The sequence below is a fragment of the Pseudonocardia tropica genome (genome assembly GCF_040105315.1).
GTDB classification, from domain to species: Bacteria; Actinomycetota; Actinomycetes; order Mycobacteriales; family Pseudonocardiaceae; genus Pseudonocardia; species Pseudonocardia alni.
This window is the reverse complement of sequence record NZ_JBEDNP010000021.1, coordinates 1-50302: the sequence shown is the minus strand read 5'-3', so window position 1 is coordinate 50302 and position 50302 is coordinate 1. Positions and strand designations below refer to the sequence as shown.

Annotated in this window: 57 protein-coding genes and 1 pseudogene; 33 read left to right on the top strand and 25 right to left on the bottom strand. The window is 74.4% G+C overall.

All coding sequences use genetic code 11. The features are described from left to right. Positions 1–124: 124 nt before the first annotated feature. Together WHI96_RS24620 and WHI96_RS24615 are read right to left on the bottom strand one after the other, a co-directional pair. Positions 125–247, bottom strand: a complete 123-nt coding sequence (locus WHI96_RS24620) for a hypothetical protein (RefSeq protein WP_345643333.1) — start codon at positions 245–247, stop codon at positions 125–127. Between the two features lie 414 nt (positions 248–661). After that, positions 662–1654 carry a Gfo/Idh/MocA family protein gene (locus WHI96_RS24615; protein ID WP_345643230.1) on the bottom strand — a complete coding sequence of 331 codons (993 nt, stop codon included), beginning with the start codon at positions 1652–1654 and terminating at the stop codon, positions 662–664. A 128-nt stretch (positions 1655–1782) separates the two neighbouring features. On the opposite strand from WHI96_RS24615, the gene WHI96_RS24610 reads away from it, so the two are divergent. Next, the gene (locus WHI96_RS24610; protein WP_345643233.1) at positions 1783–2193 is read left to right on the top strand and encodes a VOC family protein; all 411 of its coding nucleotides are present in this window, start codon (positions 1783–1785) and stop codon (positions 2191–2193) included. A 53-nt stretch (positions 2194–2246) separates the two neighbouring features. Here the strand turns inward: WHI96_RS24610 and aroQ are convergent, their stop codons facing one another. From aroQ to WHI96_RS24595, 3 genes are read right to left on the bottom strand one after another with little or no spacing between them, the layout of a single operon-like run. Beyond that, positions 2247–2720, bottom strand: coding sequence for a type II 3-dehydroquinate dehydratase (gene aroQ / locus WHI96_RS24605; protein WP_226356599.1), 474 nt, complete (start codon positions 2718–2720; stop codon positions 2247–2249). 4 nt (positions 2721–2724) lie between these two features. After that, a complete protein-coding gene (locus WHI96_RS24600) occupies positions 2725–3393 on the bottom strand; it encodes a response regulator transcription factor (RefSeq protein ID WP_345643236.1) in 669 nt (222 codons plus the stop codon). Further along, positions 3390–4724 carry a sensor histidine kinase gene (locus tag WHI96_RS24595; RefSeq protein ID WP_345643238.1) on the bottom strand — a complete coding sequence of 445 codons (1335 nt, stop codon included), beginning with the start codon at positions 4722–4724 and terminating at the stop codon, positions 3390–3392. The genes WHI96_RS24600 and WHI96_RS24595 overlap by 4 nt, the downstream gene beginning before the upstream one ends. 168 nt (positions 4725–4892) lie before the next feature. Here WHI96_RS24595 and WHI96_RS24590 point away from each other — a divergent pair, with 168 nt between their 5' ends. After that, complete coding sequence (locus WHI96_RS24590; protein ID WP_345643241.1) at positions 4893–5429, top strand: DUF1707 SHOCT-like domain-containing protein; 537 nt, start codon at positions 4893–4895, stop codon at positions 5427–5429. Then, a complete protein-coding gene (locus WHI96_RS24585) occupies positions 5426–5932 on the top strand; it encodes a hypothetical protein (RefSeq protein WP_345643244.1) in 507 nt (168 codons plus the stop codon). The genes WHI96_RS24590 and WHI96_RS24585 overlap by 4 nt, the downstream gene beginning before the upstream one ends. Positions 5933–5951: 19 nt before the next feature. Here WHI96_RS24585 and WHI96_RS24580 read toward each other — a convergent pair whose 3' ends face one another. Next, positions 5952–6452 carry a DnaJ family domain-containing protein gene (locus tag WHI96_RS24580; RefSeq protein ID WP_345643247.1) on the bottom strand — a complete coding sequence of 167 codons (501 nt, stop codon included), beginning with the start codon at positions 6450–6452 and terminating at the stop codon, positions 5952–5954. A 73-nt stretch (positions 6453–6525) separates the two neighbouring features. Here WHI96_RS24580 and WHI96_RS24575 point away from each other — a divergent pair, with 73 nt between their 5' ends. The 4 genes from WHI96_RS24575 to WHI96_RS24560 all read left to right on the top strand — a co-directional run bounded on the left by WHI96_RS24575 (position 6526) and on the right by WHI96_RS24560 (position 11109). After that, positions 6526–7179, top strand: a complete 654-nt coding sequence (locus WHI96_RS24575; RefSeq protein ID WP_345643250.1) for a nuclease-related domain-containing protein — start codon at positions 6526–6528, stop codon at positions 7177–7179. 58 nt (positions 7180–7237) lie between these two features. Next, entirely contained in the window at positions 7238–9349 is a 2112-nt protein-coding gene (locus tag WHI96_RS24570; protein ID WP_345643252.1) for a chorismate-binding protein, read from the top strand. Between the two features lie 213 nt (positions 9350–9562). Further along, entirely contained in the window at positions 9563–10480 is a 918-nt protein-coding gene (locus WHI96_RS24565) for an alpha/beta hydrolase (protein WP_345643255.1), read from the top strand. A 20-nt stretch (positions 10481–10500) separates the two neighbouring features. Further along, positions 10501–11109, top strand: a complete 609-nt coding sequence (locus WHI96_RS24560; protein WP_345643258.1) for a class I SAM-dependent methyltransferase — start codon at positions 10501–10503, stop codon at positions 11107–11109. Here the strand turns inward: WHI96_RS24560 and WHI96_RS24555 are convergent. After that, a complete protein-coding gene (locus WHI96_RS24555) occupies positions 11099–11950 on the bottom strand; it encodes an alpha/beta fold hydrolase (RefSeq protein ID WP_345643261.1) in 852 nt (283 codons plus the stop codon). The two genes, WHI96_RS24560 and WHI96_RS24555, sit on opposite strands and share 11 nt — an antisense overlap. Positions 11951–12007: 57 nt before the next feature. Between WHI96_RS24555 and WHI96_RS24550 the strand changes: the two genes are divergently transcribed. The 4 genes from WHI96_RS24550 to WHI96_RS24535 all read left to right on the top strand — a co-directional run bounded on the left by WHI96_RS24550 (position 12008) and on the right by WHI96_RS24535 (position 14739). Next, on the top strand, positions 12008–12478 hold the full coding sequence (locus tag WHI96_RS24550) for a MarR family winged helix-turn-helix transcriptional regulator (protein ID WP_345643264.1): 471 nt from the start codon (positions 12008–12010) through the stop codon (positions 12476–12478). Positions 12479–12543: 65 nt separating this feature from the next. Then, on the top strand, positions 12544–13431 hold the full coding sequence (locus WHI96_RS24545) for an alpha/beta fold hydrolase (RefSeq protein WP_345643268.1): 888 nt from the start codon (positions 12544–12546) through the stop codon (positions 13429–13431). A gap of 1 nt (position 13432) precedes the next feature. Next, positions 13433–14443, top strand: a complete 1011-nt coding sequence (locus WHI96_RS24540) for a TIGR03617 family F420-dependent LLM class oxidoreductase (protein WP_345643271.1) — start codon at positions 13433–13435, stop codon at positions 14441–14443. Beyond that, the gene (locus WHI96_RS24535) at positions 14440–14739 is read left to right on the top strand and encodes a hypothetical protein (protein WP_345643274.1); all 300 of its coding nucleotides are present in this window, start codon (positions 14440–14442) and stop codon (positions 14737–14739) included. Before WHI96_RS24540 ends, WHI96_RS24535 begins: the two co-directional genes overlap by 4 nt. 74 nt (positions 14740–14813) lie before the next feature. Here WHI96_RS24535 and WHI96_RS24530 read toward each other — a convergent pair whose 3' ends face one another. The 7 genes from WHI96_RS24530 to WHI96_RS24500 form a co-directional block, all read right to left on the bottom strand. Continuing rightward, positions 14814–15218, bottom strand: a complete 405-nt coding sequence (locus WHI96_RS24530; RefSeq protein ID WP_345643277.1) for a transglycosylase family protein — start codon at positions 15216–15218, stop codon at positions 14814–14816. Positions 15219–15594: 376 nt separating this feature from the next. Continuing rightward, positions 15595–15978, bottom strand: coding sequence for a hypothetical protein (locus WHI96_RS24525; RefSeq protein ID WP_345643279.1), 384 nt, complete (start codon positions 15976–15978; stop codon positions 15595–15597). Positions 15979–15992: 14 nt separating this feature from the next. Then, positions 15993–16625: a class I SAM-dependent DNA methyltransferase gene (locus tag WHI96_RS24520; protein ID WP_345643282.1), complete on the bottom strand. Its 633-nt coding sequence runs from the start codon at positions 16623–16625 to the stop codon at positions 15993–15995. Between the two features lie 31 nt (positions 16626–16656). Then, on the bottom strand, positions 16657–17064 hold the full coding sequence (locus WHI96_RS24515) for a hypothetical protein (protein WP_345643285.1): 408 nt from the start codon (positions 17062–17064) through the stop codon (positions 16657–16659). Continuing rightward, positions 17051–17500 (bottom strand): DUF1707 SHOCT-like domain-containing protein, encoded by a 450-nt coding sequence (locus tag WHI96_RS24510; protein WP_345643287.1) that lies wholly within the window; start codon positions 17498–17500, stop codon positions 17051–17053. Before WHI96_RS24510 ends, WHI96_RS24515 begins: the two co-directional genes overlap by 14 nt. Before the next feature lie 53 nt (positions 17501–17553). Continuing rightward, entirely contained in the window at positions 17554–18084 is a 531-nt protein-coding gene (locus tag WHI96_RS24505; RefSeq protein ID WP_345643290.1) for a PadR family transcriptional regulator, read from the bottom strand. A 17-nt stretch (positions 18085–18101) separates the two neighbouring features. After that, a complete protein-coding gene (locus WHI96_RS24500; protein WP_345643293.1) occupies positions 18102–19214 on the bottom strand; it encodes a hypothetical protein in 1113 nt (370 codons plus the stop codon). Positions 19215–19473: 259 nt separating this feature from the next. Between WHI96_RS24500 and WHI96_RS24495 the strand changes: the two genes are divergently transcribed. The 11 genes from WHI96_RS24495 (at position 19474) to WHI96_RS24445 (ending at position 26398) form a co-directional block, all read left to right on the top strand. Further along, positions 19474–20499 carry an NAD(P)-dependent alcohol dehydrogenase gene (locus tag WHI96_RS24495; RefSeq protein WP_345643327.1) on the top strand — a complete coding sequence of 342 codons (1026 nt, stop codon included), beginning with the start codon at positions 19474–19476 and terminating at the stop codon, positions 20497–20499. A 105-nt stretch (positions 20500–20604) separates the two neighbouring features. Further along, positions 20605–20931 carry a putative quinol monooxygenase gene (locus WHI96_RS24490; RefSeq protein WP_345643296.1) on the top strand — a complete coding sequence of 109 codons (327 nt, stop codon included), beginning with the start codon at positions 20605–20607 and terminating at the stop codon, positions 20929–20931. Positions 20932–21254: 323 nt separating this feature from the next. Next, complete coding sequence (locus tag WHI96_RS24485; protein WP_345643299.1) at positions 21255–21800, top strand: L,D-transpeptidase; 546 nt, start codon at positions 21255–21257, stop codon at positions 21798–21800. 106 nt (positions 21801–21906) lie between these two features. Next, complete coding sequence (locus WHI96_RS24480; RefSeq protein ID WP_345643302.1) at positions 21907–22722, top strand: class I SAM-dependent methyltransferase; 816 nt, start codon at positions 21907–21909, stop codon at positions 22720–22722. A 109-nt stretch (positions 22723–22831) separates the two neighbouring features. Next, positions 22832–23305 (top strand): hypothetical protein, encoded by a 474-nt coding sequence (locus WHI96_RS24475; RefSeq protein ID WP_345643305.1) that lies wholly within the window; start codon positions 22832–22834, stop codon positions 23303–23305. Between the two features lie 279 nt (positions 23306–23584). Further along, entirely contained in the window at positions 23585–24049 is a 465-nt protein-coding gene (locus WHI96_RS24470) for an Asp23/Gls24 family envelope stress response protein (protein WP_345643308.1), read from the top strand. After that, positions 24046–24447 carry a hypothetical protein gene (locus tag WHI96_RS24465; RefSeq protein ID WP_345643312.1) on the top strand — a complete coding sequence of 134 codons (402 nt, stop codon included), beginning with the start codon at positions 24046–24048 and terminating at the stop codon, positions 24445–24447. The genes WHI96_RS24470 and WHI96_RS24465 overlap by 4 nt, the downstream gene beginning before the upstream one ends. A gap of 67 nt (positions 24448–24514) precedes the next feature. Further along, positions 24515–24727: a hypothetical protein gene (locus tag WHI96_RS24460; RefSeq protein ID WP_345643330.1), complete on the top strand. Its 213-nt coding sequence runs from the start codon at positions 24515–24517 to the stop codon at positions 24725–24727. 5 nt (positions 24728–24732) lie between these two features. Next, positions 24733–25257, top strand: coding sequence for an Asp23/Gls24 family envelope stress response protein (locus WHI96_RS24455; RefSeq protein ID WP_345643315.1), 525 nt, complete (start codon positions 24733–24735; stop codon positions 25255–25257). Next, positions 25254–25799 (top strand): DUF6286 domain-containing protein, encoded by a 546-nt coding sequence (locus tag WHI96_RS24450; protein WP_345643318.1) that lies wholly within the window; start codon positions 25254–25256, stop codon positions 25797–25799. Before WHI96_RS24455 ends, WHI96_RS24450 begins: the two co-directional genes overlap by 4 nt. Then, positions 25799–26398, top strand: coding sequence for an Asp23/Gls24 family envelope stress response protein (locus tag WHI96_RS24445; RefSeq protein WP_345643320.1), 600 nt, complete (start codon positions 25799–25801; stop codon positions 26396–26398). The genes WHI96_RS24450 and WHI96_RS24445 overlap by 1 nt, the downstream gene beginning before the upstream one ends. 68 nt (positions 26399–26466) lie before the next feature. Here the strand turns inward: WHI96_RS24445 and WHI96_RS24440 are convergent, their stop codons facing one another. Both WHI96_RS24440 and WHI96_RS24435 read right to left on the bottom strand, forming a co-directional pair. Continuing rightward, positions 26467–27357, bottom strand: a complete 891-nt coding sequence (locus WHI96_RS24440) for a DUF8692 domain-containing protein (RefSeq protein ID WP_349302450.1) — start codon at positions 27355–27357, stop codon at positions 26467–26469. A 108-nt stretch (positions 27358–27465) separates the two neighbouring features. After that, the gene (locus WHI96_RS24435; RefSeq protein ID WP_345643741.1) at positions 27466–28440 is read right to left on the bottom strand and encodes an aldo/keto reductase; all 975 of its coding nucleotides are present in this window, start codon (positions 28438–28440) and stop codon (positions 27466–27468) included. An 86-nt stretch (positions 28441–28526) separates the two neighbouring features. Between WHI96_RS24435 and WHI96_RS24430 the strand changes: the two genes are divergently transcribed. From WHI96_RS24430 to WHI96_RS24420, 3 genes are all read left to right on the top strand, one after another. Then, entirely contained in the window at positions 28527–29093 is a 567-nt protein-coding gene (locus WHI96_RS24430; RefSeq protein WP_345643738.1) for a Chromate resistance protein ChrB, read from the top strand. Between the two features lie 15 nt (positions 29094–29108). Further along, a complete protein-coding gene (locus WHI96_RS24425; RefSeq protein WP_345643735.1) occupies positions 29109–31637 on the top strand; it encodes a cation-translocating P-type ATPase in 2529 nt (842 codons plus the stop codon). An 88-nt stretch (positions 31638–31725) separates the two neighbouring features. Next, positions 31726–32190, top strand: a complete 465-nt coding sequence (locus tag WHI96_RS24420) for an acyl-CoA thioesterase (protein ID WP_425571573.1) — start codon at positions 31726–31728, stop codon at positions 32188–32190. Between the two features lie 61 nt (positions 32191–32251). Here WHI96_RS24420 and WHI96_RS24415 read toward each other — a convergent pair whose 3' ends face one another. From WHI96_RS24415 to WHI96_RS24390, 6 genes are all read right to left on the bottom strand, one after another. Beyond that, positions 32252–32647 (bottom strand): hypothetical protein, encoded by a 396-nt coding sequence (locus tag WHI96_RS24415; protein WP_345643732.1) that lies wholly within the window; start codon positions 32645–32647, stop codon positions 32252–32254. A gap of 326 nt (positions 32648–32973) precedes the next feature. Next, positions 32974–33321, bottom strand: a complete 348-nt coding sequence (locus tag WHI96_RS24410; RefSeq protein ID WP_208822832.1) for a hypothetical protein — start codon at positions 33319–33321, stop codon at positions 32974–32976. 224 nt (positions 33322–33545) lie between these two features. After that, positions 33546–34493, bottom strand: coding sequence for a manganese catalase family protein (locus WHI96_RS24405; protein WP_345643726.1), 948 nt, complete (start codon positions 34491–34493; stop codon positions 33546–33548). Between the two features lie 780 nt (positions 34494–35273). Further along, positions 35274–36281, bottom strand: coding sequence for an extracellular catalytic domain type 1 short-chain-length polyhydroxyalkanoate depolymerase (locus tag WHI96_RS24400; RefSeq protein ID WP_345643723.1), 1008 nt, complete (start codon positions 36279–36281; stop codon positions 35274–35276). Between the two features lie 87 nt (positions 36282–36368). Beyond that, positions 36369–37280, bottom strand: a complete 912-nt coding sequence (locus WHI96_RS24395) for a patatin-like phospholipase family protein (protein ID WP_345643719.1) — start codon at positions 37278–37280, stop codon at positions 36369–36371. 560 nt (positions 37281–37840) lie between these two features. Beyond that, complete coding sequence (locus tag WHI96_RS24390; RefSeq protein ID WP_345643713.1) at positions 37841–38581, bottom strand: alpha/beta fold hydrolase; 741 nt, start codon at positions 38579–38581, stop codon at positions 37841–37843. On the opposite strand from WHI96_RS24390, the gene WHI96_RS27950 reads away from it, so the two are divergent. After that, entirely contained in the window at positions 38576–39025 is a 450-nt protein-coding gene (locus WHI96_RS27950; RefSeq protein WP_425571572.1) for a winged helix-turn-helix transcriptional regulator, read from the top strand. The two genes, WHI96_RS24390 and WHI96_RS27950, sit on opposite strands and share 6 nt — an antisense overlap. Positions 39026–39133: 108 nt before the next feature. Here WHI96_RS27950 and WHI96_RS24380 read toward each other — a convergent pair whose 3' ends face one another. After that, positions 39134–40543, bottom strand: a complete 1410-nt coding sequence (locus WHI96_RS24380; protein WP_345643708.1) for a DUF2252 domain-containing protein — start codon at positions 40541–40543, stop codon at positions 39134–39136. Continuing rightward, positions 40540–42486: a S9 family peptidase gene (locus tag WHI96_RS24375; protein ID WP_345643705.1), complete on the bottom strand. Its 1947-nt coding sequence runs from the start codon at positions 42484–42486 to the stop codon at positions 40540–40542. The genes WHI96_RS24380 and WHI96_RS24375 overlap by 4 nt, the downstream gene beginning before the upstream one ends. A 248-nt stretch (positions 42487–42734) precedes the next feature. Here WHI96_RS24375 and WHI96_RS27945 point away from each other — a divergent pair. Further along, positions 42735–43286: pseudogene (locus tag WHI96_RS27945) on the top strand (ATP-binding protein); the annotation flags it as partial. Positions 43287–43343: 57 nt separating this feature from the next. Here WHI96_RS27945 and WHI96_RS24370 read toward each other — a convergent pair. Next, positions 43344–44090 carry a hypothetical protein gene (locus WHI96_RS24370; protein ID WP_349302449.1) on the bottom strand — a complete coding sequence of 249 codons (747 nt, stop codon included), beginning with the start codon at positions 44088–44090 and terminating at the stop codon, positions 43344–43346. Positions 44091–44307: 217 nt separating this feature from the next. On the opposite strand from WHI96_RS24370, the gene WHI96_RS24365 reads away from it, so the two are divergent. The 6 genes from WHI96_RS24365 to WHI96_RS24340 all read left to right on the top strand — a co-directional run bounded on the left by WHI96_RS24365 (position 44308) and on the right by WHI96_RS24340 (position 49659). After that, positions 44308–45552, top strand: coding sequence for a helix-turn-helix transcriptional regulator (locus tag WHI96_RS24365; protein ID WP_345643699.1), 1245 nt, complete (start codon positions 44308–44310; stop codon positions 45550–45552). A gap of 435 nt (positions 45553–45987) precedes the next feature. Then, positions 45988–46362 carry a nuclear transport factor 2 family protein gene (locus tag WHI96_RS24360; protein WP_345643697.1) on the top strand — a complete coding sequence of 125 codons (375 nt, stop codon included), beginning with the start codon at positions 45988–45990 and terminating at the stop codon, positions 46360–46362. A 68-nt stretch (positions 46363–46430) separates the two neighbouring features. After that, the gene (locus tag WHI96_RS24355; protein WP_345643694.1) at positions 46431–47489 is read left to right on the top strand and encodes an LLM class flavin-dependent oxidoreductase; all 1059 of its coding nucleotides are present in this window, start codon (positions 46431–46433) and stop codon (positions 47487–47489) included. Beyond that, a complete protein-coding gene (locus WHI96_RS24350; protein ID WP_345643690.1) occupies positions 47486–48085 on the top strand; it encodes an NAD(P)H-dependent oxidoreductase in 600 nt (199 codons plus the stop codon). The genes WHI96_RS24355 and WHI96_RS24350 overlap by 4 nt, the downstream gene beginning before the upstream one ends. Beyond that, positions 48085–48228: a hypothetical protein gene (locus WHI96_RS24345; protein ID WP_345643687.1), complete on the top strand. Its 144-nt coding sequence runs from the start codon at positions 48085–48087 to the stop codon at positions 48226–48228. The genes WHI96_RS24350 and WHI96_RS24345 overlap by 1 nt, the downstream gene beginning before the upstream one ends. A 582-nt stretch (positions 48229–48810) precedes the next feature. Then, the gene (locus tag WHI96_RS24340; protein WP_349302448.1) at positions 48811–49659 is read left to right on the top strand and encodes a hypothetical protein; all 849 of its coding nucleotides are present in this window, start codon (positions 48811–48813) and stop codon (positions 49657–49659) included. Positions 49660–50302 lie beyond the last annotated feature (643 nt).

Genomic DNA, 50302 nt, shown 5'->3' with positions numbered 1-50302 from the left:
CAATGCCCAACTCAAGAGCTGGAAGGTCCTCCGCAAGATCCGCGGCTGCCCGCAGCGAGCGACCCCGCTGGTCCAAGCCGTGATGGTCTTGATCCAGACCAGCTGAGATCAAGTTGGAAAGCGTTCACTGCATGCCGTAGAAGGAGAACCGCTCGAACATCTCGACGCCGAACAACGTCGCGAGCTGAACGGGGTGGCCGAGAAAGGTTCTCTCCCGGCGCTGAGGGTCGGTCGTGGTGTCGGACACCCGCCCGGTCTACCCCTGGAGTTTCATGAGGTAAAGATCGGACACCCGACAGATGGCTCACAGCCGCCCGGCAGGAGCCCGCTCCACCCCTGCGGCACGCCACCCGGTGATCTCCTGGGTCACGGGACCGCCTTGCGCACGGCACGCAGACCGTCCGACGAGCCCCGTCCCGGTCACCGCCATGGCTCGAGGTGGCCTGCAGGAAGCCGGCCCGGGACGGACCGACCCCGATCCGACGAGCGATTCGTTCGCTCACCGAGTGCAAGAACCGTTCGTCCGGCTCGACGAAGTCCGAGAAGACGGGTCGGAGCCGTCATCGTCCCGGCGCCGACCTGACACCGAATTCCTGTTTCCGATGACATCGGCGCCATCCGAAGAGGACTCGACGCGATCCCCTGCATGTAGCTCGGCAGATCACGAAAGATCTGCCGGCCCTTCCTCCGGGACCATCCCGACCCGGTCGGCGACGGCGGCCATGACGTCCTGGACGGCGACGGTGTCCGCGAGCGGCATGGCCGGGCTCTCGGTCTCCCCGGCCGCGACCCGGCGGGTCACCTCCTCGATCTCGTGCGCGTAGCCGCGCCCGGTGGCCGGCAGCACGATCTCCTCGGGGTCGGCGCCGTGCCGGTGCACCACGATCCGGTCCGGGTGGTGGAAGCGCGGCGGCACCTCGATCCAGCCCTCGGTGCCGATCACCCGGGCCGAGCCGGGCATCGCGCACTGCAGGCTGATCTGCAGCGCGGCGCTGCGGCCGTCGGGCCAGCCGAGCAGGATCGACTCCTCCAGGTCCACACCGGACGGCGTGAGCGCCCCGCTCGCGGCGACCGTGCCCGGGCTGCCGAGCAGCATCTGGGCGAAGGAGACCACGTAGACCCCCAGGTCGAACAGGGCGCCGCCGCCGAGCTCCGGGGAGAAGAAGCGGTCGTCGTGCGCGGTGCGGTTGCGCACGCCGAGGTCGGCCTGCACGGAGCGGACCTCTCCGATCGCGCCCTCGGCGACGAGCTCGCGCAGCCGGACGACGGCCGGGAAGAACCGCGTCCACATCGCCTCCATCACGAACACGCCCCGGCGGCGGGCGGCCGCGGCGATCTCGCGGGTCGCGACGGAGCTGACGGTGAACGCCTTCTCCACCATCAGCGCCTTCCCGGCCTCGATCGCGGCCAGGGCGATCGCGCGGTGCTGCGGGTGCGGGGTCGCGACGTAGAGCACGTCGACGTCGGGGTCGTCGAGGATCGACCGGTAGCCGGTGTGCACCCGCTCGATCCCGTGCCGGCGGGCGAACTCCGCGCCGCGTTCCGCGGAACGCGACGCGACGGCGACGAGCTCGGCGCCGGGCACGTGCGCGAAGTCCGGCGCGACGGCGTCGGCGATGCGGCCCGGACCGATGATTCCCCACTTCACGCTCATGGCCCCGATCCTGCCCGGCCCCGGCGGGAAGTTCCCGGCGGCCGACCGATGAGTCCGGTCACCGCGCCCGGTCCACCCCTTCGAACGGCACCGGAACCTCCGGCGCCACGTCCACACAGGAGCCCGCGATGCCCAACATGATCTTCGTGAACCTGCCGGTCGCCGACCTCGGCGCGGCGAAGGCCTTCTACTCCGCGCTCGGTTTCGGGCTGAACGAGCAGTTCTCCGACGAGCGCACCGCGTCGTTCGTGGTCAGCGACGCCATCGTCGTCATGGTGATGGCGCAGGACCGGTTCCGGGAGTTCACCGAGCAGCCCGGCGTCGCCGACCCGCGGACCGCCCGGGAGGTCATCAACGCCTTCGGCGTGGAGAGCCGCGACGACGTCGACCGGCTGATCGACGCCGGCCTGGGCGCGGGCGGCACCCTGTCCGGCAAGACCGAGGACCACGGGTTCATGTACGGCCGCGGCATCGACGACCCGGACGGCCACCACCTCGAGTTCGTGTGGATGGACCCGTCGGCCGTCGCCGGGGGGTGATCCCCGACCGGCCACGTCGCCGCCGTCGCGGGGTGCGGCGGCGACGGGCCGGGTCAGACGGCGCGCAGCGGGCGCGCCTTGCGGACGAGCCCGTCGATGGCGAGCGCGTAGCCGTCGACGCCGAACCCGACGACGATCCCGGCCGCCACCGGCGAGACGAACGAGTGGTGCCGGAAGGTCTCGCGGCCGTGCACGTTGGAGATGTGCACCTCGACCGTGGGGAGCTCGGCGCCCTCGATCGCGTCGTGCAGTGCGACCGAGGTGTGGGTGTAGGCGGCGGCGTTGAGGACCAGGCCGACCGCGTCGCCGCGCTTCACCGCGGCACCGGCCTCGTGGATCCAGTCGACGAGGACGCCCTCGTGGTTGGTCTGGCGGAAGTCCAGCTCGAGGTGGTGCGCGGCGGCCGACTCCCGGCACAGCGCCTCGACGTCGGTGAGCACGGTGGTCCCGTACACCTCCGGCTTGCGGGTCCCGAGCAGGTTGAGGTTCGGGCCGTTGAACACGAAGACGGTGGTCACGCCCGCGATCCTCTCAGCCGCGCCAGCCGGGGCGGACCAGGCCCGACTCGTAGGCCAGCACGACCAGCTGCGCGCGGTCCCGGGCGCCGAGCTTGGTCATCGTGCGGCTGACGTGGGTCTTCGCCGTCGTCGGACTCATGTGCAGGCGGGCGGCGATCTCGTCGTTGGACAGCCCGGCCGCGACCTCGGCGAGGACCTCCCGCTCGCGGTCGGTGAGCTCGCCGAGCCGGACCGCGCCGTCCGGGCCGCCCCGGGAGCGCGCCGCGAACTCGGCGATCAGGGTGCGGGTGACCGCCGGGGCGAGCAGGGCCTCCCCGCTGTGGACGACCCGGATGGCGTGGATGAGGTCGGCCGGCTCGGAGTCCTTGACCAGGAAGCCGCTGGCGCCGCCGCGGATCGCGTCGAAGACGTAGGAGTCGTCGGTGAAGGTGGTCAGGACGACCACCCGGGTGCCGGCGAGGTCCGGGTCGTCGGTGATCTCCCGGGTCGCGGTGATGCCGTCGGTACCGGGCATGCGGATGTCCATGAGGACGACGTCCGGGTGGTGCTCGCGGGCCGCGACGACGGCCTGTGCGCCGTCGGCGGCCTCGGCGACCACGTCCAGGTCGGGCTGGGAGCCGAGCAGGGCGCGGAACCCGGAGCGGACGAGCGCCTGGTCGTCGGCGAGCAGGACGCGGATCACCTGTCGGCTCCCGGGGTCGTGGGGCGGTCGGGGATGTGGGCCTGCCCGGTGCGGTCGGTCGCCCCGGTGGCCCCGGCCCGTCCGGCCGCGTCGGCCGGAGCGGGGTCCGGTTCGGCGGGGTTCGGGGCAGCGGCGCCCGAGGCAGCGGCGGCGTCGGCCGGAACGGTGGGGTCGGCCGGTGGCGCGGGCAGGTGGGCGCGCACCCGGAACCCCCGCTCCGGGCCCGGCCCCGCCGCCAGGGCCCCGCCGACCGAGCGCGCACGCTCGCGCATGCCGGTCAGCCCCGTGCCGTCCACCGCGCCGGGCGCCGGGCCGGCACCGTCGTCGTCGACGGTCAGATCCAGCGCGTCGTCGCCGAACCGCAGGGTGACCACCGCGGTGCCCGCCCCCGCGTGCCGACGCGTGTTGGTCAGCGACTCCTGCACGATCCGGTACGCGGCCAGGTCGACCCCGGTCGGCAGCGGCCGCGGGGTCCCCTCGGTGCCGCGGCGCACCGGCAGCCCCGCGGCGCGCACCTCGTCGAGCAGCGCGTCGAGCCGGTCCAGGCCGGGGGTGGGCGCACGGGGGGCCTGCTCGTCGACCCCGCGCAGCACGCCGAGGGTGGAGCGCATCTCGCGCAGCAGGTCACGGCTGGCCCGCTTGATCTCGGTGAGCGCGGTGCGGGCCTGCTCCGGGTCGTCGTCCATCAGGTAGAGCGCGACCCCGGCCTGCACGTTGATCAGGGAGACGTGGTGGCCCAGCACGTCGTGCAGCTCCTGGGCGATGCGCAGTCGCTCGGCGTCGGCGCTGCGCCGACGCTCGGCCTCGGCGGCCCGCCGGGCCTGGGCCGTGCGCTCGCGCCGGACCCGCCACAGGGCGCCGCCCGCGACGAGCGCCGCCAGCCAGGCCAGCACCGGTGCGGTCGCCGGCCACGGGATCGGCCGTCCCGTCACCAGCAGCCACCCCGCGAGCACGGCCAGCGCGACGACGACCACCGCGAGCGCCCGGTGGTGGCGCCCCGCGGCGACCGCGGACACCAGCGCCACGGCGAACGCGAAACCCAGCGGCCCCACCAGCGGGTACCCCAGGCCCAGGTAGACGACGACCGCGGCCGCGCACACCGCGAGCGCCACGACCCGGTTCAGGTGCCGGAACAGCAGCGCGACCGGCCCCACCGCGAGCAGTGCGGCGGCGAGCCCGTCGAGCGGGAGCGCCGTCGTGTCCGGGTCCGGGTACTGCGCGCTGCGGACGGCGTAGAACGTCGCCCCACCCACGGTGAACAGGCCGACGACCAGCGCGGGGACGAGGATCCGTGCGATCCCGCCCCACCTCGGACGTCGGTCGGCGGGCACGCGGGACACCGTAGACCGGGGCACCGACAGCGGTCGTCGTCCGGACGGTGATCGACGCCGTACACCCACGGGCGTACCCGGGCGGCCGCTCCTCCCCCGGCGGTGGCAGCGGGATCGGCGACCGCGGGCGGACGCGCGCGACCCCCCGGCACCGCGACGCTGGTCGTCATGACCGCGACTCCGGACACCCGTCCCGCACCCACCACCGAGCCACCCGCCGTGCCGCTCCCGGCGCCCGCCCCGACCGCGGACCTGCCGGCCGTGCCGGCCGGTGGCCTCCCGCCCCGGTCCGACGCCGTGCTCGCCTCGGACGCCGAGCGCGAGCACGTCACCGCCCGGCTGCGGACGGCCGCCGCCGAGGGGCGCCTGACCCTCGCCGAGTCCGACGAGCGGCAGGCCGCCGCCTACGCCGCCCGCACCCGTGACGAGCTCGTCCCGCTGCTCGCCGGGCTGCCCCGCCCGCCGCGGCCCCGGCGCCCCCGGCGCGGTCCGCTCACCCCCCGCGCGCAGCGCAACCTGCGGATCCACGCCGGGGTGACCGTCGCCGTGCTGCTCCTCCTGGTCCTGGGCGCGGTGCTCGGCCCGGCGCCGCTGTTCGTCCCGATCGGGCCGGCGTTCTGGCTGGGCCTGATCCTGTTCGTGCACTCCCGGCGGGCCGAGCGCGAGGCGTCGCCGGACGAGGATCTGCCCGAGGAACTGCGATGACCGCCGTCGCCGAGCGGGCGGGACGGACCGCACCGCGGCGGCTCGCCCGGCGCCCGCGGGCCGCGCTGCGGACGGTGCACGTGCTGCTCGCGGTGGCCTGGACCGGCGCGTCGCTGGTGATGCTGGTGCTGCCCCTGGCGGTGCTGCTGCAGGGCACCGACGCCGGGTTCGCCGTCGCGGTGATGGACACCGTCGGGAACGGGACGATCCCGTTCCTCGCCGTCGGCACCGTCCTCAGCGGGGCGGCCCTCGGTCTCGGAACGGCGTGGGGGCTGTTCCGGTACCGCTGGGTCGTCGCGAAGACCGTGCTGGCGCTGGCGGTGATCGTCTCGTCGGTCGCGCTCACCACCGGCTGGGTCGACGCCGCCGCGGCCGGGGACCGGTCGGTCCTGTCACTGCTGGTCGCGGCGTCGGTGCTGCACCAGGTGATGCTCCTGGGCGCGACGGTGCTGTCGGTGGAGAAGCCCGGCGGACGGCTGGGTCGACGGCGCACGACCGCCTGACGGTCCGTCGGGTCGGACGTCAGCGACGCAGCAGGCGTGCCCACCAGCCACGGCGGGACCCCGGCCGGGGCTCCGCGGTCGCGGGCGGCGGCGCGGGCGACCGGGCGGCGGCCCGTCGCCGCTCCCGGGCCGCGTACCAGCGCGCGACGACCTCGTCGGCGTCGAGCCTGCGGATCGGGACGCGCGGGCCCATCGGGTGGCGCATGTGGTCGACGACCCGGGAGTTGACCTCCTCGACGTGCTCGCGCACGCGGCGCTCGTCGACGAAGCGGGTGACGGTCTCGTCGATCCGGTCCAGCTCCCTGCGCAGCTGGAGCGACGGCGGCAGCATCGCGTCGCCCGGGACGCCCTCCCGCTCCAGGTAGCCGCGGATCCACCAGTTCTCGTCGACCGGGCCGATCCGTCCCGCGCCCGGCAGCGGCTTTCCCTTGCCGGGCAGGTCGTCGAAGTCGCCCCGCTCGACGGCCTCCCGGATGGTCCGGTCGACCGGTGACTCGAACCGCGGGTCCACACCGTTCATGGCTGCACCACCCCCTCGCGAGGTTACCGGTGAGCGCCGTTTCCTGTCGGTGGTCGGGTGCACACTCCGCGCCATGACGACGACACCCGCGACGACCCCCACGACCGACCGTTCCCGCGCGCTGGACCTGGCGCGCCACTACCCCGGCCGGCGGGTGGGGCACGTCGCCGCGCAACAGCGGAGGGCGGGGTTCCCCGACCGCAACTGGCGCCTCGGCGCCGACGGGGAGCAGCGCACCGCGCACCTGCTGACCGCGCTGACCGGGCGGACCCGCCGGGACCGGCTGCTCGGCAGGCCCGCGGCGTGGCAGGTCCTGCACTCGGTCCCGCTCGACGGCGGCGCCGCCGACCTCGACCACGTCCTGATCGGGCCACCCGGGATCTGCGTCATCGACACCCGCCACCACCGTGGCCGCTCCCTGCTCCTCGACGGCGAGCGGCTGGTCGTCGCGGGGACGGCCACGGACGCCGTACCGCGGGCCCGGGCCGAGGCCCAGCGGGTCCGCGAGCTGCTGCTCCCCCGCCTCGGGTCCGCCGCGTCGACGCCGGTCCGCCCGGTGATCGCGCTGGTCGGGGCCCCGGTCCGGGTGCGCCGATGGCCCGACGACGTCGTGGTCGCCACCGAGGGCGCGCTGGTGTACGCCCTGCGCGGGCTGACCCCGGTGCTCGGCCCGCGGGAGGTGGAGCGGATCCACGCCGTCGCCCGGCGTCCGGAGAGCTGGGGGTGAGGCGTGCGCCGGGTCACGGCACCTTCCCCGCGCGGAGCCGGATCAGCATGCTCTCCCGGTGACCTCGACCGCCCCGGCCCGGACCGGGCTGCACCGTGTCCCGGTCCCGGACGGCGTCGCACCGTCCGGGGTGGCGGCGGCGGTGCGGCGGCTCGCCCACCGGCCGCGGCTGGTCGCCTTCGGCGGGAGCTGGTCGTGGGGGGCGCTCGTCGCCACCGACCCGGTGCTCACCGCGCCGGACGGGGCCGACCCGTTCGCCGTGCTGGACGCGCCGCCACGGTCCGCCCGCCCGGAGGCGGGCCCGGTCGCCGGGACGGGCACGGGGGCCGGCGGGGCCGTCGGGGGCGGCTGGTTCGGGCTCCTGGACCACGCCCCGCCCGGTGTGCGGCCGACGGCGGCGCTGTCCTGGTACCGCGACGTGCTGCGGCACGACGGCGAGCGCTGGTGGTTCGAGGCGCTGGTCGCCGGCGGGACGCTGCCGGGCCTGCCGGACCACCCCGGTGCGGTGCACCCCGACGCCGGCTCGGCCGAGCGCCGGTACACGCAGCTGTGCGCCGACCTCGCCCGCCCGGCGCCGGACCGGACGGCCCGGATCGCGGTCACCCGGTGGCCCGACCGCGACGCGCACCTGGCCGCGGTCGAGCGGTGCGTCACCGAGATCCGCCGCGGCGAGATCTTCCAGGCCAACATCGCGACCCGGCTGGAGGTGCGGCTCGACGGCGACCCGCACGAGGCGTGGGCCCGGCTCGTCGAGCCGGTCGCACCGGCCCGCGCCGCGCTCGTCGTGACGCCGGAGCGGGCGGCGGTGGGCGCGAGCCCGGAGCTGTTCCTGCAGCGCGACGGCGACCGGGTCACCACCGCGCCGATCAAGGGCACCCGGCCGCGCACCGGCGGCGACGCCGACGACGCCGAACGCGCGCGGCTCGGCGCCTCGGTGAAGGACGCGGCCGAGAACGTGATGATCGTCGACCTGATGCGCAACGACCTGGCCCGGGTCGCGCGGCCCGGCGGGGTGCGGCCGGGACGGCTGCTCGTCGTCGAACCGCATCCGGGGGTGTGGCACCTGGTGTCGCGGGTGCACGCGACGCTGCGCGACGACGTCACCGACGCCGACCTGCTCGCCGCCACGTTCCCGCCGGGCTCGGTCACCGGCGCGCCGAAGATCCGGGCCTGCGAGGTGATCGCCGACTGCGAGGACGGCGACCGCGGGCTGTTCACCGGCGCCGTCGGCGGGGTGAGCCCGCTGGCCGGGCTGGAGCTGAACGTCGCGATCCGCACCCTCGACCTCGGCGCCGCAGGGCCCGACGGCAGCCGCACCGGCCGGCTCGGCGTCGGCGGGGGCATCACCGTCGACTCCGACCCGGCGGAGGAGTTCGGCGAGGTCCTGACCAAGGCCGCCCCGGTCCTGGCCGCGCTGGGCGGCCCGCCCCGGCCGGTCCGGCCGCCCGTCACCCGGCCCGCCGACCGGGCCGCGGGCCTGTTCGAGACGCTGGCCTGCGTCGACGGCCGGGCCCGCCGGGTCGGCGAGCACGCCGCCCGGCTGCGCCGCTCCTACCTCGCGGTCACCGGCCGCCCCCTCGACGCGCGGGTCGAGGCCGAGGTCGCCGCGGCCGTCGCGGGGCTGGGTGGGCACCAGCGGGTCCGGGTCGAGGCGACGCCGGACGACCCGTCGCGGGTCGTCGTGCGCGCCGTCCCCTGGCCCGGACCGGTCCCGCTCGACGCGCAGGGCGGTGTGGTCGCCGTCGTCCGGCGCAGCGCCGACGGCGAGGCCCACAAGTTCGTCGACCGCCGCCGGCTCGACGCCCACGAGGCCGGGGTGGCGGACGGGGACGTCTCGCCCCTGCTGTGCGACCCGGCGGGCCTGGTGCTGGAGACGACGCGTTCCGCGGTCGCCGCCGTGCACCGCGGGCGGCTGTGGGCCCCCCCGCTCGACGGCCGCATCCTGCCCGGGACCGGCCGCCGCGCGCTGCTCGACCTGCTGGGCCCCGGCGCCGTGCGGATCGCCCCGCTTCCCCTGGCCGCGCTCGCCGAGGCCGACGGGTTCCTGCTGGTCAACGCGCTGCGCGGGGTGCAGTGGGTGCGCCGGGTCGAGGACGACGGCCACACCGTCGCCGCGTGGGCGGCCCCGGACCCGCTGACCCACCGCCTCGCCGCGGCGCTGTCGCGCTGACCGAGCGCCGCGTCACCGCACCGCCTCCGGGCGACCGTCGGTGCCGCCCCGCGGTCCCCGCCCGGTACCGGTCCGCGGCAGCGCGACCGGCAGCGCCCCGTCGGCCACAGACCGCACGACCTCGCACCGGTTCCCCGCACCTCGCAGCCCCTGCAGACGGTGCGAGGTCCTCAGAAGGTGTGCGAGGTCGGCCCGCACCGGCAGGATCGGGTCGTGAGCACCGACCGGATCGCCGCCGAGCTGCGTCGCCCCCTGCGGTGGGTACCCCCGATCCCGCTGCACCGCCCCCGGCTGCTGCGCCTGCTGCAGCGGCTGTCCCGGCGCGGCAGGCCCGCCGCCGTCGACGGGGTCCGGTCCACCACCCACCCGGGCCCGCCGCTGCTGCGCGTGCACGTCCCCGACCACCGCACGACCCCCGCGGCGCTGCTGTGGTTCCACGGAGGCGGCCTCGTACTGGGCTCCCCCATGATCGACGACGTGCGGTGCGGCGAGCTCGCCGCGGACCTGGGGATCGTCGTCGTCTCGGTGGACTACCGGCTCGCGCCCGGTGACCCGTTCCCGGCCGCGCTCGACGACGGCCACGCCGGCTGGACCTGGCTGCGCGACGCCGCCGACCGGCTGGAGGTCGACCCGGCGCGGATCGCCGTCGGCGGGGCGAGCGCCGGGGGCTGCCTGGCCGCCGCGCTGGTCCAGCGCCTGCACGACGAGGGCGGACCGCAGCCGGTGGCGCAGTGGCTGGTCTACCCGATGCTCGACGACCGCACCGCCGCCCGTCGCGAGCTCGACCGGCCCCCGCACCGGGTGTGGAACAACCGCAACAACGAGGTCGGCTGGCGCGCCTACCTGGGGCGCCCGCCCGGGACCGGCGAGCCCGCCCCGTACGCGGTGCCCGCCCGTCGCGCCGACCTGTCCGGGCTGCCGCGCACGTGGATCGGCGTCGGCGACGTCGACCTGTTCCACGACGAGGACCTCACCTACGCGCGGCGGCTGCGGGAGGCCGGGGTGCCGGTCGAGCTCGACGTCGTCCCCGGTGCCCCGCACGGCTTCGACGGCTGGGGCAAGGGCGTCGCGCTCGCCGACGACTTCACCGGGCGCTCGGTCGCCTGGTTGCGCGGCACGCTCGGCGGCTGATCACCCGGCCAGGTCCGACGATGAGCGATTTCCCCGACGGCTTCGTCGACCGCGCCGACCCGGTCGACGACCGCGGGTTCTACCTGCCCCCGCGCTTCGTCCAGCACATCGACGAGGGCGCGATCGCCGCCGCGTCGGCGTTCGACGGCGAGATCGGCACCTCCGGACGGGTGCTGGACCTGATGTCGTCATGGGTGTCGCACCTGCCGCGGCGCGCGGAGCACCTGACCGTGCTGGGCATGAACCGGGCCGAGCTCGCGGCCGACGAGATGGCCCACGAGGCCGTCCGGCACGACCTCAACGCCGACCCGGTGCTCCCGTTCGCCGACGCGGCGTTCGACGCCTGCGTCTGCACCGTCTCGGTCGACTACCTGGCCGACCCGGTCGCGGTGTTCGCCGAGGTGGGCCGGGTGCTGGTGCCCGGCGGTGTGTTCGCCGCCACGTTCTCGAACCGCTGCTTCCCGACCAAGGCGGTCCGCGGCTGGCTCGCCTCCGACGACGCGACCCGGGTCGGGATCGTCGCCGAGTACTTCCGGCGCAGCGGCGCGTTCGACACCCCCGCGGCCCGCGACTGCGGCGCGCCCGGGGCCCCGCTCCACGCGGTGTGGGCGCGCACCCCTACCGGCTGACGAAGTCCAGCACCGCCTGCTCGAACTCCCGCGGGCGCTCCATGTTCGGGTAGTGCGCGGTCCCCCCGATCTCGCCGCGGGTGCCGTCCGGGACGGCGGCGACCGCGTCGGCGACGATCCGCCGGTGGTCGTCGGAGTCGAGGGCGCCGACGAGCCCGAGCAGCGGCACCGGGAACGCGCCGGCGCGCTCCACGGCGTCGTCGAGGAAACCGATCGGGCCCGGGGGCGCGGCCGGGTCCGCGGGCAGGTGGTGGGACAGCAGGTCGACCGCCATCAGCCGGATCTCGGCCAGGACGGCCGGGTCCACGTCGGCCTCCGTGCGGAACGGGCCGGGCACGAACTCCAGGAACACCCGGACCCAGCGCTCGGCGTCGAGGTCCAGGCGCGCCTGCTCCCAGCGCGCCATGGTGTCGACCGTCCACGGGTCGGTCCACACCGGCTCGCCCGCGCCGGCGCCGCACAGCACGACCCGGTCGACGAGGTCCGGGCGTTCCAGCGCGGTGTCGAACGCGACCCGCGCCCCCATCGACAGCCCGACGAGCACGACCGGCCCGGCGTCGAGGTGCTCCAGCAGGGCGGCGAGGTCGGCGTGCGGCCGGTAGCCCTGCGGCCCGGGCGTGGACGACGCGCCGTGCCCGCGGGCGTCCGGCACCACGACCCGGTGCCGGGCGGACAGCGGCCCGATCTGGCGCGACCACATCCGTCCGTCGACGGCGCCGCCGTGCAGCAGCACCAGCGGCGGGCGACCGTCCGGGTGCGGGCCGGTGTCGCGGTAGGCGATCCGGCCGCCCTCCACGGGCAGAAACGTCGGGACGGTGACCTGGGCGAGGGCGAGCGTCATGACAACCAAGGTGTCATGACGCGGGCGAGATGACAACCCAGGTGTCATACTCGGGGCGTGCCCGACGTCGACGACACCGCCGAGAAGCTGGCCGAGGTCTACGTGCTCGTGGGCCCCCTCTACCGGCGGGTGCTGCGCGAGGTCGAGGAGTCCGCGCCGGACAACCGGGTCTCCGCGGGCGTGCGCGCGGTGCTCGACCAGCTCCGGCGGCACGGCCCGATGACCGTGCCCGGGATCGGGCGGTCGCAGTCGCTCAGCCGCCAGTTCGTGCAGCGGATGGTCGACGACGCGCTGGCCGCCGGGCTCGTCGAGCGGGCGGACAACCCGCGGCACCGGCGGTCCCCCCTGATCGTGCCGACGGCGGCCGGCCGCGCGGTGATCGACGACGTCGTCGGGCGGGAGCACGCGCGGCTGCGCGCGGTCGCCGGGCACCTCGACCCCGCCGACGTCGACGCGACGCTGCGGGTCCTCGCCGCGATGGTCGCCGACCTGACCGAGATCGAACCGGAGATCGAACCCGGGAATTGACCCCCTCGGCCCGGTGGCGCACGATCCGACCCGGATCGACCCCTCACCACTGGCGGTGCGCACGCATGTCCGACACGTTCACCTTCTCCGGCCGTGACGGCGCCGCCGTCACCGCCTACCGCCGGCTCCCCGCGGCCGCGGGCGGCCCGGTGCGCGGGATCGTCCAGATCACCCACGGCATGGGCGAGCACGCCCTGCGCTACGTCGCCCTCGCCGGCGCGCTGACCGCCCGGGGCTTCGCCGTGTACGCCCAGGACCACCGCGGTCACGGCGCCACCGCGGGCGGGGCCGAGAACTTCGGCGTCCTCGGCGACGACGGCTGGGGGCAGCTGGTCAGCGACATCGGGCTGCTGTCCGCGCACGCCCGCGCCGAGCACCCGGGTACCCCGCTGGTGCTGCTCGGTCACAGCATGGGCTCGTTCGCCGTGCAGCAGTTCCTCGTCGCCGACGGCACGCCGCCGGACGCGGTCGTGCTGTCCGGCACCGCGTTGCTCGACCTGATGGAGCAGGGCCTGGACCTGTCCGCGCCGCTGGACCTGTCGTCGTTCAACGCGCCGTTCGAGCAGCGCACCGGTTTCGAGTGGCTCAGCCGCGACCCCGCGCAGGTCGACGCCTACGTCGCCGACGCCCGCTGCGGCTTCGGCCTCGACCTGCCCGGCACGCAGGCGATGTTCGCCGCCGCCCGGCCGCTCGGCGAGGTCGCCACGCTCAAGCGGATCGCGGGCGGGCTGCCGGTGTACGTCGTCGTCGGGGACGAGGACCCGGTCAACGCCGGGCTGGCCCTGGTGCGGCCGCTGGCCGAGCGCTACGCCGAGGCCGGGCTGCACGACGTCACGCTGAAGATCTGGCCGGGTGCCCGGCACGAGGTGTTCAACGAGACCAACCGCGAGGAGATCGTCGCGGACCTGCTGTCCTGGCTCGACCGCGTCGTCCCCGGGCAGCGGGGCGCCTGAGTTGCGCGTCGACACCACCGGCGGCTTCTCCGCCTCCCCGCTCGAGACCGAGGCGGCGGCCGTCGCCGCGGAGGCCGAGGGCTACGACGCCCTGTCGGTCCCCGAGACCTCGCACGACGCGTTCGTGTCGCTGGCACTGGCCGCGCGGGCGACCAGCCGGATCCGGCTGCAGTCGGCGATCGCGGTCGCCTTCGCCCGCAACCCGATGACGCTGGCCTACCAGGCCAACGACGTGCAGCTGCTCTCCGGCGGCCGGTTCGACCTGGGGCTCGGCTCGCAGGTCCGCCCGCACATCGAGCGCCGGTTCGGGATGCCGTGGAGCCGCCCCGCGGCCCGGATGGAGGACTTCGTCTCCGCCCTGCGGGCGATCTTCGACGCCTGGGCCACCGGGGACCGGCTGCACCACCGCGGCGAGTTCTACTCCCACACCCTGATGACCGAGTTCTTCTCGCCGGGGCCGAACCCGCACGGGGTCCCGCCGGTGATGCTGGCCGCGGTCGGCGAGCGGATGACCGAGGTCGCGGGCCGGGTCACCGACGGCCTGCTGGCGCACTCGCTGACCTCGCCGTCGTACCTGGCGGAGGTGACGCTGCCCGCGCTGCGCCGCGGACGCGGCCGCGACGACCTCACCGGCTTCGACGTCTGCCTGCCGGTGTTCGCGGTGCTCGGCGCCGACGCCGACGCCCGGGCCGTCGCCGAGGCCGGGGTGCGCCGCCAGATCGCCTTCTACGCCTCCACCCCGCCGTACGAGCCGGTACTGGAGCACCACGGCCGCGGCGCGCTCGCCGACGAGCTCAACGGGCTGTCGCGCCGGCAGGCCTGGGACGAGATGGCCGGCCTGGTCGACGACGACCTGCTGGCCCTGTTCGCCGTCGCGGGTGACCCGGCCGGGGTGGCGTCCGGGATCGCGGACCGCTACCGCGGCCTCGTCGACCGGGTCTCGCTCAACACCCCCTACGACGCCGACCCGGCCCTGGTGCTCGACGTCGTCACCCGGCTGCGCGCGGCGTGACGCACCCGGAGGTCCGGGAGGGGGTCCGCGCGGTCTGCTCCGGGTTCGGGGCGGGGTACCGGCGCACCTGCGACCGCGAGCACCGCTTGCCGCAGGGGTGCCACGACGCGGGCGAGGCGTACGGCGAGCAGGCCGACACCGCGACGTTCCCGGCCACCGAGGCCGCGTTCTTCGCCGCGGCCGGTGCAGACCCTCGGCCGGTCCGGCTACGCCACCGGGTACGAGGTGGCCGCCACTTCACCGAGGCCCGCCTGACGCGCCGGGCCCCGCTGCCGCCGGGCAAGGCTCTCCGGTGATCACGGATCGGGCACCCGACGAGTCGCAGGACGACGTGGTCGGTGCCCGATCCGTGATCACGACGGGTCGCGTACTACCGCAGGCCCAGCTTCTTGGAGCAGGCCGGCCACGCCTTCCAGCCCTGGGCGTCCAGGACGTTCTCGGCGACGCGGATCTGCTCGGACTTGCTGGCGTTGTGCGCCTTGCCCGACCCGCCGAAGGCCTTCCAGGTGGACTGCGTGAACTGCAGGCCGCCGGAGAAGCCGTTGCCGGTGTTGGTGTTCCAGTTCCCGCTGGACTCGCACTCGGCGAGCTTCTCCCACGTGGAGGTCGCGACGGACTGCGTGGGGGCCACGGCCGCCGCGGGAGCGACCGGGGCCGAGGTCTCGGGGGCGGCCGTCGCGGGCCCTGCCAGGGCGAGCGGAGCGCCGAACGCCAGGACACCGGCGACGAGAGTTCCGACGAAACGCCCACGGATGGACATGCGCGTGCTGCTCATTGTTGATCACCTGAGGTCCGGACCCACGGCTTTCCGGGCGGGCCGGTCGCGCGGGGAGCGCTGTGCCGGTGTCGTCGCGAGGGGACTCGCGGCCCGCGGCCCCGTCTCGGTCCGTGCAGGTCGACTGGCCGGGGACCGCGGGACGGGGCCGTGGTGGCGTGGCGGTTCCGGCACTTCGGTGCATGCCCGGCCCGTGTGGACCGGAGCGACCACGAAGGTCGCCGACCGGCCGAGATCAGGTCAAGCGGACGCCCGGTGACGTATCACACGCAGATAACGGCCGGGAACATCGTCGCAGCTCAGGAACCTGTTTCCGCGATCACGGAACCGGCAGGGAACGCACCGATGCTTTCGATCCGGAGATGTTCCACCGGTCTCAGCGGCGCGACGCGCCCTCGGCCCGGCGCAGGGTGAACACCGCGATCCGCACGACCATCGCGTCGAGCAGCAGCCCGCCGAACGCCCATGCGTCGAGCCAGGCGGTCCAGTTCACCCCCTGCGCGACGGCGAGGAGCCCGGGCACGAGGAAGAGGGCGACGCCGAGCCCGCCGGCGACGGCACAGGCGAGCAGCGCCGGGCCGTCGGCCCGGCGCAGCAGCAGGAGCAGCGACACGACGGCGGCCGCGGCGACGAGCCCGTCCAGCCCGGCCAGGACCGGCCCCGTGGCGCCGAACGCGAGCCGGACGTGCACGGCGGCCGAGAGCACCAGCAGCACGGTCAGGATCCGGCGCCCGGTCACCGGGCCGCGGTCGTCGCTCATGGGTCCATCCTCACCTACCGCACCCGCAGCACCAGGAGGCGGCAGTCGACCTGCTGCCCGGACCGGTAGGGCGCGACCTCGATCGAGACGGCCTCGAACACGTCGGCGGCGGCGAGCCGGTCGACCTCGGCGCGGTAGCCCCCGGACTCCCAGACGTCGTCGAGGACGGTCGCGACGAGGTACCCGCCCGGTCGCACGACCCGGGTGAACTCCGCCAGCGCCGAGGGTCCGACGTGGGCGTGGGTGAGCGTCCCGACGCAGACGACGACGTCGTAGGAGTCGTCGGGCAGCGCCAGCGCGGCGGTGAGGTCGGCCTCGCGCAGGTCCCGGTACGCGCCGGTGGCGCGGGCCCGCTCCAGCATCCCGGTCGACAGGTCGATCCCGTCGACGGTGGTCGCGCCGCGCTCGCGGAGCGCGACGCCGACCAGCCCGGTGCCGCAGCCGGCGTCGAGGATCTCCCCGCCGGGGCCCGCGGCCGCGACGACGGCGTCCGCGGTGACCGCGGGCGCGACGTAGCCCTGGGTCTCGCCGGCGAGGTCGGCGTCGTAGGTGGGGGCCCACTCGTCGTAGAGCGCCCGGGCGTCGGCCGGGCCGCTCAGCGAGTAGGCGCGTTCCAGGTGGGGGTCGCCCCCGGTGCTCGTGGCCATCGCCCGATCATGGTGGACGGCCCGCGGGCTGTCATGCGCGCCCGAGCAGCCCCCGGCGCGGCGGGTCGGCGGCGAGCAGCGAGAGCGCGCACAGCGCACCCCAGCCGGCGGCGACCATGGTCGCCTTCTCCCGGGCGTCGCGGTCGGGGAGCTGCGAGCCCAGCACCACGAGGTCGACGACGTCGGCGCCGACCCGCACCGCGATGGCGGCCTTGAGCGGGGTGCCGGCCGGGGCCAGCGCCATGGCCAGGCCGGACGCGAGGTCGCGCCCGCCGACCGCCCGCGCGAGGAGCGTGGTCCCCGCGGACGGCGTCCGGCCGCCGCCGGACAGCTTCGTCGGCGACAGCAGCACGTCCGGCTTCGCGGCGACGGCCGCGCCGTAGGCGGCGGTGGCGGCGCCCAGCAGGCGGGGGATCCAGGTCAGGTCACGACGGGGCATGTACCCGGTGTACCCGTTCCGCGCCGGTTCTCGCCCGCCCGCACGGACCGGCGACCGAGCGGCCGGTGAGCGTGCCGAGCGCGAGCACCGCACCCCACGGCCCGATCACCCAGATCGGCCAGAAGTAGCCGCCGCCCCCGCCGAGCGCGACGGCGGCCCAGATCGTCACCACGATCACCGCGGTCAGCGCCCACGGCCCCCAGGTCGCGGCCAGGACGGTCCGGCGGACCCGGCGCTCGCGCTCCGGGTCGGCGGGACGCGGCAGCCGGGGCAGGTCCGCCTCGACGGCGGCGAGCTCGGACGCCGTGCGCGCCGCGGTCACCTGCCCGCTGCGGGTGGAGAACTCGGCGAGGTCGAGCCGCCCGTCCCCCACGTGCCTGCCGAGCCGTTCCAGTGCGCGCTCCCGCTCGGCGTCACCGATCCGTACGTCCACCATGACCTCCCTTATCGGATACCGAGACTATCCGCTATCCGTGACGGAGGTGCAAGTCAGAGCTCGTCGAGGAACGCCAGCGCCGCCTCCGCCGAGGTGCGCCGCCAGGCGGCCAGCATCCGGTCGAACTCGTCGGCGCCGCCGCCCCCCGCCCGTCCGGCCCGGTCCTGCTCGGCCCGCAGCGCCGCGACGATCGGGGCCAGCTCGCGACGCTGGGCGTCGACCAGCGCGGTCGCGTCCCGGCCGTGCCGGTGCAGCACCGCCAGCTTCAGCAGGAACTCCGAGCGCAGGTCCCGCACGTGCGGGACCGGGGTGCCCAGCCAGGCGTCGACGTGGCCGCGACCGGTGGGGGTCGCGGCGTAGAGGGTGCGGGGCGGGCCGCCCTTCGTCTCGACGGCCTCGGCGGTGATCAGGCCGGCGTCGACCAGCCTGCCGATCGCGCGGTAGACGACCGGGCGCGGGATCTGCCAGACCCGGCCCAGCTCGCCGTCGGCGGCGGTGAGCGCGGCGACGGCGAAACCGTGCACCGGACGCTCGCCGGCCACGGCCAGCACCACCCATTCGGCGAGTCCCAGCCGCGGAAGCATCGGGCCAGCGTAGGGCCTCAGCGGTTGACGGCCGCCCCGTTGCCCTCGTCCCAGGAGAAGCCGCGGTCGTAGAGGAAGCGCAGCTCCGCGTCGCTCTCCAGCACCAGACGCTGCCCGTCGCCGGTCAGCTCCACCCGACCGTCGGGCCGGGGCGTCCAGGTCAGCTCGGCGCTCCGGACGGCGGGCTCGACCAGGGAGGTGGCCCCGGACTGCGGCGCGTTCCACTCGACGCGGATCGTCCGGTCCCCGACGGGCCGCCACGTCCCCCGGACGACGGTGCTGTCGGCGAGCCGGAGCGAGATCCCGGCCGAGCCGGACTGCGGGTAGCCGGGGATCGGGATCGACGGGCCGACGTAGGTCCACTGCCCGACGGCGACGTGCTGCCAGCGCCGGTCGTCGGCGAGCCGCGCGGCCGGGGCCGTCGGGTCCTCCACCACCCGGTAGACCCCGGCGAGCGCGACGTCGGAACGCTGGAACGGCGGCTGGACCTGCTGGAACAGCACCCCCATCGCCGCGATCAGCACCAGCCCGAGCGCCGGCACGAGCCACCGGGTCACCCGGCGGACCCGCGGCCACGGCAGCAGCCGCGGGGACCCCTCGGTCGCCGCCGTCGGACGACCGGCCAGGAACCGGACCACCCGCGGCAGCTCGGGGGCCGCGACGAGCGCGAACCCGACCGTCAGGGCGAGGGCGAACTGCTTGACCGGCACGTCGTAGGTCATGTTCAGCAGGAAGACGGTGCCGAGCGCGCCGGTCCCGAGCAGGCCGCCGATCCAGGCCGTGCGCCGGAACACCAGCAGCAGCACGACGACGAGCTCGGCGAACCCGGCGAGGAACTGGATCACCGGGGAGTAGGCCATGAGCCCCCACAGCAGGCCCATCGGGCTCTTCTCACCGGTCATGACGAGCGCGTCGGCGTAGTCGGCCCGGCCCATCTGGGACAGATTGAGCTTGGACCAGACGTAGGCCTGCATGAGCAGGATCAGGGCGAACCGCAGCAGCGCGTGCAGCGCCCAGCCCACCCGGTTCCACCACGGTCGCGGCGCGGGCCCCGGCGCTGTCGCCGTCGCGGCGGCACCGCCCACACCGTCCTCCCGCCGCACCGCGGCGTCCCCCCTCGTCCCGGTCATGGGCCGACGGTAGGACGTCACGGCACGGTCGCGGATCCCCCCTCCGGCCGATCCCCGGCGCGGGTACTCGTTCGCGAGTGGGAGACGTGAACCACATCCCGCAACTGCATTGCGCACAACCATCGCCGGGTAGCCATGTGGCGATGCGGCTGCACGACGGCCGCCCGTCCCCGCCGCGGCACCGGAGCCCGGCCACGCGAACCACGGCGTCCACATGCGACGCCGACCAGGAGGAAACGTGCCCACGACCGTGCCCGCCATGACCACCGCCGGCCCGAACAAGCCGTTCGAGCGCGGGACCGTGACCCGTCGCGACCCCAAGCCGCACGACGTCGTCATCGACATCCGGTACGCCGGGATCTGCCACTCCGACATCCACCAGGCCCGCGACGAGTGGGGCGAGGGCATCTACCCGATGGTCCCCGGCCACGAGATCGCCGGCGTCGTCTCCGCGGTCGGCGACGAGGTGACCCGCTACGCCGTGGGCGACACCGTCGGCGTCGGCTGCTTCGTCGACTCCTGCCGCGAGTGCGAGAACTGCCGGGCCGGCGAGGAGCAGTACTGCCTCACGGGCGAGGTGCAGACCTACAACGCGAAGGAGTACGACGGCGAGCCCACCTACGGCGGCTACTCCACGCAGATCGTCGTCGACGAGAACTACGTGCTGCGCATCCCCGAGGGCGTCGCGCTCGACGTCGCCGCGCCGCTGCTCTGCGCCGGCATCACGCTCTACTCCCCGCTCCACCACTGGGGCGCGGGCCCCGGCACCCAGGTCGCCATCGTCGGCATGGGCGGCCTCGGCCACATGGGCGTGAAGATCGCCAAGGCGATGGGCGCGGAGGTGACGGTCCTGTCCCGCACGCTGTCCAAGCAGGAGGACGGCAAGCGACTCGGGGCCGCGCACTACTACGCGACCGAGGACGAGGCCACCTTCACCGAGCTGGCCGGGTCCTTCGACCTGATCGTCAACACCGTCGCCGCGGTGATCCCGGTCGACGACTACCTCGGCCTGCTGAAGCTCGACGGCTCGATGGTCAACGTCGGCGTGCCCGAGGAGAAGCTGTCCTACCACGGGTTCTCGCTGGTCGCGGGCCGCAGGAGCCTGTCCGGCTCGAAGATCGGTGGCATCCGCGAGACCCAGGAGATGCTGGACTTCTGTGCCGAGCACGGCCTCGGCGCCGACGTCGAGACCATCTCCTGCGACCAGGTCGACGAGGCCTGGGAGCGGGTCGTGCAGGGCGACGTGCGCTACCGCTTCGTGATCGACACCGCGACCTTCGCCTGAGGGCCGTCACGCCCCGCGGCGTCGCACTTCGAGACGCCCGCGGGGCGGCGATCCGTGGAACGATCCCCGGCGACGTTCCCGACCAGAAGTGAACCGGAGGCTCACGTGATCCTCATCGTGCTCAAGGCCCAGATCCGCCCGGACAAGCGCGAGGAGTGGCTGTCCGGCATCTCGCAGTACAAGAAGGACGTGAACTCGGAGCCGGGCAACATCTCCTTCGACTACCACGAGAACGTCGAGAAGGAGAACGAGTTCGTGGTCGTGGAGGTCTTCCGGGACAGTGCGGCCGGCGACGCGCACGTCAAGACCGACCACGCGCAGAGGTTCTTCGACTTCATGGGCTCGGTCGTGCCGGAGAAGCCGCTCATCAACTTCCAGAGCGAGGACGGCAAGGACGCCTGGGTCGAGATGGGCGAGGTCACCCCGCACTGACTCCTCCCTCCCGATCCCTCCCGACGATGCCGGCGGCCCCACGGGTCGCCGGCATCGTCGTGTCCACCGGTGCCGCGCAGGTGCCCCGGGCTGCGCCGGACGGATGGAGCCGGGCGGACCGGACATCGGAACCGAGACGGTCCTTCCGGGTGATCGGGACGGGAGCGCACCGCGTCCGGGCCGGTCGGGACCGGGGTGCAGACTGACCGCGCACGGTAGATCTTTTCGTCGCGCAACCTGGGCGCTCCCCCCGCGTCTCCCATGGTGACGGACCGATCACGTGGCGTCGCCGCCCCCGGCGACGCGGACGAACAGGAGCACCCATGGACACCGTCCGGCAGCGGCCCCGCCGCCTCGTCGCACTGGGCCTCGGACTGGCCACCGTCGCGGGTGTCGCCGTCGCCGGGACCGCACTGGCCGGATCCCCCGCCGCCGAGCAGGCCCGCGCGGAGCCGCTCGTCCCGGGCACCCCGTGCTCGGTCACCGCCAAGGCGTGCGTCGACCTGGACTCGCAGAAGTCCTGGCTCATCCAGGACGGCAAGGTCGTCCGCGGCCCGATCGGCATCTCCTCGGGCGGCAACGGCCAGGAGACCCCGGTCGGACACTCGCTGCGCGTCTACCGCAAGGACGCGACGCACAAGAGCGAGGAGTCGCGTCTGCCGAACGGCGACCCCGCCCCGATGCCGTGGTCGGTCTTCTTCAACGACGGCGGCATCGCCTTCCACAGCGGCGACCCGAACCGGTCCTCCGCCGGCTGCATCCACGTGCCGCCGGCCGAGGCCAAGGCGTACTTCGACTACCTGCAGATCGGCGACCAGGTGCAGGTCGTGAAGGCCTCCGAGGAGACTGCGGCGCGCAACGGGAAATGATCACGGCGTCACCGCATCGGGGGTCGCCCGGGCGTCCGGCGTAACGCGGAGGTGGCCGTCCGGCGACACACCGGACGTATCACCCGTCCTTCCCCGGGAGCGCCCGATGGCCGAGAGCCGACCCGCCCGTCGCACGCCGATCGACCACGCACGGCGGATCGCGCGGCTCACCCTGAGCGGCGGCGCGCGTGCCGCCGCGGTCCCGGTGCGCGGCCTGGCCCGGCTCGGCCGCGACGAGCACGACCCGCGCTGGACCGGCCAGACCTGGCTGTGGCAGCCGGGCTGGGGGCGGCGTACGCACGACCGGCTCTACCGCAGCCCGGACCCGTACTCGATCGGACTGTCGGACTACGAGCAGCAGAAGTACGGCACCGTCATGGACGCGCTCGCCGGCCGCGGCTTCGACCGGGTGCTGGAGGTCGGCTGCGGCGAGGGCGACCTGTCGGTCCGCCTCGCCGGGCACACCGCGGCGCTGCTCGGGGTCGACATCTGCTCGGCCGCGGTCCAGCGGGCCGCCGCCCGGGTGCCGTCGGGAACCTTCGTCCGTCGCACGCTCCCGCACGAGATGCCCGAGGGCGACTTCGACCTCATCGTCTGCTCCGACGTCCTCTACTACTGGGAGGCGGTGACGCTGCAGGTCGGCCTGGCCGCCCTGCTGGACCGCCTCCGGCCGGGCGGGATGCTGCTCGCCTACCACTACCGCGGGGCGTTCGGGCAGGCCGGGACCGCCGACCGGGTGCACGAGGCACTCGCCGCCGCGGCGGCCGCCCGCGGGCTGACGGTCCGGGCCCACGAGACCGTCGACGGCGTCGGCCCCGACGGCGCCGGGGCCCGGTTCGACGTCGTCGTCCACCCCGGTGTCGCGGTGCCGTCCCCACGTCGCCCGGAGCCGGGCGTCGCAGCGCGCACACGTCGTTCCTGAGGGGTCGGCTGGGCCGGCCGGCGGTGCGGCCGCTGGACCGTCCGGCCGTTCTCGTCAGGTCGACGTGGACCTTTCGTGAGCGGGCCGTTCCTGGTTACCGTCCGGAGCCATGACGGTCGAAGCCGACGGACCCGCCGGGATGACCGACGCACAACGCGTGGTCACGATCCCCGAGCTGAGCGCACCGAGCTACCTGCAGGCGGTGCTGTCGATCGCCTACCGCGACGAGCGCAACAGCGTCCCGCTCACCGTCGCCACGCCGGCCGGGCTGGTGTTCGGTAACGCCGTACACCCCTCGGCCTGGCTGCGCGGGCTCGGGGACCAGCTGCGCCGGCTCACCGCGGGCGACCCGGGCAACGAGTCCGCGGCGTCGATGGCCGAGATGTTCGACGACATGGCCGACGGCCGCGGCGACGAGCGCCCCGGCCGGGACATCCCGGTGAAGGACATCCACTGGATCTACTTCACCGACGCGCTCGTGGTGCCGACCGCCATCGGCGGGCCGAACTACGCCGAGCCGGCCTGCTGGCAGGTGGCGCTGCGCGACGTCACCGGCTGGACCATCGGCCTCCCGCCCGGCTGAGCACCACCTCCCATGATCATCTGATCGGGTGATCGCACACCGACTGCTCCGGATCCCCCGCGGACGCCTCCCGTCGCAGTTCAGCGGCTCATGCCCAGGTCAGCGACCGGGAGCCCCGTCCGCGGTGTGACGAGGACCACTCGAAGTCGTGCGTGAGGATGCGGCACCTCCGGGCCTCCCATGTGTGTCGAGCGGATCGACGGGGCACAACCGGTACGAACCGGCCCCCGATCCGGACCACTGTGAGGCCCGATACCGGGCCATGACCTGGAGGCGCACATGAGCACCACCGAGACCAAGGCCCCGGCCGTCACCGGCACCCCGTCGGCCCTGCAGTCCGAGCACGGCAGCACCCGCATCGCCGAGACGGTCGTCTCGAAGATCGCCGGCCTGGCGGCCCGCGAGGTCAGCGGCATCCACGCCCTCGGCGGCGGCGCGGCCCGCGCGTTCGGCGCGCTGCGCGAGCGCATCCCGGGTGGCACCACCAACGCCTCGCAGGGCGTGTCGGTCGAGGTCGGCGAGAAGCAGGCCGCCGTCGACATCAACGTCGTCGTCGAGTACGGCGTCTCCATCGCCGACCTGGCGAAGGCCGTGCGCCGCAACGTCATCTCCGCCCTGGAGCGGATGACCGGGCTCGAGGTCGTCGAGGTCAACATCTCGGTCGACGACGTCCACCTGCCGTCCGAGGACGACGGCAGGGACGAGGAGCCGAAGAAGATCGAGTCCACCTCGCGGGTGGCGTGAGCGCCCGGACCGCCGCGGACGGCGACGGGACCGTCGCCACGGGTGCGATCGACACCGACCGGATCGCCGACGCGGTGCTGGGCTGCCCCGGCGTCGCACAGCTCCACGGCGGCCGGTTCGGTGAGATCGCCACCTACCTGCCCGGACGCCGGGTGAGCGGCATCCGCCTGGACCCCACGGCCCCGGCCGTCGAGATCCACGTGGTCGGCCGCTATCCGGCCTCCGTGGCCGAGATCGACCACCAGGTCCGCACCGCGCTGCTCCCGGTCGTCGGGGGCGCGCGGGTGGACGTGGTGGTCGGCGACTACGCCGGCCCCACCGAGTCGACGCCCATCCGGCCGTCGGACTCGGCACCCGCCACCGGCGAGCTCCCGGTCCCTCCCGCGGCCACCCCCTGACCCGCCCGGACGCCCGTCCACATCCCCGGACGTCCGGTACCTCCTCGTCTCGAAGGACGTGACTGTGATGTCCCTGTCCACCAACACCCAGATCGGCCTGATCGCCGGTCTCCTCCTGGCCATCGCCGGCATCGTCGGCGGCTTCGGCGGGTTCGTCCTCGCCCTGATCCTCGGCGCGATCGGCCTCGGCATCGGCCGCTGGCTCGACGGCGACCTCGACCTGTCCGAGCTCTCCGAGCGGTCGGGGCTGTCCGGGCGCGGCCGCGACAAGGTCCGGTGAACCCGGTGAGCACCGTCGAGCCGACGGGGACGGCGACCGGGGACCCGGACACGATCCGGGCCACCCGCCTCGCCCCTCCCCCGCCGGACGACACCCCGACCCGCACGATCGACACCGGCCGCGCCTCCGCAGGCACCGACGGCTCCGGCGGCTCCGGCGGCACGGCCCCCGAGGACCGGGGCCGGGTCGACGTCGCCGACCAGGTCGTGCAGAAGATCGCGCTCGGGGCCCTGGAGGAGACCGAGGGTGTCGGTGGCACCACCGGCACGGTCGGGCGGATGCTCGGCCGCGACGACTCCGGCGGCCACCCCCGCGTCGAGGCCACCGTCTCCGGGCAGTCGACCCGGATCGACGCGCGGATCTCCGTCGCCTACCCGTCCCCGGTGGCCGCGGTCTGTGACCGCGCCCGCGCGCACGTCGTACGGCAGGTCGAGGCGCTGACCGGGTTGTCCGTCGCGCGGGTCGACGTCGTCGTCACCGCGCTCACCGTCCCGGGCGCCGCCCGGCCGGCCGCGAGGGAGCTCGAATGATCCGCCGCCCCCGCAAGTCCCTCGCCGCGGGCATCGTGGCGCTGGTCCTGCTCGCACTCTGCGTCGTCGTCGCCGTCGCCGTCGTGCAGCTGCTCCTCGGACAGCAGCCGATCGTCGACTTCGGCGCGCTGGGCACCTCCGTCGCCGGGTTCACCGGTGCCGACGTACCCGTGCTCGTCGTGTCCGGTCTGGTCGCACTGGTCGGGCTCGTACTCGTCGTGGTCGCCCTGCGGCCGGGCACCCCGACCGTGTTCCCGCTGACCTCGGCGGGCGGTGCCGAGCACCTCGACTCCGGCATCACCCGGCGCAGCCTCGACCGGGCGCTGGCCGACGCCGCCACCGGCGTCGACGGCGTCACCCGGGCGTCGGTGAAGAGCACCGGGCGCCGCGCCGCCGTCACCGCGCACGCCGCGTTCGGCGACCCGAAGGACCTGCGCGACCGGGTCCGCAGCGCGGTCGCGCAGCGGCTCGACGCCGTCGGACCGGCCCGCAGCCCGAAGGTCACGGTGTCCGTGACCGGCACGAAGCAGCAGGAGGCGTGATGGCCGGCGCGACCCCACCGGCCCGGCTCAACCGGAGCCTGCTGTTCCTGATCGGGCTCGTCCTGCTCGCCGCGGGCGTGTTCGGGCTGCTGTTCGGCACCGGCGTCCTGCGCCAGGTGCTCCCCGGGATCGACCCGTCGGTCCCGCTGCTGCCCGCCGGTCTCACGCTGCCCGGATGGGCGCCGTGGGTGACGCTCGCCGTCGCCGTCGTGGTCGGGCTGCTGGCGCTGCGCTGGCTGCTCGCCCAGGCCCGGCGCAGGCCGCGCACCTCGGCGTGGACGCTGCCGTCGGCGCAGGTCGCGGGCCGGGACGCCGGGACGACCCGGATCCACTCCGACCACGCAGCAGACGCACTGGCCGCCGACGTCGAGAGCTACGACGGCGTCCAGCGCGCCGCCGCCGCGCTCGTCGGCGACCGCCGTCGTCCGGAGATCCACCTGGACGTGACCGCGGACGACGGTGCCGACCTCGCCGCGCTGCGCACCCGGATCACCGACCACGCGCTACCGCGCCTGCGGTCCGCACTGGACATCGAGTCCGGGCGCGCCGACCTGGTGCTGCGCCTGGCCGAGGAGAAGGAGCACTCGCGGGTGGGCTGAGCTCCCGACACGCACGAACGACGACGGGGCCCCGGATCACCGGGGCCCCGTCGTCGTGTGCGGGTGGGTCAGCGGGACCGGTCGACGAACCCGGCGCCGGCGATCCGCAGCCCGCTGCCGCCCGCCATGCGGAGCAGCCCGGCCATGGCGATGACCAGGCCGGCCATCTCGAGGGTCTCCTCGGTGCCGGCGAGCACGTTGTAGGTGAAGGACTGCACGTCACCGGTCTGCTCGAACAGGGCCCCGCCGGCCGACTCGAGACCGACCGCGCCGAACAGGAACACCGCCGCACCCGCGACGACGAGCCAGGCGCCCGGCCGGCGCAGCACCATCGGCAGGCACAGCGCCGCGACGACCGCGACGAGCGCCGCGGCCGGGATGATCCAGGCGTAGGTCAGGAAGCCGCTGGTCCCGAACGTGGTGTGGATGATCCAGCCGATCTGCTCGTGGTTGGCGGCGGTCTCGTCCATCGCGACGACCGCGCAGGACAGGCTGAGCAGGATCCAGCGCCACCGCTCGCGGCGCACCGAGTTCGCCGCGATCAGCGCGAGCAGCGCCGCGTTGGTCAGGTGTATCGCGGAGCTGAACCAGGTCGAGATGTTCAGCTCGGTGCCCAGCCGGATCGGGGCCGGGATCTCGAAGCCGGGCCGTCCGATGCCGTAGACGGCGGCGCCGTAGTGCGCCAGCGCCAGCACGGTGACGACGGCGGCGGCGGTGCCGACGACCGGCCCGCGGCGCAGCAGCGCCAGGTGCGGTGCGCCGGGCGCGGCGGCCTGGGCCTCGGGCGACGGCTCCGCGCGGGCCGGGCTCGCGGCCCCGGGCGCCGCCGCGGGCCGCGGACCGGCCCCGGCGTCCTCGGCGCAGCGCGGGATGACGACCGTGGCCGGGTCGTCGTCGGCGCTGTGCGCGCCGCGGCCCCGGGCGCCGTGGCCCTGGGCGAGATGGTCCTGGGCGGTCATGTCCCCTCCTCCTCACCACGCGGCCGGGCGACATCGGCGGACGACGTCGACTCCGACCGCAAGGTGGCTGGAAGGTAAACGAGCGTAGGTCCGCCGGGAAACGCGGGGTCAGCTCCAGGGACGCGCGGAGCGGGTGGCCCAGTACCGCTCGGCCGGTTCGGCCAGCGCGGTGAGCTCCTCGGCCGCATCCGCGGGCAGCGTGAGCTCCGCGCCCGCGAGGTTCGACGCGAGCTGGTCGGTCCCGACCGGGCCGAGCAGCACCCGCCACGCCCACGGGTTCGCCAGCGCCGCGGCGACGGCGATCCGGTCCAGCCCGATCCCGGTCCGCGCGGCCAGCGCCGCGGCCGCGCGGGCGCCCCCGGTGCCGTCCTCACCGCCCGGGGCGAGCCTGCCGTTCGCGAAGACCTCCTTCACGATCACCCGGGCCCCGGCGTCGGCGGCCTCGGCCAGCGCCGGGCCCACCGAGGGCTCGAGCGGGTTCCAGGTGCTCTGGAACGAGGTGAACAGGGGCTCGCCGTCCACCCGGACGTCCAGCGCCCGGCGCACCGCGTCGGCCTGGGCGGGGCCGGAGGTGGAGATGCCGACCCGGATCCCCCGGTCGCGCAGGTGGGCCATCGCGCGGTGGACGCGCCCGTCGTCGAGGACGCCGGTGTCGAGCGTCGCGGAGTGCACGTGGTAGGTCCCGAGGTGGTCGCCGAGCAGCTCGTGGCTCAGCGCGTACTGCTCGGTGAAGGCGTCGAGCGAGTGGTCCTTGACCTCGTGGGTGCCGGCGTCGGTCCGCCACCCGCCCACGTAGCGGTAGCCCCACTTCGACCCGATCTCGACGGGATCCCCGCCGCCGGTCGCGCCGGGCCGGTCGGCGAGCCAGCCGGCGAGGAACTCCTCGGCGCGGCCGTAGGAGCGGGCGACGTCGAGGTAGCGGACGCCCGCGGCGTACGCGGCGTCGAGCAGGGCACGGGAGCGGTCGCGCAGGGTGGCGACGTCGCGGTCGTCGCCGAGCTCGTCGGCGCGGCCGGAGGTGATGTAGGCGGGGCGGGCGATGGCGGCCAGGCCGAGGCCGAGGCGGTGGGCGGGGGCGGGCATGGCCCCAGCCTGCCGCACCCGACGCCGGGGCCGCACCCGACGAAACACCTGTTGCACGCCGGTGCCTGCCGGTACCGTGCCCGGGCATGACCGACGCGCCGTCCGGTGGCTGGGTCCTGCTGCTCGCGCAGCTGCCCGCCGCACCCTCGAGCCCCCGGGTCACGCTGTGGCGCCGGGCCCGCGCCGCGGGCGCGGTCGGCCTGCAGAACGGCGCCTGGGTGCTGCCCGCGACCGACGAGCACCGCACGTTCCTGGAGGGGCTCGCGACCTCCGTCCGCGAGTCCGGCGGCACCGCGTTCGCGCTCGACGTCGCCGCCGGCGGCAGCGACGACGGCATCGTCGCCCGGATCCGCGCCGAGCGCGGCAAGGAGTTCGCCGAGTTCGCCGAGCGCGGCGACGCGCTGCTGGCGGAGCTGGAGAAGGAGTCCGCCCGTGACAACTACTCCTTCGCCGAGCTGGAGGAGAACGAGCAGGACCTGGAGCGACTCACCCGCTGGCTGGCCACGATCTCGGCCCGGGACTTCTTCCCCGACGAGCGCGGCAAGGACGCCGAGACCCTGCTCGACCGCTGCCGGCGCGCGCTCGACGCCTTCACCGCCGCCGTCTACCGCGCCGAGGGCGTGGCCCCCGACCTGCCACCGCGTACGGACTGAGCCCGTGGGCAGCCCGTGAGCAGCGGGGCGCACGCCGCGACCGGCGCGGCCGTGGTCGACGACCTCGGTACGGACGCGCTGCGGGGCCTCACCGGCGCCGAGGCCGCGGCGCGGCGCGGGCGGCACGGCCCCAACCGGTGGGTCGTCCCGCGCCGGGTCACGTTCCTGCGGGTGCTGGCCGACGAGGTCACCGAGCCGATGATGCTGCTGCTCGCGGCGATCGCGGTGCTCTACGGCGTCTGGGGACGGCTCGACGACACCGTCGTCGTCGTCGTGATCATCGCGGCGGTCGTCGGGGTCGAGGTGTTCGCCGAGTTCCGCGCGAAGTCGGTCATCGCCTCGCTCGGCGAGCTCACCGCCCCGACGACGCCGGTGGTGCGCGACGGGAGCACCGTCTCGGTCGGGGTCGACGACGTCGTGCCCGGCGACCTCGTGCCGCTGGCCGCGGGCTCGCGGGTGCCCGCCGACCTGCGCCTGGTCGAGACCTGGGGGCTGCGCGTCGACGAGTCGACCCTCACCGGGGAACCCGTCGCCGCCCCCAAGGACGCCGCCCGGGTGCTGTCCGGCGACACGGCGCTGGCCGAGCGGGCGAACCTGGTGTTCGCCGGGACGACGGTCGTCGCCGGGCGGGCCCGCGGCGTCGTCGTCGCGACGGGGACGGCCACCGAGCTGGGCACGCTGACCGGGCTCGTCGTCGCCGCGCGGCCGCCCCGGACCGCGCTCCAGCAGGCCATGCGCGAGCTCGCCGGCAGCCTCGCGACACTGGCGATCGCGTTCAGCGTGCTCGTCCCGCTGGTCGGGGTGCTGACCGGGCGCCCGTGGCGGGAGATGGTGCTGACCGGGCTCACCCTGGCCTTCGCGACGGTCCCGGAGGAGCTGCCGATCATCGTCAGCCTGGTGCTCGGGCTCGGCGCGCACCGGCTGTCGCGGCGGCGCGGGCTGGTCCGGCGACTGCACGCGGCGGAGGCCCTCGGACTGGTGACGGTGCTCGCCACCGACAAGACCGGCACGCTCACCCGCAACCGGATGGCCGTCGCGCGGGTCGAACCGGCCCCGGGCGTCGACGACGACACCCTGCTCGGCCTCGGCGCGGCCTGCACCGAGACCGCCCCCGAGCCCGACGGCGGCTGGTCCGGTGACCCGACCGACGTCGCGTTCCTGGTCGCGGCCCGCGACCGGGGCCTGCCGACTCCCGTCGAGCCGGTCGCCCGGTTCCCGTTCGACCCCGGCCGGGAGACGATGACGGTCGTCCTGCCCGCCGGCGCGTCCGGCACCGCCACCGTGGTGACCACCGGCTCGCCGGAGTCGGTGCTGGCCCGCTGCGCGGCGCCGTCGCCGGAGACCGCGGGCCGGGTCGCCGCGCTCGCCGCCCGCGGCCTGCGGGTGATCGCCGTGGCGAGCAGGCCGGCGTCGCAGGTCCCGGCGAGGGTCGGCGACGCCGAGCGCGACCTCGTCCTCGCCGGGCTCGTGGCGCTGTCCGACCCGCCGCGCCCGGGCGCCGCCGAGGCCGTCGCCGCCGCGCGGCGGGCCGGGGTGCGGGTGGTGATGGTGACCGGCGACCACCCCGCCTGCGCCCGCGCCGTCGCCGCGGAGGTCGGGATCGACCCCGACCCGGTGCTGACCGGCCGCGACCTCGACGGTCTCGACGACGCGACGCTGGCCGCCGCCGTCGCGTCGACGCCGGTGTTCGCCCGGGTCACGCCCGCGCACAAGCTGCGCCTGGTCACCGCGCTGCAGGCCGGTGGGGAGGTGGTGGCGGTGACCGGGGACGGCGTGAACGACGCCCCCGCTCTGGCCCGGGCCGACGTCGGCGTGGCCATGGGCTCGTCGGGCACCGACGTGGCGCGCGAGGCGGCCGGGCTGGTCCTGGCCGACGACGACGTCTCCACCCTCACCCGGGCCCTGCACGAGGGCCGCACGCTGCACGGGAACCTGCGCAAGGGCGTCGCCTACTACCTGGCCTGCAAGGCCGGGCTGGTCGCGACCGTCGCCGCCGGGGTGCTCACCGGGATGGCCGTGCCGTTCACCCCGATCCAGATCGTGGTGCTGGAGATGTTCATGGACATCGCGGGGAGCGCGACCTTCGCCGCGGAACCCGCCGAGCGCGACGCCATGACCCGCCCGCCGCGCGAGCCGGGCGCACGCTTCCTGGACCGGGCCCTGCTCGGCGACCTCGCCGCGGGGGCGGCGGCGCTGTTCGTCGCCGTCGGCGGGCTGTACCTGGTGACCGCCTCGCAGACGGTCGCGTTCGTGGGCTGGCTGTCCGGGCACCTGGCGCTGGCCTGGGTGATGCGCACCGAGCGGACGCCGGTGCTGCGGGCGGGGCTGTTCGCGAACCGGTTCCTGCCGTGGTGGACGGTGGTGACCGCCGTGGCGGTGTGGGCGGTCACGACGGTGCCGGTGCTGCGGGAGACGCTGCGGCTCACCCCGCTGACCGGTCCGCAGTGGACGGCGGCGGTGCTGGTGCCGGTGGCCGCGGTCGCGGTGCTGGAGCTGCGCAAGGCCGGGCGACGGCGGGCCGCCACGGGGCGCCCGGCGGGGTGATCTGTGCTAGACCACCGGTCGTGAACGGATCGGTCCTGTCCCGCCCGGCCCCCGAGCCGCCCCGCACCGTCGTCGTCCTGGCGGCGGCGTGACCGCGCCCGGCGGCCTGCCCCGCCACCAGCTCACGATGACCGTGCTGATGACGCCGGACATGGCGAACTTCTCCGGCAACGTCCACGGCGGTGCGATCCTGAAGCTGCTGGACCAGGTCGCGTTCACCTGTGCGAGCCGCTGGGCCGAGACCTACGTCGTGACGCTCTCGGTGGACCGGGTCCGGTTCCGCGAACCGATCTACATCGGCGAGCTCGTGACGTTCCAGGCGTCGGTGAACGACACCGGGCGCAGCTCGATGGAGATCGGCATCCGGGTCACCACGGAGAACATCACCGAGCGGACCCAGCGGCACGCCAACAGCTGCTACTTCACGATGGTCGCGATGGACGAGCACCGGCGGCCGGTCCCGGTCCCGGAGCTGGTCCCCTCGACCGACACCGAGCGCCGTCGGCGGGACGAGGCGCGCCGGCGTCGCGAGGCGCGCCGGGCCGGCGGCTGACCCCGGACACGACGGTGCCCCGGGACCGCACGGTCCCGGGGCACGTCGAGCTACGGGGAGGTCAGTCGACCGAGTCGCCCGCGCCGGAGGTCTGGCCGCAGGTGTCGGACTGGTCGGTGGTCGAGTCGCCGGAGACCGCCTTGGCCTCGCCACCCAGGCCGAGGGCGCCGGTGAGGCCGCTCAGCAGGTTCGCGTCCTCGACCGGGGCCTGCACGCCCAGCACGTTGACCGGGATGTTGTTGTTGCAGACCTGGATCGGCACGTTGACGTTGTTGCCGTTCAGGCCACCCGCGAGCAGGCCCTTGGCGTCCTTGTCGATGTGGCCCGACTCGTGCGTGCCGTGGTGCTTGCCGTCCTTGGCGGAGTCGCCCGCGTAGTCGCCGGCGAAGGCCAGCGGGGAGACGGCGAGCAGGGACGCGGCGGACGCCGCGACGATGATTCCGGCCTTCTTCAGCACAGTTCTTCTCCTGATGAGGTCTCAGGGCCGTGGTGAAGGCCCCGTTCCATGACGGCACGCTGACAAAAGGGGGAGCCCGTGCCGACTGGCTGCGAATCTAGCTGCGCGGGAGAGCCCGAACAATTCTTCTACCACCATCGGGTGGCCGAATTACTTTCCGTTCGGATACTCCCACGATCGGGTCGAACGCGATCGGGGCGAACCGCCCGGAGCAGCGTAGGAACCGGCGACGACGAGCACGGCGGGTGGTCAGGCGGCCGTGCCCCGGACACGGACGTGCCCCGGGACCGCGAGGGTCCCGGGGCACGTCAGCGACGAGGAGTCGGTCAGTTGACCGAGTCGCCCGCGCCGGCCTCCTGGCCGCAGGTGTCGGACTGGTCGGTGGTGGAGTCGCCCGACACGGCCTTGCCCTTGCCCGCGATGCCGGCGGCACCGGTCAGGCCGTTGCCCGCAGCGGCGTCCTCGACCGGAACCTGGACGCCCAGGACGTTGACCGGCACGTTGTTGTTGCACGCCTGGACCGGGACCTGGGCGTTGTTGCCGTTGGCGCCCGCGACGAGGCCCTTGGCGTCCTTGTCGATGACGCTGTCCGAGCCGGCGAACGCCAGCGGCGACAGGCCGATCAGGGCGACGGCGGACACGGCGGCGACGAAACCGGCCTTCTTCTTCTGCACAGTCTTCTCCTGGTGAGTCACGGATCCATTCGGATCCGGGCACGTGCCGGCCCGACGACAAAGGGGGGAGCCCGAACCGGCTGAGCAGAACCGTAATGGCGGGAAAGGCTGCCCATCAAGCTCACAACACCATCGTGGGGAACAATCACCGAGCGTCAGATATTCACACGATATGGTTTCGTCGCCGAGTCGGCGGTTCTGCACGACGACGGGGCGGACGCGTGTCAGCCGACGCGGCCCCACTCACCTGTGGGCTCGTCGGCCTCCATCTCGGCGACGGCCTGGACCATCGCGAGCAGCTCGGGGTCGAGGCCCGGGCCGAACTCCTCAGGGCGCTCGACGGCGATGTCCATCGGCACGCCCTCCGGAGCCTGCGCGGTCGACAGCGTCGTCCCGTCGTTCGACGGCGACGCCCCGCGGTAGAGCTTCCCGGCCTCGGAGAGCTGGTCGAGGCTGAACGTGTACTGCTTGCTCTGCAGGCCCTGGTCCAGCAGGGCCGCGACCTCGGGGAACTTCTCGGCGTTCGTCCTCGGGATCGGCAGCAGCGAGTTCCACTTCACCCCGAGCGCCTCGAGCGCCGCGGCGTAGGCGTTCTCGTGGGCCTGGTCGCGCACGATCAGGTAGGCGATCGTCGAGCGCGCCGTCCTGTTCGCCGTCATCTCGTAGAGCCGGCACTTCTGCAGCCGGCCGGTCGACTCCAGCATGAGGTTGTAGAGCAGGTTGAGCGGCAGGTTCCCGCTGTCGTAGACGTACTTGCCCGTCCAGGCGTCGCCCTTGGCGTCGACCGGCAGCGCGCCCTGGGCCCCCACCAGGTAGTGGTGGATGTTGCCCTCGGACAGCGCCATGCTCAGCGGGGTGGCTCCGCCCGCGCCGGGCGTGTCCATGTCGTCGGTCGCGCTGCCCTGGTAGCGGGGCGAGCCGTCGGTGAGCCGGGCGATCGTGGTGGCGATCAGCTCGACGTGCCCGATCTCCTCGGTGCCGATGCCGTAGAGCAGGTCACGGAAGGGTTTCCCGTCGGGACCGCGGAAGTTGAAGCTCTGGAACAGGTACTGCATCATCGTGCGCATCTCGCCGAACTGACCGCCCAGCCCCTCCTGCAGCGCATTCGCCGCGGCGGGGTCGGGCTCGTCGGGGACGATCTCGTTCATCAGTCGCTGCACGTGCAGGAACACGGGTGACACCTCGTCGGACCGTGGAGGGCGACCCCCGTCGGGAGCCGTGGACACGGCCTTCGGTGTTGAAGCCGCCGGACCCCGGCCTACCCGGGCACGGCGGGTCCACACCCTCCGCGTGCGCCCCGGGCGCTCGGGACGTCCACGGCCCACCCGGGTGCCGCTGTGCGGCGGGGCCCGTCGGTAGCGCGTCACCCCGTGCCGTCGTCGCCGCGCGCCGGACCGGGCCGCGGCCGCGCCAGGTAGCCGGAGAGGGCGGGGGGTCCGGGGGGCGACATCCCGGGGCCGGGCCCCGGCGAGGTGAGCTGGTAGCGCAGGGCGCCCCCGCGGTACCGCTCCGGGACGACGAACCCGCCGGGGTCGCCTCGTCCATCGCCGGGCCCGGGCCGACCGTGCGGTCCCGCAGACCCGTCGCGTGGGACCGGCGCTCGAACGCGGCGGCGTCGGCGCCCCGCCGAACGGCCGGCCCGTGTCGGCGTCGCGCCCGAGACGCCCGACGGCGACCGCGCGGGTCGGCGATGACGACCTCCTCCACCGCGAGCGCGATCGTCCCCACCCGGGTCGGTCCCGCCGCAGGGAGGGGCCGGTCATCCGGTCGCGTCCTCCCGGTCCGTCGCGGGATGGCTCTCCGCGGCGGAGCCCACCTCGCCGAGGGAGGACCGGAACAGGGTGCGCAGCGGCGCGATGACGTCGGCGGCCGCACCCCGGGCTCGATGGGGTAGAAGCGGTACCGGCCGGAACGGCGCTCGGTGATCATCCCGCGACGCGCGCCGGCGGGCGTCAGCCCATCGGCCTCGCCGACGCGAACTCCCACACGAGCGCCGACAGGTCGGGCCCGGCCCGGTCGGCGAACAGGCCGTCGGAGCGGGGCCCGGACCAGGCGTGCCCCATGCCCTCGACCAGGTGGTGGTCGACGTCCGCGCGGCCGGGGGCGCGGTGGACCGTGCGGGTCCACGGGTAGCCGTCGGGCGGCTCGACGCGGGTGACGACACCGGGTGCGGTGTCGGCGTCGGGCCGCCCGGTGGCGACGAGCGCACCGAGCACCAGCCACTGCCGCACCAGACGGTCGGCCATGAACGGGCGGACGACCTCGTCCCGGTCGCCCTGCACGACCAGCAGCGGGACCTGCCGGGCGCGCGGGCCCATCTCGGCCTGCGCGAGACGGGCCGTGTCGACCGGCGTCACGGTCGGGTCCTCCTCGAACCGGTGGAACCGGTACTCCCCACCCGCGACCGAGGTCACGGTCGCGACCAGGTCGGGGTAGGTGACCCCGAGGATCACCGCCGAGCCCGCACCGGAGGACGCCCCGGCGACGTGCACCCGGGCCGGGTCCGCCCCGTAGACCTCGACGACCTGCCGGATCGCGCCCGCCAGCAGCTCGGGCTCACCCCGACCCCGCTGCTGGTGCTCCGGTGACAACGAGTTCCAGCACATCATCGCGTTGCGCAGGATCGACTGGGTCGGGTAGACGACGAGGAAGCCCTCCCGGTCGGCGAGGTCGTCGAAACCGGTCATGGCCCGCATCGAGTTCAGCCCGGACCCGGTCATGCCGCAGCCGTGCACGGCGACGACGACCGGCATCGCCCGGTCCGCACGCCACGAGGGCGGCAGGTGGACCTCGTAGTCGAGCCGGCCCTGCGAGCCGGTGTAGCTGCCGTGCCGGTCCTGGCCGCCCGCCGGTTCCCGCGCCTCGGTGGTCGCGGCGGGGACCAGGAGGGCGAGCAGCGCCAGCGCGGTCATCCCCGCGAGCAGGGCCGCGGCACGGCGGGTGGGTCGACGGTCGCGCATTCCGGCCTCAGCTCCTCGTTCCCGGTGGACGAGGACAGTGCAACCCATGCCGTCGCGGCCGGGTCAACCCACGTCGGCGCCGTCGGCTCAGATCGGCTGCGCTCTCCCCACGGCGCGGTCCAGGGTCGCGGTGAACGCCGCGTAGCCGATCTCGGTGGCGGTCCGCACCTTCACGGGGTCGATCGTCAGCGGACCGACCCCCGCGTCGGCCTCGGGACCGACGGTCAGCAGGTGGGCGTGCCGTCGGTGCGGGTGGTCGGTCTGTTCGAGGACGGCCCGGACCGGACCCAGCCCGCTCTCGCTCTGTGCGATGTCGCCGAGCCCCGGGACCAGGCGGTTCAGTCCCCGCGCCCAGAGCGGGGAGCGCGGGTCGGCCGGGATGCGGCGCAGCTCCGGGACCGAGAGGTTGATCAGCGCCAGTACGTGCGTGCTGCCGTCCCGCAGTGCCCGGAGCAGCGGCAGCGGCTCGGACACGGCCCCGTCGATCCAGGAGCGGTCGTGCAGCCGCACCGGCCCGCCCGCGAGCAACGGGATCGACGACGTCGCGCGCATGGCGAGCTTCCAGTCGGAGATCGTGCGCGGCTCGAGGACGTGACCGCTCAGGTCGTCCACGGCCGTCGCGACCACGTTCAACGCGACGGTCGAGTCACGGATCCGGTCCCACGGCATGGGTTTCGAGTCCACCAGGATCCGGTCCACCAGGTGGTCCAGCGACACCATCGACCCGCGGCCGCAGAGCCGTCGCGGATCGATGAAGTCCCGGCAGGCCATGTCCTCGAAGAAGATGCGTGCCGCGTTCTCGCCACCCGCGTGGATCAGTGCGATGCCGATGTAGGCACCCGCCGAGCTGCCGTAGACGACGTCGAACCCGCCGGCCAGCCCCGCGTCGTCGATCGCGTGGGCCATCCCGCCCGCGTAGGCCCCGCGCATACCGCCGCTCGCGATGACCAGTGCGATCCGGTGGCCGTCGTCGCGGCGACCGGTGTCACGGCGACGCACCAGCGCCCGCAGGACCTCGCCGTCCTCGGGCAGCTGCTGAGAGGTACGGATGCCGTTCCCCCTTCGGTGACGTCCTACGACGATCGCCGTGGCCGAGGTGCCCGGCCGCCGTCCGGTGCAGGATGCCCCACGGCGCCGGGCGGACACGGTGCACGTCGGAGATCACGCCGGGTCGGCCCGCCGTCCGGCCGGATCGGCCGAGCAGGCCGGGACCGTCGACGTTCCCGCGACGGTCACCGCATGGCGCCCGCGCGGTGGGGTGGCCGACGTCCGGTGAGCCGGCGGGCCCTCACCAGGACGTCGAGCTGGCCGGGGTTGTACAGCTCGCCGACGGCCCCCTGGATGTCCCGCCGTCCCGGTCCGGCTACCGGAGCGCGGTCGAGGCCGTGCTGTTCGGCCTGTACTCGCAGGACAACCGGCCGGCGATCGTCCAGGGCCTGACCGAGCTCACGGCGGGCCGGGGGGACGTCCTGCTGGCGATCCGCGACCAGGCCCCCGAACTGCAGAGCGACGGCAGCTACGTGATCGCCCACGACCGGGAGCTCTCCGACGAGCACGGGTCACGTGCGCCGCAGAATCGCCACGAGCTCGTCCGGTCGGTCGAGGGGCACGATGTGTCCACAGTCGTCGAGGAGGTGTCCGTCGAGGATGTCGGCGACCCCGCGCAGCTGGTTCTCCAGCGCCCGGCCGACCGGCGCGGCTCCGACCGCGGTCGTGGGCACCGTCAACCGGGCACCGGCCACCGCCGTGGAGATCTGGCGTCCGCTCTCGGGCAGCGCCCGGTAGAAGGCGAACGCACAGCGGAGCGCGTCCGGGCACGCGAACGTCTCGGCCATCGCGGACCGCAGCTCCGGACGGATTCCGCGCCCGCGGGTGCCCTGATCGAGGAACCAACCGGCGTACGCCGCCTCGTTCCCGTGCAGCACCCTCTCCGCGAGGCCCGGAACCTGGTGGAAGCCGAACCACCACGGGGGCCCGCCCTCGAAGAACCCGTCGGCGCCGGGGAGCGTCCCCAGAGTCGACTCGACCAGTACGAGCCGCGCCAGGAGGTCAGGACGACGCATGCCGAGCAGGAACGCGGCGGGGACACCGGCGTCGATCGCCACCACCACCGCCGGCGCGGCCCCGAGGGACACGATCAGTTCCTCCAGATCCCCGGACAGCGTCCCTGCATCGAGCCCCTCGGCCGTGCGGGTACTCGCTCCGAACCCGCGCAGGTCCGGCACGACGACACGGTGGTCCTCCCTCAGCGCGTCGCGGACGTCGGACCACACCAGACCGGTGTGCGGGAAGCCGTGCACGAGCTCGACCGGCTCGGCACGAAGTGGACCTCGATGGTGGTCGGATCGCTGGCCGACGGCGGAGAGCTGCGATTCACCGAGCTGCGACGACGGGCGCCGGGGATCTCGCAGAAGATGCTGTCCACGACGCTGCAGAACCTGGTGCTCGACGGCCTGGTCGCCCGCCGCGTCGAGGACACCGTCCCGCCGCACGTGCACTACCGACTCACCGAGCTCGGGACCTCCCTCGAGGTCCCGCTCTCCGCGCTGCGGGAATGGGCCCAGCAGAACATGGGCCGCATCGACGACCATCGCACACGGACCGAGGCGGACCGGGCGGCCCGACAGGTACGGACCAGCCTCGGAAGGCGTGCCACGATCGGGTCCCCGAGTCGGCCGGAAGGCCCGGAACGGGTCCCCGACGTGGAGCCGCCTTCGGGAGTCGAACCCCGGACCCGGGCCTGACGGGAGACCGTCCGTGGAGCCGTCGCAGGTCGGTCGCCTCGGTGCGGTTCGGACGCTCGCACGAGAACACGGCAGGCATCGCCTTCCTGGCGCCGATCGTCGGTGGCCCTACCATCCACGATCCGCCGCCTCGACGACGCCGGCCTCGATCGCGTCGCGCAGATCGGCGTGGTCGGTCCGGTTCTGGGCCGCGTAAGCGCGGGCGTAACCGAGGATGCCCTCGGCGAAGGCCGGTCCCTTCCCCATGTAGCCGACGACGGCCTCCGGATCGCCGCTGCGGGCGTGGGACTTCGCCAACGCATGGCCGCACGCCGCGCCGAACTGCGGCAGGAACCCGGCGATCTGCGCCCCGGTGGGGATGATCTTCATGTCGCGGAACTGGCGGACGTAGTAGTCGTGGTCGTCCACGCGCATGTGGCCGAGGAAGATGTCGCTGGCCGACTGCATCAGACGTTGGCCCACGACCACGCGTTCACCGTGGTTCGGGAACCCGCTGGGTCCCAGGAACTCCTCGTAGACCGACGCGGTCGCCTGCTTCGCCTGGGAGAACACGGGCTGGCGGCCGCTGTCGCCCTCCAGCAGGTGCAGCCAGACCCGCATGCCGACGCTGCCCACCCCCACGATCTGCCGGACGGAGTCGACGCGGCGGAACCGGGCGACGAGCCGGTGCAGGTGCGGCGGGATCGAGGCCAGGTAGGTGTCGTAGACCTGCTCGTAGGCCCGCATCCGCTCCCCGTGGCTGAGCCCGTCGTCGATGCGCTTCATCGGGTCCAGGACGATGTGGCGCCGGCCGTGGTCGTCGGCGACGAGCTGCCGCGCCGTCCCGTGGTGGGTACGCCTCCTGGACCGCTTCTCGATGGCCCGCAGGGTCGCTTCGGCGAACTCCGAGGCGAGGCCACGCAACGGCACGTCGGACGGGATCCGGTCGTACCAGACGTCCAGCTCACCCATCCGGGAGTACCGGCGCATGGCTGTCCGGTAGCCCTCGACCGCCGCGGCCGCGCCGTCCTCCCCGCACCCGGTCGTGAGCCCTTCCGCATCCGCGAGCACGTGGATGCTGGTCGCGAGACGCTTCAGGTCCCACTCGAAGGGCCCCGGCAGGGTCTCGTCGAAGTCACGGGCGTCGAAGAGCAGCTGGCGTTCGGGAGAGGCCCACAGCCCGAAGTTGAGCACGTGGGCGTCGCCGCACATCTGCACCATCAGGCCCGAGTGCGGCGCGGCGGCGAGGTCGGCGGCCATGACGGCGGCGGCACCGCGCAGGTAGGTCCACGACGAGTGAGCCATCCGGGCGTACCGCAGTGGCAGCAGCTCGGGATCCCGCACGGCCTCCTGGGCCCGCAGCCGGTCGAGGGCGCTCCGCTCACGGACGCTCGGGTCCCACGCCGCGGCCGACCGCCGCGGCGCACGGCGGCGGGCGCGGCGCCCCTCGGCGGCGTCCGCGGCGACGGTCTGCGAGGAGCGGGTCCGCGGGGCGACGTCGACCCCGATCGTCGCAGGAGCACCGGTCCTGTCGGTCACGGGTCGATCACCTCGTGCAGGCTCGTGACCGGCACGTCCTGCAGGCCGTCCGACGTCCGTCCGCCGAGGTGCGCGGCGAGATGCCGCTCGACGGCGCGGTAGAGCCGGAGCCGGTTGGCCTCGTTCTCGAAGCCGTGGCCCTCGTCCTCGGCGAGCAGGTACTCCACAGGGATCCCGCGCCCACGCAGCGAGGCCACGATCCGGTCGGACTGTGCCCGGGGCACGCGGACGTCGTTGGCACCCTGTGCGACCAGCAGCGGGGTGGTGATCCGGTCGGCCATGGTGATCGGCGACCGGGCGGTGAGCTCGGCGGCCTGCGCGGGATCGTCCGGGTCGCCGGCGTAGCGGTACCAGCTGTTGGCGTTGTACCGGCGGGTGAACGGCGGCAGCGCGCGCAGGGCGGCGACGAGGTCCGAGACCCCCACGTAGTCGACGGCGGCGGCGAACAGGTCGGGGGTGGCGGTGATCCCGACCAGTGCTGCGTACCCGCCGAAGGACACGCCGAAGATCCCGACCCGGGCAGGGTCGGCGTAGCCCTGGGCGACCGCCCAGCCGATGCCGTCGACGAGGTCCGTCTGCATCGCCCGGCCGAACTCGCCGACGGCCGCGACGAGGTGTCGACGCCCGTACCCGACCGAACCACGGTAGTTGACCTGCAGGACCGCGTAGCCCCGGTTGGCCAGCAGCTGCACCTCCGGGTTGTAGCCCCAGTAGTCCTGCGACCAGGGGCCACCGTGCACCAGCAGCACCATCGGCAGGTTCCGCGGCGGGATCCCGACGGGCAGGGTGAGATAGGCGGGAAGCTCCAGACCATCGCGGGCGGGGAACCGCACCGCCCTCATCGGGGCCAGCTCGGCGGGGTCGAGGTCCGGGTACGACTGGAACAGCCTGCGCTTCTCACCGGTGGCGTGGTCGTAGAACCAGGCCACACCCGGTTCGCGGTCGTGGAGGAACGTGGCGACCCAGCGCCTGCCGGTGACGTCGGACGACAGGGTGCCGAGCACACCGTCCGACAGCGTCGCTAGCTCCGCGTACACCGGAGCGAACTCGGGGTCGAGGACCTCGATGTGGGTGCGGTCGTCGACGAAGCGGACGGCGAGGGGCCGACCGGTGCCACGGTGGGTGTACACCGTGGGCGGCAGCACCCCGGGTAGCAGCACACCCATGGTGTCCAGGCTGTGCCCGGGCACGTCGGCGACGACGGTCTCCGCCCCGGTCTCCCGGTCGATCCGGACGAGCCGCAGGTCGTCCCCGCCGGAGAAGGAGCCGACGAGCAGCCCGCCGCCGTCCGGCGTGACCAGCTGGGGCTGCACGGTGAGCGGGTACTCCGGCCCGCCCATGCGCCGCAACGGACGAGCGGCGCCCGTGGCGTGGTCGACGCCGGAGACGAGGACCGTCCCGTCATCCTCGGTCAGCACCTGGAACGCGGGCTCACCCCGGCGGTCGAGCAGCGTGGTGGTGAGCGGGTCGAGTTCCTCGTGGTGCAGGACGGACTCGCCGGAGGCGACGTCGATGCGATGGACGTCGATGCTCGCGACCCGCGGGTTCATCCAGACCAGCACGGTCCCGCTCCGCGTGGGCAGCGGCTCGACGAGGAACACGCGCGAGCCCGGCCCCATCGGGGTCAGGTCCCGCGGCGGCGCGGCCGGGTCGTCGAGGTCGACGCGGAACAGGTGCCAGTCCTCGTTCCCGTCGGTGTCCTGCTGGTAGAGCAGCCACCGCGGGTCGTCGGTCCAGTGGTAGGTGATGATCCCGCGGCGGGTGTCGTGGGTGACGGGGACGGCGTCGGCGTGGGTCTGGTCGACCCCGCGGACCCAGATGTTGCGCCGCCCGCCGTGAGGGGCGAGGTAGGCGATCCGGGTGCCGTCCGGGGAGATCGTCGGGACGATGAACGCGGGCTCGGCGAACAGCTCCTCGACCCCGATGAGCCTCGGCGGGGTCATCCCTGGCCGCCGGGGGGCAGGGCGGCGTGCGGGGCGGAGGCGGCCGGGTCGGACAGAGCGCGAACGTCGCCGACCTGCTGGTTCCCGGCGGGGTCGGCCCGGGTCTCGTCGGCGCCCGCGGTACACGCCGTCAGGGGGCACGACCGTCTCGCGCTGGGGCCTGGCATGGCTCTCCAAGGTGCTCGTGTCGCCTGCGCCCGTCTGCAGGGCGGGACACCGCGACGCTAGGGGACAGCGGGTCGGCGCGAATGGGGCACTTGATCGGTCACCCGGGTACGAGGTCGTCGGCGACATCGGTCGCTGTATCGGTCAAGCCCGCGGCGATCTACCATCGGTTCGTGGAGTTGGTCGGGCGGCGGAGCGAGGTCGCGGCCGTGGCCCGGCTGCGGGAGCGGGCGGCGCACGGCAACGGATCCGGGCTCGTGATCTGGGGCGAACCGGGTATCGGCAAGACCGCGCTGCTCGACCATGCGGCCGAGACCGCGGGTGGGGCGACCGTGCTTCGCTGCGCGGGTACCCGGATGGAGGCGGGGCTCGCGTTCGCCGCGCTGCACGAGCTGCTCTGGCCGGTGCGGGATCGCATGGGATCGCTGCCCGAGGTGCAGGCCTCCGCCCTGTCCGGGGTGCTGGGGACGTCCGGGGACGCGGCAGGCCGCTTCCTGATCGGCGCGGCCGTGCTGTCCCTCCTCTCCGCACTGGGCCGGGAGCAGCCGGTACTCGTCGTGGTGGACGACGCCCAGTGGGTCGACGAGGCGACGGCTCACTGCCTGTCCTTCGTGGCCCGGCGCCTGCGGGGGGAGCCGATCCTCCTGCTGGTGGCGGTCCACGAGGACCCGGGCCGGGGGCCCTGGGAGGGTCTACCGACGATGGAGCTCACGGGCCTGGCCGACGACGACGCCCGACGGCTCGTGTCCCTCGTCGTGCCGGGCATCGAGAAGGGCCGGCTCGGCCGTACGGTCCGCGCGGCGGGCGGCAATCCGCTGGCCCTGCACGAACTGCCCGCCCTCCGGCCCGGGATCGGCGACGAGCTGCCGTTCGTCTCCGAGGTACCGGTCGGCCCACGGCTTCGCCGGGCGTTCTGCGCCCGGGCCGAGGCGCTCAAGCCCTCGACCCGGACGCTGCTCCTGCTGACCGCCGCCGAGGATCGCGGCGACCGCGATCTGGTCGAGCAGGTCGGCGCCGGCTTCGGCGTGGACCGCTCCGCGTGGGAGGAGGCTCGGCACTCCGGATTCCTCGCGACCGCGGGGACCCGGCTCGAGTTCCGACATCCCCTGCTCCGTGCAGCCGTCTACGACGGAGCCCCACACGCGGACCGTCAGGCGGTGCACCGGGCGCTCGCCCGGGGGCTGCCCGACGACGCGGTCGAGGAACGGGCCTGGCATCTGGCGGCCGCCGCGGACGCGGTCGACGAGCACGTCGCGGCGTTGCTGGAACGGACCGCGCAGCGGTACCTGCTGCGCAGCGCCGGTCCGACCGCGGTGCGGGCCATGCGGCGGGCGGCCGAGCTGTCGCCGGAGCCGGCGGACGCCGCACGACGCCTCGCCGCCGCCGCCCGCGCCGCCTGGGACGCCGGCGACGCGGCCGCGGCGCGACGGCTGCTCCACGACGCCGAGCACCTGATGGGGACCGACTACGTCGTCCGGCTCAGCGGAGGACTGCGGGGTATCCTGGAGTTCACCACCGGCATGGCCGACCGGGCGCACCACTACCTGGCCTGCGACATGACGACTGTCACGAGCAACCGCACGGCGGTCGAGCTGGGCGCGGTCGCGGTGCGGGCGGCCTGGTCAGCGGGGGGGGGTCGAACTCGGGCAGGCGGCGTTGGGGCGGCTGCTCGCGCTGCGCGCCGACGACGACCCGGAGCTGGCCCCGGTCATGCCGGCGCTGCGCGCCTGGTGGGCCCGCTACGACGAGTCCGGCGAGGTCGCCCCGCCGGCCCCGCCGGGCGACAGCGGGACCGTCGGTCTGCTCGCCACCGTCCCCTGGGAGCTGCTGCCGCCGACGGTGCTGCTCTGGACCTGGGGAGCCGAGGGCCCACTCCGCGACATGCTCAGCGTCCGGATCCCCGAGCTGCGCCGGCGGCAGGAGCTCCCCGCACTGGCCATGCTCCTGTCGCAGACCGCGGTCCTCGACCTGTTCGGAGGACGGTGGCGATCGTGCGAGGACGCCGCGACCGAGGCGGTGCGGCTGGCCGAGGAGGTCGGCGCGGAGCACCTGATCACGCAAGGCCGGCTGTGCCTGGCGAACCTGGCCGCGGCCCGCGGTGACACGTCCGTCGTCGAGGACCACGCGGTGAGCACGCTGCGGGTGTCCGCCGCGCACGGTGTCCGCGCGCTGGCCGCGTCCGCGTTCTGGGTCCGTGGTCGTGCGGCACTGCTCGGTGGGCGACCACAGGAGGCACTGCGTCACCTCCTCCCGCTCACCGAGCCGGGACACGAGGCCGCTCACCGTACGACCGCGCTGCTCGCCGCGCTCGACACCGCGGAGGCGGCCGCTCAGACGGTACGAGCCGACGTCGTCCGATCCCGGGTGGCGATGATGGAGGCGTGGGTCGACCGGACGGGGGCGGTCTGGGCCCGCGCGGCCCTCCACCGGCTCCGCGCCCTCGGTGACGGGGAACCGACCGGCACCGAGACCTCCTACCGGGCGGCGCTGGAGACCGGCGCGGGCGGCGACCCCTTCGAGCACGCCCGCACGCTGCTGCTGTACGGGGAGTGGCTGCGGCGGACCCGTCGCCGGGCCGCCGCCCGCGAACAGCTCACCGGCGCGGCCGAGGTGTTCCAGCGGCTCGGCGCGGCGCCGCTGTGGACGCGGGCGCTGCGCGAGCTCGACCTGGCCGAGGGAGCGGGCACCGGCCTGCAGCCGGCGGGACTGACCGCCCAGGAACTGCGGGTCGCCCGGCTGGCCGCCGCAGGCCTGACCAATCGGCAGATCGCGGCCCAGCTGCTGATCAGCCACCGCACCGTGGGGCATCACTTGGCCAGCGTCTATCCCAAGCTGGGCGTCACCTCGCGCACCGAGCTCGCCCAGATCGACATGTCGGGCGACCTGCGCCTGCGCGGATGACCGATCGCGTGACCGATCCGCCCGGGCACGACTCGCCCTAACGTCGGCGCCACCCAACCCCGAGAGGATCCCCCGTGCAGTACGGCGCCTCCGTCGTCGGTACGTACGCCGACACACCGTTCGACCCGCGGCCCCCCGCCCGGACCGACAGCCGGGCATGACCCCGCCGAGGCACATCGCGGGCGTCGCCACATCTGAAGCCGGAGGATCGGCCAGACCCGCGACGACACTCGCCCCCGAGACCCACGACACCTGCCGGGAACCCGGCGCCGCTACCGCTACCAGGCCGAGCCGTGGTCCGAGCGGTGCGACCCACGCGACGGCGACGAACCCGTCCTGTTCGGCGTCTTCGCGCCCGGCCGACCGTCGCCGATTCCGGCTCCCCCCACTGCCCATGACCGGACTCCGTCCACGTCAACGAAGGGAACCGGCACAGTGACCGACGAACGGGCCTTCGCCCTGGACCGCTACATCGCCGCGACGGACCGGGCGATCGCCGACGGCGCCGCGTTGGAGGAGTTGCTTGCGGTGTTCGCACCGGACGCCGTCGTGCGGATCGGCCCGGCACCCGTGCGGGGCAGCGCGGCGCTCCGTGAGATGTACGGCCGGTTGGTCGCCTCCCACGCCGAGTCCCGGCACTTCTGCACGACGACGATGCTGCCGGACGGCCGTGAACGCACGGAGTGGGTGTGTGCGGCCCGCATGGCCGACGGCTCGTTGGTCACCATGGCCGGCGTCGAGCACGCGATCGTGGATGCGGACGGCCGGATCGTGGACCTGCACAACGAGTTCTCGCGGCCCCCCGGATGAGCGGGGCCCGGTCGCCCCGAGCCGCGCGACCGGCTCCCGCTGCACAGTCGACCACACAGGAGAGTGAGATGTCCTTCGAGATCGGTGTCATGACCTTCGCAGAGGTCACTGCGGACCTCTCGACCGGCCGACTGCCGGCCCCGCAGCAGCGTGTCCGCGAGACCGTCGAGTTGGCGCAGCTCGCGGACCAGGTCGGTCTCGACGTGTTCGGGATCGGCGAACACCACCGGTCGGACTTCGTCGCCTCCGCGCCGCCGGTGCTGCTCGCCGCAGCCGCCGAGCGGACCGAGCGCATCAGGCTCACCAGCGCGGTGACCGTCCTGAGCTCGGACGACCCGGTCAGGGTGTGGGAGCAGTTCGCCACGCTGGACCTCCTGTCCGGCGGGCGTGCGGAGATCATCGCCGGCCGAGGCTCGTACAGCGAGACCTTCGCTCTGTTCGGCAACGACATCCGGGACTACAACGCGCTGTTCCGGGAGAAGCTCGACCTGCTCCTGCGGATCCGCGACGGGAACCCCCTGAGCTGGGAGGGTCGATTCCGCGCACCGCTGGTCGACGCCGACATCGCACCCCGGGCCGCAGGTGCCACCCTCCCGATCTGGGTGGGCGTCGGCGGGTCGGCTGCGTCCGCGATCAGCACGGGGCGCCTGGGGCTGCCGATGGCACTGGCGCTGCTGCTCGGTCCGATGAACGGACAGCACGAGGCGGTCTCCCTGTACCGGGAGTCCGCGGCGGAAGCCGGGCACGCTGCGACGACCGCGGTCAGCATCAACGCGCACGGACACGTCGCAGGCACCAGCCAGGACGCACGGGAGGAGATGTACCCCTACTTCGCGAAAGGGATGATGGACAACAACCATCAGCGGGGGCGGGGATTCCCCATCTCGCGGTCGACGTTCCAGGCGCAGGCCTCCGCGGCCGGAGGACTGATCGTCGGCAGCCCGCAGGAGGTCGTCGACAAGATGCTGCGCTACCACGAGTTGTACGGCCTGAACAGGATCGTGGTCCACACCGGGTTCGGCGGCCTGGCGCACTCCGACCACATGCGGGCGGTGGAGCTGCTCGGCACCGAGGTCGCCCCGGTCGTCCGGCGTGAGGTAGCCGCCCGGTCGGCGGTCCCGGCATGACCGGTCCGCAGACGGAGCCGGTCCGGGTGGTCGTCGTCAACGGCAGTCCACGCGAGCAGTCCACGACGATGGGGCTGGTCGATGTCGTCCTCGAGGCACTGGCCGATCGGATGCTGATCGACGTCCATCGGGCCGACGTCTACCGGCTCGGCACCGGCCTCACCGCTGCGTCGGGACGGGACGAGGTGTCTGCCGACGTCGAGAAGGTCCTGCTCGACGTCGAGGGCGCGGACCTCCTGATCGCGGCGACCCCGGTCTTCCGTGGCTCCTACACCGGCATGTTCAAGCACTTCTTCGACCTGGTCGACCAGTACGCCCTCGCCTCCACCCCGGTGCTGCTGGCAGCGACCGGGGGCGGTAGCTACCACGCCCTCGTCCTCGAGCACGCGTTGCGGCCGCTGTTCGGGTTCTTCCAGTCGCTCGTGCTGCCGGTCGCAGTCTTTGCCTCGGCCGCCGACTTCGACGGAACGCTGCTGCTCGCGCCCCGGGTCCGCAGCCGGGCCGAGCTCGCCGCGGCCGAGGCGGCGCGACTGTTGTCGGTCTCGGCGATCGACGAGCCGGTCCGGAGCCCGCTGGACCCGCCGCCGGTCGGCTGATGTCCGGCAACGCCTTCCCCTCCGAACCGAGCGCGATGGCGACCACGGCGGAGCAGACGCCGCAGGACGTCGATCGCACGTCGACCGTGGGTGGCCAGGCGCTGCACGGTGCACCGGCCCTGGTGATTCGTGACGAGTGGTAGAGCCAGCCGTCGGGGGTCTCCATCCCAGACCCGCGCATGAGGAGGTCGCTCACCGGGCTCGGCATGCTCAGCCGGTACCGCCATGCACGTCGGGCCGTTCACGGTGCCCACCGGGTACCGGCCTACGCCGTCGTTTCGTGCCACGACACGTGCCACGAGAAGAGCCCTGTCCGGTTCACCAACCCTGCGTGCACTGGTCCATGACCGTCCGGCGAAGTCGCGGCGTGCCGCGGGCCTCCGGGCGCATCGCCCCGCGGTGGTCGACATGATCCCCGGTTCTGTCACTTCGGGCTGTCAGACTCAGGCGATGGAAGCAGCTCCACCCCACGACCCCGGCCACCCCCCCGATCGATTTCCCGTTCTTCGGGGTCTCCCCGTGGACCGGCCCGACCAGCAGACGCTGATCGACCACCACGGTCTCGGGTGATGAGGTCGGAATCCGCTGCGGGGCGCTCGGCACTCGCGGTCGGCGCTACGCGGGCGGTCGGCGGGTACGCGGTCGTCGTGGACCGCTGCCACCCGTTCGCCTCCACGATCGACATCGACGGTGCGGTCCGCACGACGGCCTCGTGGGCCGGTCTGGTGTCCCCTCCGAACGCGTGGCACCACCCGCGCCGCCGTCTGCTGCACCTCGACGCGACCTCGGTCGCCGTGCACGACGTCGGCACCGCCACGGCCGCGCGCCTGACCGTCGGCCGCGACGGATCGCTCGACGTCGAGCCGGTCGCCCTCGCCGGACTGTCATGGACCACCGAACAGTACGTCCCCCTGTGGCGGACCCGCACGCCCCTGGCGCCGGGGCCCGGCTGGTTGTTGAGCACCGACCTACGGCAGTCCCGGTGGTGCTGGTGGGCGACACACCCCGCCGTGCCCGCCCCGGAGCACGGAGCGGACGGATCGATCGTTGCCTGGGCCGCGCTGTCCGACGACGTCGCCGTGGCCGCGATCCAGCACACCCACAAGCGCCCCTTCGATCTCCGGCCGTCGACCTCGCTGCGCCTGTTCGACGTCCGTCGCCGACCTTCGCTCGTTCTCCCCGTCGTGCCACTGCCTGTGACCGCCCGATGGCGAGCCGACCGGTGCGATACGGAATCGGCCGCGGCGGCGCGAGCCGACGTCTTGTCTTCCGCCCATGCCGCCGCACAGCGTGACGCCCGCCGGCTGGTCGAACGCGGATGCACCGCAGTCCGGGTGACGCTGTCCGACGGACCCGACGGACCCGACGCCCACGATCCCCGCATCCTGCTCGACTTCCGGTCCCCGGTGTATCCCGACCGGCTGTTCCGCCGTGTGGATCATCCATTCGACGAACTGGGCAACCCTGGCGGTGGGCTCCACAGCCTCACCGTGACGCTTGACGAGGACCTCGACTCAGGTCTGCTCGCCGAGATCGCGGGCCGCGATCCCGACGCCGTCGTCTTGTATATATGACCGCCATCGCTCCGATCGGGTACGGCCCGCCCCCAGAAGCATCACCGCTGCCCGTCCCGGCCAGCGTGCAACGCAACCCGCATGGCGCGGCTCACCAGCAGGACGTGGATCGCGCGGTCCGATCCTCTGGCCCACGGGACCGAGATCAGCCCAGACCACTGACTGGAAGGGTCGGTGTTGCTCGCCCCGCCCGACATCGCGGTGTTCCACTGGCCGGGATGGACGGCCCAGTTCGAACCGGCCACGACCCCAAGGGACTCTGCGCCTGAGCTGTTCCTTACCCCGGAAACAGGCCGATCGACATGTTGCGGCCACTCTGTTGATGTCCAGGCAGTTTGGTCAGGCGACTGATCGGCGGTGGGCCGTCGGTCGCGCTGTGGGGCCGGTGGTACTTGGAGAAGTGCAGCCAGCCGGGGAGCGCGTCTCGTCGAGCGGTTTCGCAGGGGAAGCGGGCGTAGGGCCACCCGTCGGCGAGGGTGCACTGCCCCTGAGCACTGTGGGACCAGGCCTGCCGGCGGTTACGTCCGCGGAGGTGGTGTACGGGTTCGTCGCTGGTGAGCGGCGTGGCGTCGTGACGTGAGACGGCCACCGCGTGATCTTTCTCGAGTACCGACCAAGGAACTCCAGGAAGGACCACCACGAT

What these genes read in the sequence shown, in the direction of transcription:
- WHI96_RS24615 (WP_345643230.1), bottom strand. Translation starts at nt 1,654, where the DNA reads ATGAGCGTGAAGTGGGGAATCATCGGTCCGGGCCGCATCGCCGACGCC.
- WHI96_RS24610 (WP_345643233.1), top strand. Translation starts at nt 1,783, where the DNA reads ATGCCCAACATGATCTTCGTGAACCTGCCGGTCGCCGACCTCGGCGCG.
- WHI96_RS24590 (WP_345643241.1), top strand. Translation starts at nt 4,893, where the DNA reads ATGACCGCGACTCCGGACACCCGTCCCGCACCCACCACCGAGCCACCC.
- WHI96_RS24585 (WP_345643244.1), top strand. Translation starts at nt 5,426, where the DNA reads ATGACCGCCGTCGCCGAGCGGGCGGGACGGACCGCACCGCGGCGGCTC.
- WHI96_RS24580 (WP_345643247.1), bottom strand. Translation starts at nt 6,452, where the DNA reads ATGAACGGTGTGGACCCGCGGTTCGAGTCACCGGTCGACCGGACCATC.
- WHI96_RS24575 (WP_345643250.1), top strand. Translation starts at nt 6,526, where the DNA reads ATGACGACGACACCCGCGACGACCCCCACGACCGACCGTTCCCGCGCG.
- WHI96_RS24560 (WP_345643258.1), top strand. Translation starts at nt 10,501, where the DNA reads ATGAGCGATTTCCCCGACGGCTTCGTCGACCGCGCCGACCCGGTCGAC.
- WHI96_RS24555 (WP_345643261.1), bottom strand. Translation starts at nt 11,950, where the DNA reads ATGACGCTCGCCCTCGCCCAGGTCACCGTCCCGACGTTTCTGCCCGTG.
- WHI96_RS24545 (WP_345643268.1), top strand. Translation starts at nt 12,544, where the DNA reads ATGTCCGACACGTTCACCTTCTCCGGCCGTGACGGCGCCGCCGTCACC.
- WHI96_RS24530 (WP_345643277.1), bottom strand. Translation starts at nt 15,218, where the DNA reads ATGAGCAGCACGCGCATGTCCATCCGTGGGCGTTTCGTCGGAACTCTC.
- WHI96_RS24525 (WP_345643279.1), bottom strand. Translation starts at nt 15,978, where the DNA reads ATGAGCGACGACCGCGGCCCGGTGACCGGGCGCCGGATCCTGACCGTG.
- WHI96_RS24520 (WP_345643282.1), bottom strand. Translation starts at nt 16,625, where the DNA reads ATGGCCACGAGCACCGGGGGCGACCCCCACCTGGAACGCGCCTACTCG.
- WHI96_RS24515 (WP_345643285.1), bottom strand. Translation starts at nt 17,064, where the DNA reads ATGCCCCGTCGTGACCTGACCTGGATCCCCCGCCTGCTGGGCGCCGCC.
- WHI96_RS24510 (WP_345643287.1), bottom strand. Translation starts at nt 17,500, where the DNA reads ATGGTGGACGTACGGATCGGTGACGCCGAGCGGGAGCGCGCACTGGAA.
- WHI96_RS24505 (WP_345643290.1), bottom strand. Translation starts at nt 18,084, where the DNA reads ATGCTTCCGCGGCTGGGACTCGCCGAATGGGTGGTGCTGGCCGTGGCC.
- WHI96_RS24500 (WP_345643293.1), bottom strand. Translation starts at nt 19,214, where the DNA reads ATGACCGGGACGAGGGGGGACGCCGCGGTGCGGCGGGAGGACGGTGTG.
- WHI96_RS24495 (WP_345643327.1), top strand. Translation starts at nt 19,474, where the DNA reads ATGACCACCGCCGGCCCGAACAAGCCGTTCGAGCGCGGGACCGTGACC.
- WHI96_RS24485 (WP_345643299.1), top strand. Translation starts at nt 21,255, where the DNA reads ATGGACACCGTCCGGCAGCGGCCCCGCCGCCTCGTCGCACTGGGCCTC.
- WHI96_RS24480 (WP_345643302.1), top strand. Translation starts at nt 21,907, where the DNA reads ATGGCCGAGAGCCGACCCGCCCGTCGCACGCCGATCGACCACGCACGG.
- WHI96_RS24475 (WP_345643305.1), top strand. Translation starts at nt 22,832, where the DNA reads ATGACGGTCGAAGCCGACGGACCCGCCGGGATGACCGACGCACAACGC.
- WHI96_RS24470 (WP_345643308.1), top strand. Translation starts at nt 23,585, where the DNA reads ATGAGCACCACCGAGACCAAGGCCCCGGCCGTCACCGGCACCCCGTCG.
- WHI96_RS24460 (WP_345643330.1), top strand. Translation starts at nt 24,515, where the DNA reads ATGTCCCTGTCCACCAACACCCAGATCGGCCTGATCGCCGGTCTCCTC.
- WHI96_RS24450 (WP_345643318.1), top strand. Translation starts at nt 25,254, where the DNA reads ATGATCCGCCGCCCCCGCAAGTCCCTCGCCGCGGGCATCGTGGCGCTG.
- WHI96_RS24445 (WP_345643320.1), top strand. Translation starts at nt 25,799, where the DNA reads ATGGCCGGCGCGACCCCACCGGCCCGGCTCAACCGGAGCCTGCTGTTC.
- WHI96_RS24440 (WP_349302450.1), bottom strand. Translation starts at nt 27,357, where the DNA reads ATGACCGCCCAGGACCATCTCGCCCAGGGCCACGGCGCCCGGGGCCGC.
- WHI96_RS24435 (WP_345643741.1), bottom strand. Translation starts at nt 28,440, where the DNA reads ATGCCCGCCCCCGCCCACCGCCTCGGCCTCGGCCTGGCCGCCATCGCC.
- WHI96_RS24430 (WP_345643738.1), top strand. Translation starts at nt 28,527, where the DNA reads ATGACCGACGCGCCGTCCGGTGGCTGGGTCCTGCTGCTCGCGCAGCTG.
- WHI96_RS24400 (WP_345643723.1), bottom strand. Translation starts at nt 36,281, where the DNA reads ATGCGCGACCGTCGACCCACCCGCCGTGCCGCGGCCCTGCTCGCGGGG.
- WHI96_RS24375 (WP_345643705.1), bottom strand. Translation starts at nt 42,486, where the DNA reads ATGACCCCGCCGAGGCTCATCGGGGTCGAGGAGCTGTTCGCCGAGCCC.
- WHI96_RS24355 (WP_345643694.1), top strand. Translation starts at nt 46,431, where the DNA reads ATGTCCTTCGAGATCGGTGTCATGACCTTCGCAGAGGTCACTGCGGAC.
- WHI96_RS24350 (WP_345643690.1), top strand. Translation starts at nt 47,486, where the DNA reads ATGACCGGTCCGCAGACGGAGCCGGTCCGGGTGGTCGTCGTCAACGGC.
- WHI96_RS24345 (WP_345643687.1), top strand. Translation starts at nt 48,085, where the DNA reads ATGTCCGGCAACGCCTTCCCCTCCGAACCGAGCGCGATGGCGACCACG.